The following is a 56,629-nucleotide window of genomic DNA, read 5'->3' on the forward strand; positions in this document are numbered from 1 at the left end:
CCCCGCGCACCCGCGTGCTGATGCTCAACAGCCCGCACAATCCGACGGGGAAGGTCTTCACCGCCCGGGAGCTCGGGGTCATCGCGGCGCTGTGCCGCGAGCACGGGCTGACGGTGGTGACGGACGAGGTGTACGAGCACCTCGTCTACGACGGCGTGCGGCACGGGACGATCGCCGCGCTGGAGGGGATGCGCGAGCGTACGCTGACCATCTCGTCGGCGGGCAAGACGTTCAACGTGACCGGCTGGAAGGTCGGCTGGGTGTGCGGGCCGGCGGAGCTCGTCCGGGCGGTCGGCGCCGCCAAGCAGTTCCTCACGTACGCCTCCGGCACGCCCTACCAGGAGGCGCTCGCGCGGATGCTGGGCGGCGTGGAGGAGTGGGCGGCGGAGCTACGGCGCACTCTGCAGCGCAATCGCGACCTGCTGAGCCGGGGGCTGGCGAGCGCCGGATTGCGCCCCTATCGCGCGGAGGCGGGGTATTTCCTCCAGGCGGACATCCGCGCGTGGGGGTACTCGGACGGCGTGCGATTCTGCCGTGAACTCCCGACGCGCGCCGGGGTGGTGGCCATTCCCACGGCCGCCTTCAATCTGCGCCCCGATGCGCCGTCCTATCTCGTGCGTTTCTCGTTCTGCAAGCGTGAGGATTCGGTGATTTCGGCCGTGGAGAAGCTGGTGAACGCGGCCTGAACCCGCCCGGCCCGCGGATTTGCGGCCGTCCCATGCTTGATCGCATATGCATCCGGCGGGTTCTGCCGAGCCCGCCGGACCGCAAAGATTCTGAACAGTTGAACTGCTCGGCCCTCGCGTGGATGGAAAGCACGATGAGATGGGTAAAAACGCTGTGGGCGCTGCTCATTTCATGATTCCCTCTCATTCAGGGACACGTGTCGGGACGACGACTCCCCGGCAGGCTCCGTCGGAGGCTGCGGGGAATCCCGTAATCACCGTCCCCGGACCCACGGAAACAGCTCATATGTGGGCATGAGCCGGCGCACTCGAAGACTCTGGTCCTCGTCCGAAGACTCTGGTCCTCCCCGGCGGGCCGGCCCACCCTCCACTGCGTGCTTGCGGAGCCGACCCATGCTCACCACCCTCAAGACCACCTACACCGACACCCGTGCCGCCGACCTCGCCTGGTGCCTGGGCAAGGACCCCCTCCCGGCGCTGGCCGTGCTCGATCTGCAGCTCGCCGGCTCCCAGGTGCAGCTGCGTCTGCTGGGCGCCTCCCACCAGGTCCTGCTGGAGGAGGACGACGGCGTCTGCTCGGAGACGGTCGCCTGCCTGCCGGGCAGCGCCACCCCGCTGCCGCTGGGGGTCGCCAAGCGCATCGGGGCCTGGGAGTACGAGTTCGCGGCCCGGATAGAAACGCTCTCGCAGGGCTCCTTCGCGGGCCGTGCGCAGGAGCTCCTCGCCCTGGTCGCGGAACACCCCTACGGCCTGGCCGGCACCTTCCCGGGCAGCCCGCACGCCTTCACCGCGCTGCTCGCGCAGCGGTGCGACGGCCAGGTCAGCTGGCGCACCTGGCACGCCTATCCCCAGGAGGGGCGGCTGGTCGCGACGCGGACGAGAGTGGGGGCACGGACGGCGGCGGCTCTCTCGTAATAGACCCTTGTGGGTGACAAAGGGTTGCCGTTTCGTAACGTAGCGTTCGCAACATGATCTACCGCCCGGTACCGGCGCGGCTGCCGGTGACGGCCGGGCTCGGCCGCTTCGTGGTGCTGACCACCGTCTTCGTCTGCGCCGCCTGCGGGCTGGTGTACGAGCTGGAGCTGGTCGCGCTGGCCTCGTATCTCATCGGCGACTCCGTCACCCAGGCGTCCGTCGTGCTGTCCGTCATGGTCTTCGCGATGGGCATCGGCTCGCTGCTCGCCAAGCGCCTGCGCAGGCGCGCCGCCCTGGGCTTCGCCGCCGTCGAGGCCGCGCTGGCACTCATAGGCGGCCTGTCGGCCATGGCGCTCTACGCCTGCTTCGCCTGGTTCGGTCAGGCGCGGCCGGCCCTGGTCGGCTTCTCCCTCGCCATCGGCGTGCTCATCGGCGCCGAAGTGCCCCTGCTGATGACCCTCATCCAGCGCATCCGCCGCCAGGACGCGGGCGGCGCCGTGGCCGACCTCTTCGCCGCCGACTACGTGGGCGCCCTCGTCGGCGGCCTGGCCTTCCCCTTCCTCCTCCTGCCCGTGCTCGGGCAGTTGACGGGCGCCCTGCTGACCGGCGGCGTCAACGCCGTCGCGGGCGGCGCCCTCGTCCTGTGGCTCTTCCGCGGCGACCTGAGCGTCCGCACCCGCTGGGCGCTCGTCGCCGCCAACGGCCTCGTCCTCACGCTCCTCGCCACCTGCTCGGCCCTCAGCGGCCCCTTCGAGCGGGCCGCGCGCCACGCCGTCTACGGCGGCGACGTCCGCGTGGCCGTCCAGTCCGGGGTCCAGGAGGTCGTCCTCACCGGCGGCGGCGCGAGCGGCAAACCGCTCTCCCTCTTCCTCGACGGCCGCCTCAGGGTCAACAGCGACGACGAATTCCGCTACCACGAAGCCCTCGTCCACCCCGCGATGCACGGCCCGCACGGCAGGATCCTCGTCCTCGGCGGCGGCGACGGCCTCGCCGTCCGCGAGATGCTGCGCTACGGGGACGTCGCCTCGGTGACCGTCGTGGAAGTCGATGCGACGGTGCTGCGCCTGGCCCGCACCGATCCCGACCTCGTCGCCCTCAACCACGCCGCCTACCGCGATCCGCGGGTGCGGCTCGTCACGGGCGACGCCTTCGAGTGGCTGCGCTCCCTCCCGCCCGGCGAGGCCTCCTTCGACGTGATCGTCTCCGACCTCCCCGACCCCGGCATCACCCCCAGCACCAAGCTCTACTCCCAGGAGTTCTACGGCCTGGTGGAGCGGTGGCTGGCCCCCGGCGGGCGGCTCGCCGTCCACGCCGGCACGCTCGGCTCCCGCCCCCGCGTCTTCTGGACGGTCGATGCGACGATCCGCTCGCTCGGGCTGTACAGCAGGGCCTACCGGGTCGAGGGCAACGGCTTCCCCGGCGGCCCGGACCGCGTCCCTGCGCGCAGCGGCAAGGACGAGGACTGGAGCTTCCTGCTCGCTGCCCGGGAGCCGCTGCCGCTGCAGCTCCCCCCGGCGCGGCCCCCTCTGCTCTCCCTCGACCGCGAGGGCCTGACGGCGGCCGGGCGGTCGGCCGAGCGCAGCCGCGAGGCGGGGCTGCGGCCGTCGACGCTGATGCATCCGCGGTACGGGGAGTGAGGGGAGTGAGGGGCCTGCGAAGCCGAGAGGTTATGAGGCCGAGAAGTTACGAGGCCGCGGGGCCGCGCATGCGGCTGCGGAAGGCGCCCGGTGAGCACCCCTCCCGGTGCTGGAAGAACTTGGAGAAGTTCGCCGCGTCGTCGAAGCCGATCCGGCCCGCGATCCGGGCCGCGGGCAGCCCGCTGTGCGCGAGCAGCCGCTTGGCCTCCAGCATCACCCGCCGGTCGATGAACTCCTTGGCGCCCACCCCGGCAGCGGCCGTCGTCGCGCGGGAGAGGGTCCGGGAGGAGTAGCCGAGCGCCCGGGCGTAGTCGGCGACCCGGTGGCTGGTGGCGAACTCCCGCTCGACCGCGGCCCGGAAGCGCAGGAAGGCCTCGCCCGGGGCGGGCACCCTGCTGCCGGCGGGGGCCGTCAGGTGTGCGAGCCGCAGCACCAGCACGGACAGCAGGTGGCGCAGGACGTCGGTGTGCACGTCGGCGGGCAGGCCGGCGCCCGTGCGGAAGTCCGCCTCGAGGTGGCCCACGGCGCAGAAGACGGCCTCGCGGTCCTGGCCGACCGGCTGCCACACCACCGGTCGGAAGGGGTCGTCCGCCACCGCCGCGACGGGGCTGCCGGGCGGCAGGAAACCGGGCTGGACGAGGACGACCGTGCCCTCGATCCGCTCCGGGTCGCCGAACTGCTGCACCTGCCCGGGGCGCACCCACAGCACCGAGCCCTCCTCGAGCCAGTGGCCGGTGAAGTCCACAGTGTGCGCGGTCGCGCCGGAGCGGACGACGACGATCTGGTGGAAGTCCAGCCGCTGCGGGGTGCCCAGGAGGCCCTCGGGGGCGCGGGTGCGCAGCTCGGCCACCGGCATCACCTCGACGCCGGCGGGCGTGCCGGGCGGGGCCTGGTAGGCGAGCTCGATGATGTCGTGTCGCTTTTTCACCATGGTGAGACGCGAGCTTACCTGTTTATGGGCGAAAAACGCCTTTAGCGTGGTCGTAACGCACAAGACAGTGCGGGCCACACGCACAAGGCAGTGCGGCCGAGAGAAATGCAGGGACGGACATGGCACGGCAGAAAGACACCGCCGCACGGCACCGGCTGACGTACGCCTTCGACGCCTATTGCGGCTGGTGCTACGGCTTCGGCCCCACCATCCGGGAATTCGCGGAGGCGAATGCCGACCGCATCGAGCTGACGGTGCTCAGCGGCGGGCTGTTCACCGGCCCGCGGGCGCAGCCGGTGTCCGCATATCCCTACATCCCCCAGGCGGACGCCCGGATCGGCGAGCTGACCGGCGCGGTCTTCGGCCCGGGCTACGCCGAGGCCTTCGCCGACGGCACGGCCGTCCTGGACTCGGCCGCCGCCGCGACGGCCCTCGCCGCGCTGCGCGAGCAGGCCCCCGAGCGGACACTGGAGTTCGCGGGTGCACTGCAGCGCGCCTGGTACGTGGACGGGCGGAGCCTGTCCGACCCGGAGACGGTGCGGGCGGTCGCGTCCGGGCTCGGCGTGGACGCCGACGCGGCCGCCGCAGCCTTCGCCGACCCGGCCACGCGGCGCGCGGCGGAGGCGGAGTTCCGGGAGGTCCGGCGGCTGGGCGTCGACAGCTTCCCGACGCTGCTGCTGCACACGTCCGGCGGGCTGCGGCGGCTCGGCGGCCCGACGACCAGCGCCCGCGGGCTCACGCGGGCTCTCGACCAGCACTGATCCCCCCTACTTCACCGGTGCTGCTCCCCTCCCCCCCCCACACACCCACAGAGCAGTACTGATCCCCCCCACTTCAGCAGACCTTGCACTGCACTTCAGCAGACCTTGCACTGCACTACTTGAGGAGAAGAACCCCATGGCGAAGATCGCCCTCTTCGGCGCCACCGGCACCATCGGCAGCCGCGTCCTGCGCGAGGCCCTCGACCGCGGCCACCAGGTCACGGCCGTCGTCCGCGACCCCGCGAAGGTCACCGAGAAGCACGAGAACCTGACCGTCACCACCGGTGACGTCCTCGACCCCGCGTCCGTCCAGGCCGTGGCCGAGGGCCAGGACGTCCTCGTCAGCGCGGTCGGCGGCGGCGACGGCCCCGGGCACGTCGCGACCATCGAGCCCGCGGCGAAGTCGCTGGTGGCCGGCGTGCGCGCGCTCGGCGACAAGGCGCCGCGGCTGATCGCCGTCGGCGGTGCGGGCTCGCTGCGCACCCCGGACGGCAAGCAGGTCTGGGACGCCGAGGGGCTGCCCGAGTTCCTGCTGCAGATCATGCACGCGCACGGTGACGCCCTGGACTACTACCGCACCGTCACCGACGTGCGCTGGACCAACCTCAGCCCCGCGGGCCTCATCGAGCCGGGCGAGCGCACGGGCACGTACCGCACGGCCCTGGACGACCTCGTCGTGGACGGGAACGGCAAGTCGCGGATCTCCGCCGAGGACTACGCGGTGGCCCTCGTCGACGAGATCGAGGAGGCGAACCACATCGGCGAGCGCTTCACGGTCGGCGACTGAACCCGGGTGCCGGAGGGGCCGGCGGCTTCCGGTCGCGGCCCCTCCGGACGGCGGTCTCCACGAAAATCCGTCCGGAGAGGCCCTGGTGAGGGGCCTGGTGGGTAGGCTCGCTTGATATGGAGCATGAGGTGTTCGTCCCGTTCCCCGTCGAGGCGGTGCGCCGGGTCCTCGCCGACCCGGCGCGGGTGGCCCGGTGCGTTCCCGGCCTGCACCAGGACAGTGCCGACGCCTCCGGTGAGACCGTCGCCGGGCGGCTGCGGCTGCGCATAGGCGGCTCGACCATCACCTACCGGGGCCATCTGCGGCTGACCGAGCGGGAGGGCGCGTACGAGCTCTCCGGCGAGGGCGCCGAGGTGCGCGGCACCGGCACGGTGGCGCTGACGCTGCGCGGCCGGCTGGCGGAGGCGCCCGGCGGCGCGCGGCTGACGTGCGCCGGGACGGTGACCACCGGCGGCCGGCTGGCGGAGTTCGACGAGAAGACCGCGGAGACGACCGCACGGCGGCTGCTGGACCGTTTCGCCGCGGCCCTGGTGGAGGAGCTGCGCGAGGACGCCGAGGAGGCGGCCGGCGGCGGCCCCCGGCTGGAGGGCGGCAGCGTCTTCGACACGGCCGTCCCGGCGCCCTCCCTCGACCCGTCGGCGGAGGACGACCTCGCGGACGACCTCGCCGACGACGACCTCGACGAGGACGACGTGGACGACGACGAGCCCCCGGCCGAGGCCGCGCACGCCCGCCGCACGATGATCGGCCGCAGCGCCGAGGAGGTCGACCACGCGCCGCCGCGCGGCCGCTACGCCCCCGTCCCGGCACCGGAGGCGGCCTCGGCGACGGCGACCGCCCTGCGGTGGGCGGCCCCCGCCGCGGCCGTGGCGCTGGCGGGAGCGGTCGTGGTCGGCCGCGTGCTGCGCCGCCGCCGCTGACGGGCCGTAGGCGGGCCGTAGACGCAGCGCCGGCGACTGCCGACGGCCGCTGACAACGGGCTGCCGGCAAGCTGCCGATGGCGGCCGACGGCTGCTGACGGCGTGCTGCCTGCAGGCTGCTGACGGTCGGTCGGGCGCCCGCGGACGGTTGCTCCCGGCCCGGTCCGGATGCCCGTGGTGGCGGATGCCTGCGGCGGCGGATGCCCGCGGCGGCCGTTGCCCATAGGGTCGGAACCGTGACGAATGACGTACGCACAGACGACGCCGGTGACCAGCCCGGACGATTCAGCGAGCCCGTCCGGCCGGGGCAGCCGGGGCAGCCGGTCCGGCTCAAGGCCGGCGACGCCGAGCTCACCGTGGATCCCGCACACGGCTGCCGCCTGACCAGCCTCCGCATCGGCGGGACGGAACTCCTGCGTCAGGGCGACAAGTACGGCTGCTTCCCCATGGTCCCGTGGTGCGGCCGGATCGAGCTGGGCCAGTTCCGCAACGGCGGCGAGCGGCACCAGATGCCCGTCAACCACCCGCCGCACGCCATCCACGGCACCGGCCGGGACACGGCCTGGCGTACGGCCCGGGCGGACGACTCCTCCGCCGCCTTCACCTACGACCTCGCCGCCCCCTGGCCGTACCCCGGCCGGGTCACGCAGCTGGTCGAGCTGGCCCCCGACGCCGTCACCCTCACCATGGGCGTGGAGGCGGCGAGCGACTCCTTCCCGGCGCAGGCCGGCTGGCACCCCTGGTTCCTGCGGAACCTCGGCACCGGCGAGGACGTGCGGATCGACTTCGCCCCCGGCTGGCAGGAGGAGCGCGGCGACGACCACATCCCCACCGGCCGCCGCATCGACCCCCTCCCCGGCCCCTGGGACGACTGCTTCGGGATGCCCGACGGCGTCGACGTGACCCTGACCTGGCCCGGCGCCCTTGAGCTGAAGGTGGCGAGCCGCACCGAGTGGGTCGTGGTCTACGACGAGCAGGAGGCGGCCGTCTGCGTCGAGCCGCAGTCCGGCCCGCCCAACGGCCTGAACACCCTGCCCCGCCTCGTCACGCCGATCGACCCGCTGGAGATCTCCACGACGTGGACCTGGCGGACGCTGGCCTAAGCTCATGGGCATGAGCACGCGTGACGCCCTGCTGCAGCAGATCAAGGACAAGGCCGTGGTCCACGGCAAGGTGACCCTCTCCTCCGGCAAGGAGGCCGACTACTACATCGACCTGCGCCGGATCACCCTGGACGCCGAGGCCGCGCCGCTGGTCGGCCAGGTCATGCTGGACGCCACGGCCGACCTGGACTTCGACGCCGTGGGCGGGCTCACCCTGGGCGCCGACCCGGTGGCCACGTCGATGCTGCACGCCGCCGCCGCGCGCGGCCGCAAGCTGGACGCCTTCGTCGTCCGCAAGGCGCAGAAGACCCACGGCATGCAGCGCCGCATCGAGGGCCCGGACATCAAGGGCCGCCGCGTCCTGGTCGTCGAGGACACCTCGACCACCGGCGGCTCCCCGCTGACCGCCGTCGAGGCGGCGCGCGAGGCGGGCGCGGAGGTCGTCGCGGTCGCGACGATCGTCGACCGCGGGGCCGCTTCCGCGATCGAGGGCGCCGGCCTGCGCTATGTGACGGGCTACTCGCTGGGGGACCTGGATCTGTCCTGACCTGCTGTTTCCTGGCGGCGTTCAGGCCCGGGGGTGTGGTTTCACGTGAAACCGCACCCCCTGCGCATGCCCGAGCTCATATGAGCGTGGTGAGCCTCATGTGGAGTAATTCGGGGAGTCTGGGAGTATGGGGGCGACGATGACCGTCGCCCCCTAGGTCAGGGCCCCGAACCACGCCCGTACCCGCACATCACAAGGAGCGGACAGATGCCCATCGCAACCCCCGAGGTCTACAACGAGATGCTCGACCGGGCGAAGGCAGGCAAGTTCGCCTACCCGGCCATCAACGTCACCTCGACGCAGACCCTCCACGCCGCGCTGCGCGGTTTCGCCGAGGCGGAGAGCGACGGCATCATCCAGATCTCCACCGGCGGTGCGGAGTTCCTGGGCGGTCAGTACAGCAAGGACATGGTCTCGGGCGCCGTCGCGCTCGCCGAGTTCGCGCACGTCGTCGCCAAGAAGTACCCGGTGAACATCGCGCTGCACACCGACCACTGCCCGAAGGACAAGCTGGACGGCTACGTCCGCCCGCTGCTCGCGATCTCCCAGGAGCGCGTCGCCGCCGGTCAGAACCCGCTCTTCCAGTCCCACATGTGGGACGGCTCCGCCGAGAAGCTCGACGAGAACCTCGCCATCGCGAAGGAGCTCCTCGCCGAGGCCGTGAAGGCGAAGATCATCCTCGAGGTCGAGATCACCCCGACCGGCGGCGAGGAGGACGGCGTCTCCCACGAGATCAACGACGACCTCTACACCACCGTCTCGGACGTGGAGCGCACCGCCGAGGCGCTGGGCCTGGGCGAGAAGGGCCGCTACCTGCTGGCCGCCTCCTTCGGCAACGTCCACGGCGTCTACAAGCCGGGCAACGTCGTGCTGCGCCCCGAGCTGCTCCGCGACCTCCAGGACGGCATCGCCGCCAAGCACGGCAAGGCCGACCCGTTCGACTTCGTCTTCCACGGCGGCTCCGGCTCCACGGAGGAGGAGATCCGCACCGCGCTGGAGAACGGCGTCGTGAAGATGAACCTCGACACCGACACCCAGTACGCCTTCACCCGTCCGGTGGCGGCCCACATGTTCAAGAACTACGACGGCGTCCTGAAGGTCGACGGCGAGGTCGGCGACAAGAAGACCTACGACCCGCGCACCTGGGGCAAGCTGGCCGAGGCGAGCATGGCCGAGCGCGTCACCAAGGCGTGCGCGGACCTGCGCTCCACGGGCACCAAGCTGAAGTAGCGGCACCAAGCAGAAGCAACGGCCGCCCGTACGGCTTCCAGGGGCCCGGCCCGCTCACCGAGCGGGCCGGGCCCTTCGGCATGGCTGCGCGGGCCTTCGCGCGGCCGTGAGGGCCCTTCGCGTGGCCGCCCGCGCCGGGCCGGGGGATGATCGCGCCATGAGCGACTCCGCACCGGAACCCGGGCGCGGGCCCGGCCCCGGCCCCGAGCCGCCCCCACCCTCACCCCCGTCTTCGTCCCCGTCCTCACCCCCGTCCCCGGCGCAGGCCGCGGCGGCAGGCCGGGACCCCGCGGCCGACGACGGGCCCGCGGTGCGCCTGGGCACCGCCACGGGGCGCGCGGTGCTGCTGACGGCCGTCCTCGGCTCGGGCATGGCCATGCTCGACAGCACCGTCGTCAACGTCGCCCTGCCGCACATCGGCCGGGACCTCGGCGCGGACCTGGGCGGCCTGCAGTGGACGATCAACGCCTACATGCTCACCCTCGCCGGCCTGATCCTGCTGGGCGGTGCGCTGGGGGACCGCTTCGGCCGGCGCCGGATCTTCGTCATCGGCGTGGTGTGGTTCGCGCTGGCCTCGCTCCTGTGCGGGATCGCCCCGAGCGCCGGGGTGCTGATCGCGGCGCGCGCCCTGCAGGGCGTCGGCGGCGCGCTGCTCACCCCCGGCTCGCTCGCCCTCATCCAGGCCGTCTTCCGCCCCCAGGACCGGGCCGCGGCCGTCGGCGCGTGGTCGGGGCTCGGCGGGGTGGCCTCCGCGATCGGCCCGTTCGTCGGCGGCTGGCTGGTGGACGGCCCGGGCTGGCGCTGGGTGTTCCTGATCAACCTGCCGCTGGCGGCGGTGTGCGTGCCCGTGGCCGTGAAGTACGTCCCGGAGACGCGCGACCCGGACGCGGGCGGGCGGTTCGACGTCCTCGGTGCGGCCCTGGGCGCACTCGCCCTCGGCGCGGTGACGTACGCGCTCATCGCCGCCCCCGACAAGGGCGCCTCGGCCTGGGTGATCGGCCCCGCGGTCGCGGGCGTCCTGCTCGGCGCCGCGTTCTGCTGGGTGGAGGCCCACAGGCCCGATCCCATGCTGCCGCTGGAGATCTTCTCCATCCGCCTGTTCTCGTCGATCAACGCGGTGACGGTGTTCGTCTACGCGGCCTTCAGCGGCTTCTTCTTCCTCTCCGTGCTGCAGCTGCAGGTCGTGCTGGGCTGGTCGGCGCTCGCGGCGGGCACGGCCCTGCTGCCCACGACGGTGCTGATGCTGCTGCTGTCGGCCCGCTCCGGGGAGATCGCCCAGCGCATCGGCCCGCGCCTGCCCCTCACGGCCGGGTCGCTGCTGTGCGCCGTCGGCATGGTCCTCATGGTCCGCGTCGACCGCGGCGCCTCGTACTGGACGGACCTCCTGCCGCCGCTCGTGGTCCTCGGCCTGGGCATGACCGCGCTCGTCGCCCCGCTCACCGCGACGGTCCTGGCCTCCGTGGACGTGGCCCGCGCCGGCCTGGCCAGCGGCATCAACAACGCGGCCGCCCGCGCGGCGGGCCTGGTCGCCGTGGCCGCACTGCCCCTGCTGGTGGGCATGGGCCCCGACGCCTACCGCGACCCCGAGGCGTTCGGGGACACCTTCCGCAAGGCGATGTACTGGTGTGCGGGCTCCCTGGTGCTGGGCGCGCTCCTGGCCTGGTTCACGGTCCGCTCCACGTGCCTGCGCGCCCCCAAGCCCACCGGCGAACGGCCCTGCCACCCGGAGGCCGCCTACCACTGCGGCACGGCCTCGCCGCCGCTGGACCCGGGGGACGCGTGAGCGGGCGGACCGCAACGCGAAAAGCCCCCGGTGCCCGGTAACGCAAAGCGCAGGGGAAGGGCAGACTGGAGCGCATGTCCATTCACGAGAACCTGCTCGGGGGCCCGCCCCCGACCCACCTGCCCGACGACCCGGAGCCGCGTGAGCTGCTCGCCTCCGGGGCGGCTCCCGCCGAGGTCGCCGCGAAGTACCCGGCGTCCTCGCTCGCGTGGGCGCAGCTCGCCGACGAGGCGTTCGAGGCCGGCCGGGTCGTCGAGTCCTACGCCTACGCCCGCACCGGCTACCACCGCGGCCTCGACGCACTGCGCCGCAGCGGCTGGAAGGGCCACGGCCCGGTCCCCTTCGAGCACGAGCCGAACCGCGGCTTCCTGCGCGCGCTGCACGCCCTCGCGCGCGCCGCACAGGCGATCGGCGAGCAGGAGGAGTACGAGCGCTGCTCCACCTTCCTCCGCGACAGCTCGCCCACGGCCGCCAACACCCTGGGCTGAGCGGGTTGCGCTGCGCTGAGCTGAGCTGAAAGACCGGCCGGAGCGCCCCGCCTTGTGCGGGGCGCTCCGGCCGGTCGGTGGGCTTACCGTGGGACGCCTCAGACGGGGCTGATCCCGGCTTGAGCCTTGATGGTGTCCACGGCTTCACTGGTGAGAAGCCGAAGCGGCACAACGGTCCACCGGTCGCCCTTGCGCTTGGTGCGCCCGATAGGGACGAATCCATGGTCGCGCCGGAGGTCTCTGACCAGGTGCTCGCCGTGGATCATGCGCTACTTCCCGCCCTCTCGGGCTTGTGGGGATACCGGGCCTGGTGTTCTTCCCGTGCTGCGCCGTAGTCGGCCACGGCTCGCGCGTCGCCGCGTTTCTCGGCCCCCCTGATGGCGCGGGCGAAGATGCGGCACACCGGGCACTCCTCCGGTGTCGGGCAGAGAGGCGGGCCGCTTGAGTGCGGCACAGCAACCGTCATCTTGTTCGATCCTCCGTGTGTCCCGCCCCGAACGGGCGGGCATCAACCGTGAGGCTCAGATTCCACCCTCGTGGTGCCGCTGAGAAGGCTAGTTTGCATGCCAAACACCTTTGGAATGCCGGGGGTTAGGTGCATGGCCGAGGAGTACGAGTCACCCGTCGTGACGTTCGGCGAGGAGATCAAACACGCGCGCGAAGCTCGCGGGTGGTCGCAGGAGAAGCTGGCGGAAGAGCTGCACTTCCGGCAGCCCTACGTCAGCAAGGTCGAGACGGGGCGGCAACTCGCCTCCGCGCAGTTCGCCGAGCAGTGCGACAGGGTGTTCGGCACGCCGGGGGTGTACACGCGGATGCGTCGGCGGGCGGCCGATTGGGGTAACCCCGTCTGGTTCATTCCCTATCTGGAGCTTGAGCGTGAAGCGCGGGCCGTCTGGGACTACTCCACCACGCGTGTAACGGGCATCTTGCAAACGCCGGAATATGCCGAAGCGGTGTTCCGGGCCGCTCATCGGCAAGAGTCAGCAGACTGGATCAAAGCGCGTGTCGAGAAGCGCATGCAGCGCCGCGAGGTATTCGAGCGCAGCGACCCCCTGTCGCTGTCGGTGATCCTTTACGAACCTGCCCTGTGGGCCACTGTGGGTGGCGCGGGCGTCATGAGGGCCCAGCTGCGTCACCTCGTGGCCGAGTCCGAGTCACCGCACATCACGCTGCAAGTGTTCCCGGTCACTGCCGGAACCGTGGTGCGGGGGGGCGCCCTTTACGGTGGTGACTGCCCGGGACGGAACCCACGTCCTGTACGAAGAGACGTATACGCGAGGGCGGGTGGATGACTCGGCGGAAGCGGTTGCCGAGGCGCGGGCGGCCTACGAGCTGCTGCGCACCGATGCTCTTTCGCGCGACGATTCCGTCTCCCTTATTCGACACGTTATGGAGGCGTACACCCATGAGCGCCATATGGAAGAAGTCCAGCTACAGCGAAGCCAACGGCGGTATGTGCGTCGAATGGGCCCCCGCCCTCGCCCCGTCCGGCGTCGTCCCCGTCCGGGACAGTAAGAACCCTGACGGGCCGGTCATAGCCGTTCCGGCCGCAGCGTGGTCCATGTTCATAACGACCCTTGCCGTCAGCACACATCGGCCCGCATGATCGCCGCAGTGGCCCGGCGATCCCGGGAGCGACGGCAGGGGAGACGATGATGACTTCCGACTCACAGGACACCGCACCCAACCTGCACTTCACCGGCACCACCCCGTACGAGGACTACGTGCGGGCCTCGGTGCTCAGCAATCTTCAGGAGCCCCTCTCCGAGGACCCCGGGGAGATGGCCTTCCTCGTCACCACCCAGGTGATGGAGCTCTGGTTCACGGTCATCGTGCACGAGTGGGAGACCGCCGCGCGTGCCCTGCGCGACGACGACCTGCCGGTGGCGATGGCCGCCCTGAAGCGGTCCACGTACGAGCTGATGTCGCTCAATGCTTCGTGGGAGCCGCTGGCCCACCTCACCCCGGCCCAGTTCAACGCCTTCCGCTCGGCCCTGGGTGACGCCTCAGGCTTCCAGTCGGCCATGCACCGCCGCCTGGAGTTCCTCCTGGGCGACAAGTCCGCGTCCATGCTCGTGCCGCACCAGGGCGCACCGCAGATCCACGCCGAGCTGGAGAAGGCGCTGTACGCACCGAGCCTGTACGACGAGGTGTTGCGCCATCTCGCGCGCCGTGGCCACGAGATACCCGAGTCCGTCCTCGGCCGCGACGTCTCCGAGCGGTACGCCGCCGACCCGGCGGTCGAGGTGGTCTGGGAGCGCATATACGCCGGGGACCAGAGCAGCCCGGAGTGCCGGCTGGGGGAGGCGCTGACGGAGGTCGCGGAGCTCGTCTGGCGCTGGCGCAACGACCACTTGGTGGCCACGCGCAGAGCCATGGGCGCGAAGGTGGGCACGGGCGGCTCGCCGGGCGTCGCCTGGCTGGAGAAGCGGGCGACGAAGAACGTGTTCCCCGAGCTGTGGACGGCGCGCAGCCGTGTCTGAGGCGGCCCTGGCCAAGGAGGCCGCGGCGCTCGACGCCGCCGACGGACTGGCCGCCAAGCGCGCCGAGTTCGACCTGGAGGATGACTGCGTCTACCTGGACGGGAACTCCCTCGGTGCCCTGCCGCGCGGCGTCGCCGGACGGCTTTCCGACGTCGTCGGGCGCGAGTGGGGGCGGCTGCGCATCCGGTCCTGGGAGGAATCCGGCTGGTGGACGGCCCCGGAGCGCGTCGGCGACCGCATCGGCCGCTTGGTCGGAGCCGCCCCCGGCCAGGTCGTCGCGGGTGACTCCACGAGCGTCAACGTCTTCAAGGCGGTGGTGGCGGCGATCCGCCTGAGGGACACCGGGTCGCGGGACGAAGTGCTCGTCGACGCCGCCACCTTCCCCACCGACGGCTACATCGCCCGCTCCACCGCCCGCATGACCGGCTGCCGGATCCGTGTCGTCGACGCCGCGGACATGGCCCGCGAAGCCGGTCCCCGCACCGCCGTCGCCCTCGTCAACCACGTCGACTACCGCACCGGCCGCCTCCACGACCTCCCCGCCGTAACCGCGGCCGTCCGCGCGGCCGGGGCCCGCACCGTGTGGGACCTGTGCCACAGCGCAGGCGCGCTCCCCGTCCACCTCGATGCCACCGGGGCGGACTTCGCGGTCGGCTGCACGTACAAGTACCTGAACGGCGGCCCCGGCGCGCCCGCCTTCCTCTACGTGCGCCGCGCCCTGCAGGGCCGTTTCGACTCCCCGCTCCCCGGCTGGAACTCCCACGCCGACCCCTTCGCCATGGACCCCGCCTACGCGCCCGCCGACGGCGCCGTCCGCGGCCGCGTCGGCACGCCGGAGATCCTCTCCCTCCTCGCCCTCGACGCCGCCCTCGACGTCTGGGACGGCGTGGATCTCGCGGCCGTCCGCGCCAAGAGCCTCGCCCTCACGGACTTCTTCCTGCGCTGCGTCGAGGCGTACGTGCCACGGGGCCGCGTCGAGTCCGTGACGCCCGAGGCGCACGGGGAACGGGGCGGCCAGGTGTCGCTGCGCTGCGCCGCGGGCCCCGCAGGGGGTGCCGGTGACGTCATGGCGGAGCTGATCCGCCGCGGTGTCGTCGGCGACTTCCGCCGCCCGGACATCCTCCGCTTCGGCTTCACGCCCCTGTACACGCGTTTCGCGGACGCCGAACGGGCTGCGCGGGTGCTGGCGGAGGTCCTGGAAGGGACTCGGAGGCAGTGACGGCCGAAGAGGACGCCCTGTTCGGCCTGGCGTACGTCCCGCCCGACGAGACCGTCTCCTACGGCCCCCACCCCAGCCAGGTGGTCGACTTCCACCTGCCGGCCGTCCCCACCGGCCTACGGGTGACGCTGCTGCACGGCGGGTTCTGGCGCGAGGCGTACGACCGCCGTCACCTCACGCCCCTCGCGGCGGCCCTGGCCGCGCGGGGCGCGGAGGTCGCCCTGGCCGAGTACCGCCGCGTCGGCGGAGGCGGCGGCTGGCCGCAGACCCTGGACGACGTCATCCGCGCCGTGGGCGTCCGCCTGCGCCCCGGCCGGCCCTCCCGGCACGTGCTCGCCGGTCACTCGGCGGGCGGGCACCTCGCGCTGTGCGCGGCCAGCGGGCACGTCCCGCCGGCCGGAGTGGACGCCGTCGTCGCCGTGGCACCGGTCGCCGACCTCGCCCGCGCGCGGGAGCTGCGGCTGAGCGGGGGCGCGGTGGACGGCTTCCTGGGAGGCGGGCACCACCCGGAGGCGGATCCGGTCCTCCGGGGCCCGGCCCGCGTCCCGGTCACGGTCCTCCACGGCACCGCCGACGCGGACGTCCCGGTCGCCCTGTCCCGGTCCTACGCCGCGGCGGCGCTGCGGCACCCCGGTGCGGACGTCACCCTGCAGATCCTCGCGGGTGTGGGCCACTACACCCCCGTGACACCGGGCACACCGGCCTGCGGAGCGCTGCTGACGGCACTGGGGGCGGGGGATCCGAAGTCCGGTCCGTAGTCCCCCTCCAGGACGGCGTCCGTCTTAAGGAGGACCCTGAGAGATCCCCATTCATGGGGACGTCCTACGAATCGCCGTTGCCTACCGTTGATGGTGTGACCGACACCTATGAGCCCCGCCTGCGCAGTGAGATGCGCATAGCGAGGGGCGCCCTCGACCGGCTCCGCGAGGACCTCTTCCACGACGCCTTCGCCTTCCGGCCGCTGCCGCCGCTCGCCGCGGACCACCGGCTGGTCCGGCTGCTGCCCCGCCGGGCGGCCCGGTACACCCGGTGGTTCCCGCACGCCGCTCTCGCGGCCTTCACCGGCCTGGTCATGCTCGCCACGTTCGCCCGCGAGAGCGGCCTGTTCGGGATGGTCGAGGCGCTGCTCGTCGGCGTGCCGATGCTCATGACGCTCTTCCGGCCGGTCGGTGCCTGGTGGCTGTCCGCCGGGGCCCTCCTCTTCGCCGGAACGCTGGGCGGCGCGTTCGACCGGAGCCCGGCGACGCTCTTCTGCCACCTCTTCGTGATGATGGTCGTCACGCTGCGGACCCGCCCCCGCGTGGCGGCCGAGATGTGGCTGCTGACCGGGGCGGCGGGGGTGTTCATCGGGGTCTTCCTCCAGGCCTTCCGCCCGTACTACTACTCCTTCAGCAGCGAGATGTTCCAGATGATGCTGCTCTCCGGGGTGCTGCTCTTCGCCGTCGCGGCGGTCCGCGGCCTGCGCGAGACCAAGCAGCAGGTCGCCGTCCAGGTGGCCGTCACCGAGGTCGAGCGCTCGCGCCGCACCGTGCTGGAGGAGCGCACGACCATCGCCCGGGAGCTGCACGACGTCGTGGCGCACCACATGTCGGTCGTCGCCATCCAGGCCGAGGCCGCCCCGTACCGGGTCCAGGACACCCCGCCCGAGCTCGCGGCCGCGTTCCAGACGATCCGGGAGAACGCCGTGGCGGCGCTGACCGAGCTGCGCCGGGTCCTCGGCGTCGTGCGCTCGGAGAACCCCGACGCGTTCGCCGACCCGGAGGCCCCGCAGCCCACGCTCGAAGCGCTCCCGGGCCTGATCGAGAACGTCCGCTCCGCGGGTCTGTCCGTCGAGCACGTGACGACGGGCGCCGTGCGGCCGCTGCCGCAGGGCGTGGAGCTGTCGGCGTACCGGATCGTCCAGGAGGCGCTCAGCAACGTCCTGCGCCATGCGCCGGGCGCCGAGGCGCGGGTCGAGGTCAGCTACGTCCTCGGCGGGCTGGGCCTGCGCGTGGTCAACGGCGCGCCGAACCGGCTGGCCAAGCCGTCGCCCGGCGCCGGCCACGGCGTCCTCGGGATGCGCGAGCGCGTCGCGATGCTCAGCGGCGGGATGACCGCGGAGGCGACGGACGAGGGCGGCTACGAGGTCGCGGTCTTCCTTCCGGTCGCTCCGGGCGAGCAGACCTCCGCGGGCGAGGCCGCCGCATGACCATCCGCGTGATGATCGTGGACGATCAGATGATGGTCCGCGAGGGCTTCTCCGTCCTGCTGAACGCCATGCCGGACATCGAGGTCGTCGGCGAGGCCGTCGACGGCAGGCAGGCTGTGGAAAAGGTCGCCACTCTGCGCCCCGACGTCGTCCTGATGGACATCCGGATGCCCGTCCTCAACGGACTGGAGGCCACCCGGGAGATCATCGCCGCCGACGCGGACGCGAAGGTGCTGGTGCTGACCACGTTCGACCTGGACGAGTACGTCTACCAGGCGCTGCGGGCCGGGGCGAGCGGCTTCCTGCTCAAGGACGCCTCGGCGCGGCAGCTCGCGGACGGCGTGCGGGTGGTGGCCGCGGGGGAGGCGCTGCTGGCGCCGACGGTCACCAAGCGCCTCATCCAGGAGTTCTCCCGGCTGGGCGCGCCCAAGCCGCCCACGCAGGAGCGGGTCGGGGAGCTGACCGAGCGGGAGACGGAGGTGCTCGTGCTGGTCGCGCAGGGGCGCTCCAACTCGGAGATCGCCGAGCACCTCGTCGTCGCCGAGTCGACGGTCAAGACGCACGTCAGCCGCATCCTGGTGAAGCTCGGCCTGCGCGACCGCACGCAGGCTGCGGTCTTCGCCTACGAGGCGGGCCTGGTTACACCGGGCGGCTGACCGCCGCCCGGCCCGTCGGGCCCGCCCCTGCCGGCCCCGCCCTCCCGGGGCGGCGCCGGTCCTATCCCCGGGGCAGCACCAGCCGCCACCCCTCCGCGTGCACCGTCCACGTCCGCCTGCGGACCGGGCCCGTGAGGGTGTTGTCCGCCCGGTAGCGGAAGGCCGGGCCGGAGACCGTGATGCGGCGGGCGCGCTGGCGCCGGGGGCGGTCGGCGTCGTGGGTGTGGACGGCGAGTTCCGCCAGGCCGCCGTCCGCGGCCGCCAGGGAGACGCGGGTGACCGGCTGGTCGAGGTCGGTGACGAGCACCCCGTCGGCCTCGATCCGCAGCCGGGTGCAGCCGGGCAGCGGGACGCGCCCCGCGGCCGCCGGACCGGTCAGCAGGGTGAGCGCGGAGCGGGCCGTGCGCGCGGCGGGGGACCACCACGGCTGGTGACTTTCGCCACCTCCGCCGACCACGCTTTCCGCGGTGGCGCAACCCGGGCCGGGGCCGGCGTCCACGGGCTCCACGGCCGTCGCACCGCCCTCGCCGGCCTCCGCGGACCCGTTCGGCCCAGTCACCCCCGCCGGCACGTCCGTCTCGCCGCCGGGTCCGTAGCCGCCCGGGATCCACAGCCCGCCGAGAACGACACCCCCGGCCTCGTCCACCAGTACGTCCAGACGCCGCTCAGTGCCGTCCAGGACGGCCCGGGCGGCGGCGACGGGCCCCAGGGGCACCCCGAGCGTCCGGGCCAGGGAGACGGCCGGCAGGGGCCCCACGGGGACCACGGACACCGGTATGTCGGCCAGCTCGCGGCGGCGCTGCAGGACGCTCACCACGTGCAGCAGGGCGCTGTCGTCGCCGATGACGACCGGCCGCCGCCGGCCGCGCCGGGCCAGGGCGCGCTCGACCTCCTCGGGCCCGTCCGGCAGACAGATTTTGGTCGCTGCGCCGCCGCGGAGCACGTCCCTCGCGATCCGTACGGACTCGCCGTCCACGCGGCGTGCGACCGGGTCGATGACCACGAGCAGAGCCTGCTCGCTGGGGTCTGGAGCCGACACCTCGGTCCTTCCTCAGGTGCTGTTTTTCCCGGGGCACGACCCCCGGGCCCCCGGTCGCGACCCGGGGCCCTGGGTCTTTCTGTTCGTCCCCCGAGCGAAATATTCGGTAATCTCTCGGTGCAAGAGCCCCTGTCGCTGTTGCGCCAGGGGCTTCGTCTATCCGGGGCACCGGTTCGACGGCTCTAGCGGTGGTGTACGCCCTGAGCAAGCGGGGTGACACCACCACGCACGTTGGACATGCCCCGCCCGGAAGGGGTGTACGCCTGTGCCCGCACTTGTGCTGCTCGGTGCTCAGTGGGGTGACGAGGGCAAGGGAAAGGCCACCGACCTCCTCGGTGGATCCGTGGACTATGTGGTGCGCTACCAAGGTGGCAACAACGCCGGCCACACGGTGGTCGTCGGCGACCAGAAATACGCACTGCACCTCCTCCCTTCCGGGATCCTCTCGCCGGGGTGTACCCCGGTCATCGGCAACGGTGTGGTCGTCGACCCGGCGGTCCTGCTCTCCGAGCTGAGCGGGCTGAACGAGCGCGGCGTCGACACGTCCAAGCTGCTGCTCAGCGGTAACGCGCACCTGATCACGCCGTACCACACGACGGTCGACAAGGTGACGGAACGCTTCCTCGGCAAGCGGAAGATCGGCACCACCGGCCGCGGCATCGGCCCGACCTACGCGGACAAGATCAACCGCGTGGGCATCCGCGTCCAGGACCTCTACGACGAGTCGATCCTGGAGCAGAAGGTCGAGGCTGCCCTCGACTTCAAGAACCAGATCCTGGCGAAGCTCTACAACCGCCGCGCGATCGACGCCGCCAAGATCGTCGACGAGCTGCTGGGCTACGCCGAGCAGATCAAGCCCTTCGTCGCCGACACGACGCTGATCCTGAACAACGCCATCGACGAGGGCAAGGTCGTCCTCTTCGAGGGCGGCCAGGGCACCCTGCTCGACGTCGACCACGGCACGTACCCCTTCGTCACCTCCTCGAACCCGACCGCGGGCGGCGCCTGCACGGGTGCGGGCGTGGGCCCGACGAAGATCAACCGCGTGATCGGCATCCTGAAGGCCTACACCACGCGCGTCGGCGCCGGTCCGTTCCCGACGGAGCTGTTCGACAAGGACGGCGAGGCGCTGCGCACCATCGGCGGCGAGCGCGGTGTGACCACCGGCCGTGACCGCCGCTGCGGCTGGTTCGACGCGGTCATCGCCCGCTACGCCACCCGCGTCAACGGCCTGACGGACTTCTTCCTCACCAAGCTCGACGTGCTCACCGGCTGGGAGCAGATCCCGGTCTGCGTCGCCTACGAGATCGACGGCAAGCGCGTCGAGGAGCTGCCCTACAGCCAGAGCGACTTCCACCACGCGAAGCCGATCTACGAGATGCTGCCGGGCTGGACCGAGGACATCTCCAAGGCCAAGACCTTCTCGGAGCTGCCGAAGAACGCCCAGGCGTACGTGAAGGCGCTCGAGGAGATGTCGGGCGCGCCGATCTCCGCGATCGGCGTCGGCCCGGGCCGCGACGAGACGATCGAGATCAACTCGTTCCTTTCGTAGACCGTCCGCTTCTCAAGGAAGCAGCACGCGCGCGTGCACGGCGCCCCGGTGGCTCACGGCCACCGGGGCGCCGGCCTTTTCAGGCCTGCCGCCGCGTTCAGGCGATCTTCGGGTATCAGCCGGTCTTCCGGTAGACCAGTGACGCATCTTTCGTGCCCGAGTCGACGAAGTCGCGCCGCATCCCCCCGTCCGGGAGCAGCACCAGGTCCGAGGCGGAGCCGGGCTGGCAGGCGGAGGTGGGGTTGGCCCGGGTGACGCTGGACGGGCCGAGGCGCAGGGGGTTCCCGCCGGTGCCGCCGCCGGTCGCGGTCGTGCGCCACTGGCAGGAGTAGGAGGTGCCGTCGTCGAGGACGCCGCTGCCGTGGATGGTGACGGTGACGATGGCGCCCCGCGCGATGGTGATGGTCCGGCTGTTGGTGCGCGCGCCGCTGCCGAAGCCGGACTGCCAGGTGCCCAGGAACGCCTGGGGTCCCGTTGCCGCGCCGGTGCTGTCGTCGCCCGGGGCCGGGCTGGTGGCGGGCGCGGGGGTGGAGCCGCCCGTGGACGGCGCGGACGGTGCACTCGTGCCCGGGGCGGCCGAGTGCGCGGGGGTGCTGCTGCCGGCGTTGTCCTTGGCGGAGTCCTGCTGCTTGAGGAGGAGGACGACGCCTCCTCCGGCGATCAGGCCGGCGGCCACCACGGCGGCGAGGACGACGGGTGTGCGCGAGCGGCGCTGCGCGGGCGGCCCGTAGGGGACGGGCCCGGTGACGTAGGTGCCCGAGTCGTAGGGGCCCGGGGCGTGCCCGGGGGCGTGGCCGTGGCCGTACGGGTGCGCCTGCGGATAGCCGTAGGGGGCGGGCGCGGGCAGGGGCTGCGCGGGCTGCGACGGCGGGGGTAGCGGGCTGCCGGCCGTGACGGTCGGCGGGTCCTGCCGCGCGGGCGGCAGGGCGGCCGGTGCTCCCGCCGGGGATATCGCCGTGGGCGCGTGCCCGGGCTCCTCGTGCTCCGGGGCCCGCACGGGCTCCTCCACGTCCAGCAGCTGGACGGCGTGCCGCCCGAGCTGGGCGACGAGCCCGCCCGGCAGCCAGGGTTCGGCGGACCGCAGGTCGCCGAGCAGCTCCTCGGCGCCGGTGACCTCCAGGACCTGCGCGGGCGTCGGCCGCTCCTGCGGGTCCTTGGCGAGGAACGACGTGATCAGCGGGCGCAGCGCGGCCGGCACCCCGGTCAGGTCCGGCTCCTCCTCCGCGATCCGGAACATGAGGGCGTGGACGCCGCTGTCCGCCGTGCCGAAGGGCATCCGGCCGGTGGCCGCGTAGGCCAGCACGGAGCCGAGGCAGAAGACGTCGCTGGCGGGCGTGATCCGGCCGCCGCGCACCTGCTCGGGCGACATGAAGCCGGGGGAGCCGACGGTCGCGCCGGTGCGGGTGAGGCCGCCGCCTTCGGCGACGGTCTCCATGGCGCGGGCGATGCCGAAGTCGATGACGCGCGGGCCGTCGAGGGTGATCAGCACGTTGGACGGCTTGAGGTCGCGGTGGACGATGCCGGCGGCGTGGACGGCCTGCAGGGCGCGCGCGAGGCCGGCGCCGAGGATGCGCACGGAGCGCTCGGGCAGCGGCCCGAAGTCCCGGTCGACGACCTGGCGCAGGGAGGGCCCGGCAATGTAGCCGGTGGCGACCCAGGGGGTCTGCGCCTCGGTGTCCGCGTCGAGGACGGAGGCGGTCCATTCGCCGCCGACCTGGCGGGCGCTGTGCACCTCCTGGCGGAAGCGCCGGCGGAACTCCTCCTGGCCGGCGAGCTCGGGGTGGACGAGCTTGACCGCGACCGTACGGCCCCGGTCGGAGCGGGCGAGGTAGACCCGGCCCATGCCACCCGCGCCGAGCCGCCCGAGCAGCCGGTACGCGCCGAGTGTGCGTGGATCCTCTGGCCTCAGGCTGTCCATGCGCAGGTCCTCCGTGTCCCCCGTGTTTCCTTGCGGAGAATAGCGGGAGCACAAAGAACCGGGACCCCGCACTCGGAAAGTACGTGGCCCCGGTCCGCACCGCCCGGCGTCCGGGCGGTGACTGGGAGGGCGTCAGGCCGGAATGATGTTCTCCGCCTGAGGGCCCTTCTGGCCCTGGGTGACGTCGAAGGTGACCTTCTGGCCCTCCTGCAGTTCCCGGAAGCCCTGAGTTGCGATGTTCGAGTAGTGGGCGAAGACGTCGGCGCCGCCCCCGTCCTGGGCGATGAACCCGAATCCCTTCTCCGAGTTGAACCACTTCACGATGCCGGTAGCCAAGATGATCTCCTCGATGGCGGCGGTGCCGGAATTCCGGGCACCGCGGAATTACGCGTCGCGGTAAGGCCCTTCGGACCGCAGGCCCGCAAAACACAGCGGCGCCTGAAGGTCGCAGACCTTCAGGCGCGCATATGACTGGGTCCATAACTGCAACGGAAAATGACCGTAGCATGCGGCTCGTACCATTCGCGGAATTTGCGCATTTCCCTGGTCGTTGCGGCGTGGCGGACCGCCGGTGCGCCGCCGTCGCGGCTCGGCGGGCGGCCCGGCAGTGTGTCGCCGGGCGTGGCAAGAGCCATACACAGTGCCGGTGTCGGGCCGGACCGGGCCTGCCTACGCTGGCCGTTGTCCACCGCAGGGGCACCTCCCGGACCGATCCGAGGTAACGACCGTGAGCACGCAGCACCCCACCGCCGACCCCGCAGCCGGCGCCGCAGTCAAGGCCGCCGACCGCGCGCACGTCTTCCACTCCTGGTCCGCGCAGGGCCTCATCGACCCGCTGGCCGTGGCGGGCGCCGAAGGCTCCTACTTCTGGGACTACGACGGCAACCGCTACCTGGACTTCTCCTGCCAGCTGGTCAACACCAACATCGGTCACCAGCACCCCAAGGTCGTCGCCGCGATCCAGGAGCAGGCGGCGCGGATGTGCACGATCGCCCCGGGCTTCGCGGTGGACGTGCGCTCCGAGGCCGCCCGCCTCGTCGCCGAGCGCACCCCCGGCGACCTCGACAAGATCTTCTTCACCAACGGCGGTGCCGAGGCCGTCGAGAACGCCGTCCGGATGGCCCGCCTGCACACCGGCCGGCCCAAGGTGCTGAGCGCCTACCGCTCGTACCACGGCGCCACCGCCGCCGCGATCAACCTCACCGGCGACCCGCGCCGCTGGCCCTCCGACACCGCCTCGGCCGGCGTGGTGCACTTCTGGGCGCCGTTCCTCTACCGCTCGCCGTTCCACTCCGGCAGCGAGCAGCAGGAGTGCGAGCGCGCCCTGGCCCACCTGGAGAACACGATCGTCTTCGAGGGCCCGGCCACCGTCGCCGCGATCGTCCTGGAGACCGTGCCCGGCACGGCCGGGATCATGGTCCCGCCGCCCGGCTACCTCGCGGGCGTCCGCGAGATCTGCGACCGTTACGGGATCGTGTTCGTCCTCGACGAGGTCATGGCGGGCTTCGGGCGCACGGGCCGCTGGTTCGCCGCCGATCACTTCGGCGTCATCCCCGACCTGCTGACCTTCGCCAAGGGCGTCAACTCCGGCTACGTGCCCCTGGGCGGCGTCGCGATCTCCGCGGAGATCGCCGCGACGTTCGACGAGCGGCCCTACCCCGGCGGGCTCACCTACTCCGGCCACCCGCTCGCCTGTGCCTCCGCCGTGGCGACGATCAACGCGATGGCCGAGGAGGGCATCGTGGAGAACGCCGCCCGGATCGGCGAGCAGGTCCTCGGCCCCGGCCTGCGGGAGCTCGCCGAGCGCCACCCGAGCGTCGGCGAGGTGCGCGGCATGGGCGTCTTCTGGGCCGTGGAACTGGTCAAGGACCGGGCCACGCGCGAGCCGCTGGTGCCGTACAACGCGGCCGGCGAGGCCAACGCCCCCATGGGGGCCTTCGCCGCGGCCTGCAAGAAGTCGGGCCTGTGGCCGTTCGTGAACATGAACCGCACCCACGTCGTGCCGCCGTGCACCGTCACCGAGGAGGAGGCCAAGGAGGGCCTCGCGATCCTGGACGAGGCGCTGACGGTCGCCGACGGCTTCACCGTCTGAGGCGGCCGGAAGGCCACGGAATCCCCCCGGAGCCGCCTTCGGAATTCCTCCGCCCGCCCCGGCCCACTCGTGACGGTACGAACCCCATGGGGTACCGTGCCCCGTTCCTGTGCGCACGGCCATATTGCCCGGGACGGCCCTCGCATATCCTCTGCGGGGCCGTCTGCACATGGCGCGCGGCCAGGGAAGGGGAGACGGAGAACGATGCCGGGCAGCGAGGCTGTCAGACGCACGACGCTGCGCGAGCAGATCGCGGATGCCTTGCGCGACGAGGTCATAGCGGGGCGGCTCCCCGCCGGCCGCCAGTTCACGGTCAAGGAGATCGCCGAGCAGTACGGCGTCTCGGCGACCCCCGTGCGCGAGGCGCTGCTCGACCTGTGCGCGCAGGGCCTGCTCGGCGTGGAGATGCACAAGGGCTACCGCGTGCGCGAATTCACCTACGCCGACTTCCGGGACATGGTCGAGGCCCGCTCCCTGATCGTCGAGGGCATCTTCCGCCGCTCGCCCGACCGTGCGCTGCGCGCCGTCACGCCCGCCGCGCTGGCCTCCGTGCGGCGCCGGGCCGAAGAGGCCTCCAGGGCCGCCGCCGCGGGCGATCTGGACATCCTCATCGGCTACGACCTCCGGTTCTGGCGCGAACTCTCCGCAATCGTGGGGAATCCGTACATATCCGACTTCCTCAATACGGTCCGGGTGCAGGGCTGGGTCTTCACCGTCCCCCTGCTGCGCCGGATGCCCACGCTCCGCGGGCGCCTGTGGCACGGCCACGGCGAACTGGTCGAGGCCGTGGCCCAGCAGAACGCCGCCGAGGCCGAGCGCATCATCACCGCGTACAACCAGCACTCCCTGGCGCTGATCGAGGCCTCCCGCCCGGTATGACAACCGGCCCGGCGGCACTACGCTGGCTCGACCATCGCATCGACGGCCGGTGTGCGTGAGCGGGCAGGTCCCAGACGGCCAGGACGCCCGTGCGCACGTAAGCCGTTGCACCGTCGCGAACGAGAGTGAGTTCACGTGGCCTGTGACCTCTGGTTGGTCCCCCTCGTCGACGTGCTGTGCCACAGCCCCGACAACCCCTTCGCCGAGGAGATCGCCGCGTACGACAAGGCGCTCGGCGAGGCCGGACTGCCGCCCGTCCCCGTCTTCGGCTACATGCCGGGGCTCTCGGGGGACGTCGCACCCGTAGCGGGCTTCGACTACGACGCGCTGCACTTCCTGCGCCGCGCCCACCTGCTGAACCTCTGCGGCCTCGCCGTCACGCCCGTGGACGAACTGGGCGGGGACTACGAACAGTTGCTGGAGATGTTCGAGGCGACGGCGCAGCAGTCCCACCTGGTGTGGCACTACGACCACGCCGGCGCGTACGTCCCGGTGGACTTCGCGCACCCGCTGACCAACGACGAACTGCTGGAGGGCGGCGGCCCCTTGGGCTCCAGCCAGGGGCTGCTGCGCGAACTGCACGCCGTGGCACCGGCGCTGGGCATCGACCCCGCCAACCCGCCCGCCGCACCGGCCGCGCCGGAACGGCCCACGGGGCTGGAGGAGCGGGCGGCGCCCGGGCCGCAGGACGACAGCCCCTTCGCCCGGGAGCGGCACGTCTGGCTGGGGCTGCACGCCGCGGCGACGCGCAGCCTGGGCCAGGGGTCGATGATCGTCTTCAGTTGACGCGGATCCGGCTCCGCGTCGTGCGGGACGCCGCCCGGGTCGGGTGCGGCGTGGAGCCGAACCCGGTGCGGGGGCGGATTCGGTGCGGGGCCGGATTCAGCGCGGGGACTCCGGGGGCCGCTGCCGCGGCATGTTCGGCCGGGTGCCCGGAGGCAGCGGGAAGCGCGGCAGCGGGCCGCCGCCCTCGCCCCGCGGGCCCCACGACACCAGCGACTGCGTGAGCAGCGGCGTCGGCCCCGCCCGGAACTCCACCATCCAGTCGGCCGTCTCCGCCCGTACGAGCTCGGACACGTCCTCGGAGAAGCGCCGCAGCACGCTCAGACAGCGCTCGGCCGCCTCGCTGGCCGTGCCCTCGGTCGGGCCGAGCACCTCGCGGACGCACTCCGACGCCCAGTCGAACTGCAGCGCCTCCAGCCGCCGCTGCACGGCCTGCGCCGTGGCCACGGCCCGCATCCAGCCCGACGTCAGGCCGAAGTAGCGGTCACAGGCGACACAGGCCACCGAACCGAGCAGCACCAGGAAGCCCCAGGCGCAGCCGGTGCGGACGACGTTCGTCAGCTGGAGCAGCGGCAGGGCCGAGCCCACCACCGCGCAGGCCGCGGCGCCGATGCGCAGCGCCCGTGCCCACCGGCGTTTCCACGCCCGGTCCGCCAGATACCAGTCGACCAGGTACAGGGCACCGTTCTCCACCCAGCGGTACAGCTCATCGAGACGCTCCGCCGGTTCCCCCCAGTCGCCGAGCGGGAAGGTGCGGCCGCGCAGGTCGCCACGGTGCCTCCCACTCTGCTCGCGGGGGAGCCCTTCGGGCTGCATCTCCGGCTGGCTCACCCGTGCACTCCCTCTGCCGCATGCGGATCGCGAGCCCCCTTCCTACCGCCGAACGGTCGGTCTTGGAGACAAGATCGCTGCTTTTCCGCCCGTAAGCGCAGACGAATCCGGTATAAGCCGCGGTTCGGCATCACCCGAAAGAGTGGGTGGCCGGGGCGGGCCCGCTGTTCGCCGCCCGTCCCGCGGCCGTACGGGGCCGCTGCAGTGACGTTTCCGCGAGTCGTCATGCCGACCCTGGAAAGCGATCAGTCGACGAGGCAATAGGGTGACCGGTGTGAAGGTCCTCGTCATCGGCGGCGGCGCCCGCGAACACGCCCTGTGCCGCTCACTCTCCCTCGATCCCGACGTCACCGCGCTGCACTGCGCCCCCGGCAATGCCGGGATCGCCGAGGTCGCCGAGGTGCACCAGGTGGACGCCCTCGACGGCACGGCCGTCGCCGGCCTCGCCGCGTCCCTGGGCGCGGACCTGGTGGTGGTCGGCCCCGAAGCCCCGCTGGTCGCGGGCGTCGCAGACGCCCTGCGCGAGCGGGGCTTTCCTGTCTTCGGGCCCTCGGCGCAGGCCGCGGAGCTGGAGGGCTCCAAGGCGTTCGCCAAGGACGTCATGGCCGCGGCCGGCGTCCCCACGGCCCGCGCCTACGTCTGCACCACGCCCGAAGAGATCGACGCCGCGCTCGACGCCTTCGGCGCGCCGTACGTCGTCAAGGACGACGGCCTGGCCGCCGGCAAGGGCGTCGTCGTCACCGGCGACCTGGCCGCCGCCCGCGAGCACGCGCTGGCCTGCGGCCGCGTCGTGATCGAGGAGTTCCTGGACGGCCCCGAGGTCTCCCTCTTCGCCGTCACCGACGGCGAGACTGTCGTCCCCCTCCAGCCCGCCCAGGACTTCAAGCGCGCCCTCGACGGCGACGAGGGGCCGAACACCGGCGGCATGGGCGCGTACTCGCCGCTGCCCTGGGCCGACCCCAAGCTGGTGGACGAGGTCCTGCAGACGGTCCTGCAGCCCACCGTCGACGAGCTGCGCCGCCGCGGCACGCCCTTCTCCGGCCTGCTCTACGCCGGTCTCGCGATCACCTCGCGCGGCGTCCGTGTGATCGAGTTCAACGCCCGCTTCGGCGACCCCGAGACGCAGGTCGTCCTCGCCCGCCTGAAGACGCCCCTGGCCGGGCTGCTGCACGCCGCCGCCACGGGCACGCTCGCATCGCTGCCCCCGCTGCGCTGGAGCGACGGCGCCGCCGTCACGGTCGTCGTCGCCTCGCACAACTACCCGGGCACCCCGCGCACGGGTGACGTCATCGAGGGCCTGGCGGAGGCCGCGGAGCTCGGCGACGCCTACGTCCTGCACGCGGGCACGGCCCACGACGCGGAGGGCCGCGTGGTCAGCGCGGGCGGCCGCGTCCTGTCGGTGACGGCCACGGGCCAGGACCTCGGAACGGCCCGCACGCGCGCGTACGAGGCGGTATCCCGCATCCACCTCCCGGGCTCCCACCACCGCACGGACATCGCTGCGCGGGCTTCGGAGGCGTAACAGCCGCCCATGCCGTACCGGTGGGTTCGAGAGGCCAGGACCTCTCGAACCCACCGGTACGGCGCGCAACCCCCACCGGAGGTGACCGGCGGTGCCGAACCGGCCCATGCCCGTACGGCTCCGGCGAAGCACCGCCGCCAGGCGCTCGTACCGGCAGGTAGCCACCCCCCTATACGTCGAGCCCGCCCGGCAAAGTCCCCGGCTTTGACCAAAGCCATTCCATCGGGTGACCGGTTGGCCAACTAGCTGACGCGCGCCCCACCCCCAACTAGGGTGCGGCGCAAGCGAAGTGCCGGGCGGAGCTGCCGGGCATCAGGCGAGCATCAGGCGACTGGCCCACCGGCATTGCGATGTCAGAGGCCGGTGCCACAGTGGGGGGAGAGCAACGCCCCCCGGCGTTGCGTCCGCTGTCGCACTCCTCGGTCCGAGGTTCCGACGGAGCACAAACTGGCAACAGGGGGTGATCGGTCTCGTGGCAGGTCCGGAAGCAGGCGTGCTGGTGGCACGCGCCCAAGCCCTCGCGGTGCTGCGCATCCGCAGCGCCGCGCTGGCCGTCGCCCTGCTGCCGGCGGCAGCCGCCACCGTGCTGGCGGCCGGCATCGCCATGGGCCGCATCCCGGGCGGCGGGGCCTGGTCCACCGCCCGCTGGGCGGTCCTCGGCGCCGCGGTCCTCACCCTCGCCCTGACGGCGGCCGTCGCCGCCGTGGTCGCCCGGGCCAGGCCCGCCCTGAGCCCCACGGTCCCCATCCCGGAGGAGAAGGCGCCCGACCTCTACCGGCTGGTCCGCGATCTCGCCGAGCGCCTGGAGGTCCCGGTCCCGTCGGCCATGGCCCTCACCCCCGACTGCGACAGCTGGCTGGAGGACCGCACCCACCCCGCGCACTGCGCGGCGAACGGCCCGCCGCGCTCCCGCCGCGCCCTGTCCCGCCCGAGGCGGCGCTCCGCGGCCGCGCCGGTGCTGGTGATCGGCTCGCCGTTCCTGTGGTGGATGCGCGTCGCCGAGCTGCGGGCCCTGCTGGCGCCGGTCGTCGCGGGCACGGGCCCCGCGGCCCACCCCGACATAGCCGCCGCCCGCCGCTTCGTCCGCGGGCTGGACGCCGCCGTGGCGGTCGCGGCGGGCCGGCCCGCCCTGGCGTTCGTCGGCGGTGCGGCCCGGCTGCTGCTGCGCTCCTGCCGGGCGCACGCGGCCGAGATGGAGCGGGGGGTCGCGGCGGCCGCCTCGGAGCGCGCCCAGAGCGTGGACTACGGCCTGAGGATCGTCGCCCAGGAGCAGGTGGGCCTCGCCTACGCCGGCTGGGACCGGCTGCTGAACAGGGTCGCGCTGCCGGCCTGGCGGATGGGCCGCTGGCCCTCCCGGCTCGACGCCGGCGTCGTCTCCGCGCTCACCGAGCTCTCCCGCCGCGACCGCCTCGCGGAAGGCTTCGCCTCCCGCCTGGGCGAGCGCCCGGCCTGCGATCTGCTGGAGGAGCCGGGCGCGATCGACGAGGCCGCCTCCCTGCTGGCGGCGCGGCTCTTCCACGGCGGCCCGGCCGAGTCCGGTCCCGACTGGTCGCCGGTGGCCTGGAGCCGGTATCCGGAGGAAGTCGTGGACCGCAAGTGGCGGCTGGAGGCCGCCCGCCTCCACCGCGTCCTCGACGTCCTGGACGCCGTGCCGGCCCTCACCCCCGTCCCCGCGCCGCCTCCCGCCGACATGGCCGCCGCGCCCACCGTGGCCCGGGTCCTGGAGCGGCTGGCCGGCTCCGCGGCCGAGGGCGTCGCGGAGGAGCTGGGGGCCCGGCTCGGCGCCGAGGTGGCCCGGGAGGCCGCCCAGGAGGAGCTCGCGGCGAAGCAGAGCGCCTACGGCACGGCGGCCGACCCCTGGGTGGACGGCCTCGCCCCCCTCTTCCCGCTGCAGCCGCCCCGCAGCGGCCGCGAGCTGCTCGCCGACCACGTCACGGCCATGGTCTGCTGCGCCGCCGTGGACACCGCCGGAGCCGCCCCCGGCCTGGACTGGCTGGACGGCCCGGCCCTGCTGGTCGGCGGCGCCCGCCGCCCCGGCCTGGCCCCCACGGTCCTCAGCCTGATCGAGGACGGCGACGATGCGCCGCTGCGCGCCTGGCTCGGCGAGGTCGGGGTCCGCCCCGAGAAGCCCGTCCGCCTGGTGTGAGCCCTGTGACGTTCGGTGATCCTTCGCCCTGTCACTTACCGGGGAATTTCGCGACGAGCAGTGACGAGACGGGCGCTTTATGTGATGTGCTGGGGGCTGCCGTGCGCCAGTGACTGCAGTGAGCCACGCCCGGACAGACGGAAATCGGCAGGCGTCGGGGGACGTAGGGGAGGGAGCACGCATGGGGATGGACCAGATCCGCCGCTGGGAGTCGGGGGCACTCGCACACGCCGTGTCCGACCCCTTCGGCCAGGGCCCGCTGCCCTGGCTGCGCGGCAGCGAGCACTATTTCGACGACACGGGCCAGATCATCCCCTGGTACGTGCACCCCGTCCCGGAGCGGGGCGGCGGCGGGGGCGGATCGGGCGGAAGAAGCAGATCCGGCGGGGCCCGTATCCCCGCTCCCCGCAGCGGCGGCCCGCGCACCGCCGACGACGTCCACCTCCAGATCAAGGGCTTCGCCTCCAACAGCGCGGTCGCCCCCGGCGAGGCCATAGATTTCCGCATCACCGTGGACCCGCCGCAGCAGTTCGGCGTCGACGTCTACCGCATCGGCCACTACGCGGGCGACGGCGCCGCGAAGATCACCACCAGCCCGCGGCTGTCCGGCATCGTCCAGCCGGCGCCGCTCACCGTCGACCGCACGGTCTCCTGCCACCACTGGTGGCTCTCCTGGCGGCTGCAGATCCCCAGCTACTGGAGCCTGGGCGCCTACGTGGCCGTCCTGACCACCGCCGACGGCTACCGCAGCCACATCCCCTTCCTCGTCCGCGACACCCACCCGGCGGACCTCCTCCTCGTCCTGCCCGACATCACCTGGCAGGCCTACAACCTCTACCCCGAGGACGGCCGCACGGGCGCGAGCCTCTACCACGCCTGGGACGAGCACGGCCGGCTGCTGGGCGAGGAGGGCGCGGCGACCACCGTCTCCTTCGACCGCCCCTTCGCGGGCGCGGGCCTCCCGCTGCACGTCGGCCACGCCTACGACTTCATCCGCTGGGCCGAGCGCTACGGCTACGACCTCGCCTACGCCGACACCCGCGATCTCCACGCGGGCCGCGTCGACCCCTCGCGCTACCGCGGCCTGGTCTTCCCCGGCCACGACGAGTACTGGTCCCCGGCCATGCGCCGCTCCGCCGAGCTGGCCCGCGACTCCGGCACGTCGCTGGTCTTCCTCTCCGCCAACACCATGTACTGGCAGGTGGAGCTCGCCCCCTCGCCGGCCGGCCCCGACCACCTCATGACCTGCCGAAAACACCGCGGCCCCGGCCGCTCCGCCCTCTGGCGCGACGTCACGCCCGCCGAGCAGCAGCTGCTGGGCATCCAGTACGCGGGCCGGGTCCCCGAGCCCGCCCCCATGGTCGTGCGCAACGCCGACCACTGGCTGTGGGACGCCACCGGCGCCGGGGAGGGGGACGAGCTCCCGGGCCTCGTCGCCGGCGAGGCCGACCGCTACTACCCCCGAACGGCCCTGCCCGAGCACACCCGCCGCATCCTGCTGGCCCACTCCCCGTACCTGGACGGCGAGGGCAACAAGCGCCACCAGGAGACGTCCCTCTACCGGGCCCCGAGCGGCGCCCTGGTCTTCGCGGCGGGCACCTTCGCCTGGTCGCCCGCCCTGGACCGGCCGGGCCACACCGACGCCCGGATCCAGCGGGCCACGGCCAACCTCCTCGACCGGATCTGCAAGCGCTGCTGACCCTCGCCGGGGCGCGCGCACGGACGTACGGCAGAATCGTGCTGCTTGGACAAACCACCAGGAGGACGCGTGTCCGGATTCGTAGAGAAGCCCGAGCCGATCGAGGTGCCCGGGCTGGTGCATCTGCACACCGGCAAGGTCCGCGACCTCTACCGCGACCCGGACGGCAACCTGGTCATGGTCGCCACCGACCGCATGTCGGCCTACGACTGGGTGCTGCCCACCCCGATCCCCGACAAGGGGCGGATCCTCACCCAGCTGTCCCTGTGGTGGTTCGAGCGCCTCACCGACCTGGTCCCGAACCACGTCATCTCCACGGACGTGCCCGCCGGCGCCCCCGCCGACTGGGAGGGCCGCACGATGATCTGCCGTGCGCTGGACATGGTGCCGGTGGAGTGCGTGGCCCGCGGCTATCTGACCGGCTCCGGCCTCGCCGAGTACCGGCAGACGCGCACCGTGTGCGGGCTCGCCCTCCCCGAAGGCCTCACGGACGGCTCCGAGCTGCCCTCCCCGATCTTCACCCCCGCCACGAAGGCGGCGGTCGGCGAGCACGACGAGAACGTGTCGTACGAGGAGGTGGCCCGGCAGGTGGGCGCGGAGACCGCCGCCCTGCTCCGGCAGACGACCCTCGCCGTCTACGGCCGGGCCCGTGACATCGCCCGCGACCGGGGCATCATCCTCGCCGACACCAAGTTCGAGTTCGGGTACGCGGGCGACGAGCTCGTCCTCGCGGACGAGGTGCTCACCCCGGACTCGTCCCGCTTCTGGCCCGCCGCGACGTGGCAGCCGGGGCGCCCGCAGCCGTCCTTCGACAAGCAGTACGTCCGCGACTGGCTCACGTCCCCGGCCTCCGGCTGGGACCGCGACGGCGAGCTGCCCCCGCCGGAGCTCCCGCAGGACGTGGCGGAGCGCACCAGCGCGAAGTACGTGGAGGCGTACGAGCGCCTCACCGGCACGAAGTGGGCGTGACGGCCCTGGGGGACCGACGTCCCCGGGGCCGCCGGGACGGGCACCTCGGGCGAGGTGGTCCCGGCACCGCCGGACACCCCGGCGGGGGCTGACCGCCGTCGAGGCGGAGGGAATGTGCCCGGCGAACCCGGGCTCGGCTGAAGGGGCGAACCGCCGACCCCTTCAACCGCCGCAACGACGAACGACCACGCTCTGCACGTCCGGCGCTGGCGAACCGCCGGGGTCCCTCGCTGGGGCAGCGGGCAGAGCCGGCACATTCCTCCGCCGCAACGGCGACTAACCACATACGGCGCATTCGGCGGTGCCGAACGGCCAAAGGCTCTCGCCGGGGCAGCCGGGCAGAGCCCGGCACTTTCCTCCGCCGGAACGGCGACCAGCCACATACGGCGCATCCGGCGGTGCCGATCTAAGAGCCCTCTAAGAGAGCCCTGCCAAGCTGGGGGCACCCCCACGGGCACCCCCGGCCCGCGGGGGCACCCCACCCGTGCCGACCCCGCCGGAGGCGCCATGGCCGAGACGGCCGTTCTCGTCGTCGACGACGACCCCGACGTACGGGCAGCCGTAGTCGACGCCCTGAGCATGGAGGGCTACGAAGTGCGCTCGGCGGCCGACGGCCTGGAGGCGCTCTCCTCCGTCGCCGCCGCGCCGCCAGGCGCCATCGTGCTGGACCTGGCCATGCCGGTCCTCGACGGCCTCGCGGTCTGCCGCCGCCTACGCGCCCTGGGCGACCGCACCCCCGTCCTCGTGCTCACCGCCCGCGACGCCGTCTCCGACCGCGTCGCGGGCCTGGACGCGGGGGCGGACGACTACCTCGTCAAACCCTTCGCCCTGGACGAGCTCCTGGCCCGCCTCCGGGCCCTCCTGCGGCGCGCGGCTCCCACGGAGCCGGCCGAGCGGGGCGACGGCGCCGCGCTGTCCTTCGCCGACCTCACCGTCGACCCGGCCACCCGCACCGGCGACCGCGGCGGCGTCCCCCTCGAATTCACCCGCACCGAATTCGCCCTGCTCGACGTGCTGCTGCGGCACCCGGGCCAGGTGCTGCCCCGCGAGGTGATCCAGGAGCGCGTCTGGGGCACGGACTTCGGCCCGGACTCGAACTCCCTCGCCGTCTACATCGGTTATCTGCGGCGCAAGCTGGAGGAGGGCGGCGCCCCCCGGCTCGTCCACACCGTGCACGGCATCGGCTACCGGCTGGCGGAGCAGTGAGAGCCCTGAGTCTGCGCAGACGCCTCCTGGGCCGCCGGCCCCTGCGTGCCCGGCTGGCCCTCGTGACGTCCGTGGCCGTGGCCGTCGTCGCCCTGGGCGTCCTGGCCGCCGCCTACGTCGTGATCCGCTACGAACTGGTCCGCCAGCTCGACCTGCAGCTCAAGCAGCAGGCCACCCTCATCGCCCAGCAGAGCCGCACCGAGCCCGCCGGCGTCCTGTACGGCGAGTGCACCTGGCTCGCCGCGCCCGCCTGCGCGCAGACCGTCCGCGCCGACCCGGCCGCCCCGCGCCAGGACGGCCTCGTGCTGCCGGTGACGGGGGCCACCCGCCGCGTCGCGGCCGGCACCCTCGGGGAGCACTACAGCAACATCACGCTCGACGGCCACGCCATGCGGATGCTCACCACCCCCGTGAAGGGCGACCGCGCCCTGCAGGTCGCCGTCCGCTCCGACACCGTCGACAAGGGCGTGCGGCAGGCGGGCCTGCTCCTGGCCGCCGTCGGCGGCGGCGGTGTCCTCCTCGCCGCCGGCCTCGGCTACTTCGCTTCCCGGACGTCCCTGCGCCCCGTGACCCGGCTCACGGCGACCGCCGAGCACATCGCCGCCACCCGGGACCCGGCCCACCGCATCGAACTCGCCCCCTACGAGGCCCGCCGCGACGACGAGATCACCAGCCTCGCCACGAGCTTCAACACCATGCTCGGCGAACTGGAGGAGGCCGTCGCCGCCCAGCGCCGCCTCGTCGCCGACGCCTCCCACGAACTGCGCACCCCGCTGACCGCGCTGCGCACCAACGCCGAGCTCCTCGCCCGCGCCGAACGGCTCACCCCGGCCCAGCGCGAGCGGGCCGCCGGCGCGCTGGGCCGCCAGCTCCGCGAGGTCACCGGCCTGGTCAACGACCTCATCGAGCTGGCCCGCGACGAGGAGCCGCAGCAGTTCGTCGAGGAAGTCCGCCTGGACCGGCTGGCGGAGCGCTGCACGGCCGACGCCCGCGGGCACTGGCCGGGCACCGTCTTCACCGCGGACCTGGCCGGCCCGGAGGGCGTCACCGTCCCCGGCGTACCCGCCCGCCTCGCCCGGCTGCTGTCCAACCTGCTCGACAACGCGGCCAAGTTCAGCCCGCCGGGCGGCCGGGTCGAGGTGCACCTGGCCCGGACGGGCGCCGGACTCGACCTCACGGTGCGCGACCACGGCCCGGGGATCGCCGCCGAGGACCTGCCCTACGTCTTCGACCGCTTCTACCGCTCGCGGCAGGCCCGCGCCCTGCCCGGCTCCGGGCTGGGCCTGGCCATGGCCCGCCAGATCGCGCGCGCCCACGGCGCCGAGCTGACCGCCGAGCAGGCCCCGTCGGGCGGCGCCCTCTTCCGGCTGCGCTTCCCGCTGCCCGGCGAGCCGCCGGCCCGGTGAAACGCCGAAGGCCCCGGTCGTGATGACCGGGGCCTTCGTACTGGAGCGGACGACGAGACTCGAACTCGCGACATCCACCTTGGCAAGGTGGTGCTCTACCAACTGAGCTACGTCCGCATGCCCCGCGCGTTTCCCGTGCGGTGCGAGAACCACTATAGCCAACCCTGAGCGCGTGCGATGCGCGCGGCCGCGTGACGGTTCTCCGCGCCCAGCTTCGCGACCGCCGCCGAGAGGTAATTGCGGACCGTCCCGGGCGTCAGCGAAGCCCGCTGAGCGATCTCCGCGATGGGCGCCCCGCCCTCCGCCAGTTCGAGCAGTTCGGCCTCCCTGCCGGTCAGCGGGGAGTCGCCCGCGCTGATCGCATCGGCAGCCAACTCGGGGTCCACATAACGGCTTCCGCCGTGCACCGTCCGGATGATCTCGGCGAGCTTCTGCGCCGAGACGGTCTTCGGTACGAACCCCCGCACACCCACTTCCAGCGCCCGTTTCAGATGCCCGGGGCGGCCGTGACCGGTCACGATCATGGTCCGGCAGCCGGGCAGTTCGGCCCGCAGGGATGTGGCGACCGCCACACCGTCGGCCCCCGGCATCTGCAGGTCGAGCACCGCGACATCCGGCCGGTGCGCCCGGGCCATCGCGAGCGCCTCCGGACCCGATGCGGCCTCCGCGACGACCCGGAGATCCTCTTCCAGGCCCAGGAGCGCGGCCACTGCGCCCCGGATCAAATGCTCGTCATCCGCGAGCATGACCCTGATCGGCGTGATGTTGACGCTCATGCCGTCCCCCCGTTCACCGGAACCTCATCCTGAACCCGGCCCGGAGCCCCGGCCGGGGCCCGGTACGGGACCGCGGCGTCCTCCGCATCCCCCACCCCGGTCAGCGGCACCCGCGCCGTCAGCCGGAACGTCGCATTGGCCTTGTGCTCGTACGTGAGCGTGCCGCCCAGCACCGTGAGCCGCTCCCGCAGGCCCGCCAGCCCGGAACCGTTCCCGGACCCGGGATCGCCGTCCGGCTCCCGCACCCCGTTGTTCTCCATGATCAGGACGGCTTCCGTGTCCGCGACGACCCGCAGCCGCACGGCACACCGCTGGGCGTCCGCGTGACGCAGCACATTGGTGGTGCCCTCCCGGATCACCCAGGCCAGGACCGACTGCACCGGCGGCGGCAGGGACTTGCCCGCCGTGTCGTCGATGCGGCAGTCGATGTCGGCCGCGGAGAGCACGCCCCGCGCACCCACCAGCTCAGTGTGCAGATCGGCCTCGCGGTAGCCCCGCACGACCTCGCGGACCTCGCGCTGGGATTCCTGGGCTATGCGCTGGACCTCGGTCATCTGGGTCAGGGCGGCGTCCGAGCCCCGCCGGGCCAACTGGCAGGCGAGCTCGCTCTTGAGCGCGATCACCGCGAGGTTCCTGCCCAGGACGTCGTGGAGATCCCGGCCGAACCGCAGCCGCTCCTCCGCCACCGCCAGCCGCGCCTGCGCTTCCCGCGCGTTCTCCAGCTCCCACATGACGTGCAGCATCCAGCCCGACAACCGCACGACGTACAGGCAGCACAGGGTGACGCCGAGCACCGTCCCGGCCAGGGAGGCCGCGGCCTGCCAGCCGGCGCCGAGCGCCAGGACGCCGAGGCCCAGCACCAGCGCTATGGAGACGCACGCGATCACGAACCTGCGGACCTTGCGGACCAGCAGGGTGAACGGGCCGAAGGCCGACAGGCTGCCGTTCCACAGGAACAGGCCGATCGTGGAGGAGTGCTCGTTGCCGTAGGCGCCGAACGAGATCACCATGCAGGCGATCGCCACGACGAACAGCAGCCCTTGCGCGGCCAGCAGCCACCAGGGGGCGGGCTTCTTCCACAGGTAGTGGTCGAAGGAGCGGCGGAATATGGAGATGCCCAGGAGGCCCTGGAGGGTGAAGATCCCGCCCAGGGCCAGGGTCCACGGCCGGGTGAGACCGGAATCCGCGAACACACCGGCCGTGCCGCTCGCAGGGAGGAAGACGGGTAGTACGTAGAGCGTCCACCGCATGTAGCTGTCGACCTTGGCGACCCTGCTACGGCCCCGCCACTCCTTCACCCGCGTCCACAGGCCCATGAGCCTCACGCCCCCCTTGCCGTTCCGCGGTCAGCGCCGCGGCTCCCACCGGAACCACCGGTGGGTGCTGTACCCGGCGATTATCGTCCAGGCGATGCCCGTGATGATCGCCCCCACGGCGTCGTGGGCGTCCATCCCGCCCAGCCAGCCGCCGCGCACCAGCTGGACCACCGGGGTCAGCGGCAGCAGCTCGCAGATGCTCGCCACGGTGTCCGGCATGACCTCCAGCGGCACCATGAGCCCCGAGCCCATCACGGAGATCAGCATCAGCGGGGACGTCACCAGCTGGGCGCTCTCCACCGTCTTGGCCCAGGACGTGGTCACCGCGGCCAGGGCTATGGACATCGCCAGGCCGAGCAGGATCCCGACCGCCATCAGATCGGGCCGCTCGACCGCCCGCAGGTCCAGCCAGGACACGCCCGCGACGACCAGCAGCACGCACTGCGCCAGCGCCACGGCCACGGACGGGAGCGCGGTGCCGGTGAGTATCTCCGCATCTCCGGTCTCGCCGGTGCGGAGCCGCTTGAGGACGAGCTCCTCGCGGCGCGTCACATAGGCGCTGACCAGGTTCTGGTAGACGGCGAAGAGCAGGATGTAGCCGAAGGCCCCCGTCAGGGCGACCTCGTTGACGGACATCCCGGCCTTGTCGAGATCGAACTGGCCGATCGCGCGCCGCATCGCCCACACCATGAACACCGGCATGAGCAGCGACACATAGAGCGCCATCTTGTTCCGCCCGAGCAGGGTGAGCTCGGCGCGGCCCAGCGACAGCATCCGCGGTACCGACGTCGACATCGCCATCACGCTTTCCTCCCTGCAACGGAATCCACACCGAGACCGGCACCTGCGGACGCCAGGGGCTCGCCCGCGCCCGCGCCGGCTATCGCCAGGAACGCCTCCTCCAGCGAGGCGGCCCGCGCATCGAGCCCTTCGAGCTCCACGCCCTTGTCCCGGGCCCAGAGCAGCAGCCCCGTCAGCGTCCGCTGCAGCTCCTGGGTCTGCAGCTCTATGCGCCCGCGCTCCTCCTCGTGCCGTATGACGCCCAGTTCGGCCAGCGGCGGCATGTCGCCCACGAACCAGCCCACGGGCATCGCGAAGCGGATCCGCGCGGGATAGGAGCCGATCACGGCCTCCGGGGTCCCGGCGGTGACGATCCGGCCTTCGCGCATGATCGCCAGGCGGTCGGCGAGGGCCTCGGCCTCCTCCAGATAGTGCGTGGTGAGCAGCACGGTCGTGCCTTCGCCGCGCAGCCGGCGCACCAGCTCCCAGGTGTTGTGCCGGGCCTCGGGGTCCAGGCCGGTCGTCGGCTCGTCGAGGAAGAGGACCTCGGGGCGGCCGAGGAGGGCGAGCGCGAGATCGAGGCGGCGCCGCTCCCCGCCGGAGAGCTGCTTGATGCGGACGTCCCGGCGCCCGACGAGGTCGACGAGCTCCAGGGCCTCCGTCACGGGACGGGCCCCGGTGGTGCAGCCGGCCCACATCCGGACCGTCTCGGCGACGGTCAGGTCGGAGGGGAAGCCGCCTTCCTGGAGCATGACCCCGATCCGCGGGCGCACGGCGCGGCGCTCCGCGTAGGGGTCGTGGCCGAGCACGCGCACCTTGCCCGCGGTCGGCTTCGCGAGCCCCTCCAGCAGCTCGACCGTGGAGGTCTTGCCCGCACCGTTCGTCCCGAGCAGGGCGAACAACTCGCCGTGCCCAACGGTGAACGAGACGTCCCGCACCGCTTCGAAGCCCTTGTCCCCGGCCGGGCCGTAGCGGCGGCGCAGCCCCGAGACGTCGATCACACTGTCCCCGATATCCATGATCCAAGCCTCCCGCCGGATCCGGGCCGGGAGCAGTGCGGCCTGTCATGGCTTCGGATGACGAATGTCATCAGCGCCGTACGGAGGGGAAGACGGCCGCCGCGTGCGGGAACACGACGAAGGCCCCGGTCGTGATGACCGGGGCCTTCGTTCACTGAGCGGACGACGAGACTCGAACTCGCGACATCCACCTTGGCAAGGTGGTGCTCTACCAACTGAGCTACGTCCGCATGCCTCCGACCGGCTTTCACCGGGCGGCGCGAGACATCACTCTACCTGATCCACCGGAGTGGTCGGTAACGTGATGAGAGCGGGTGACAGGAATCGCACACTGCGCCTCCCTCTTGGAAAGAGGGCGCTCTACTACTGAGCTACACCCGCATGGATCGCCGGTCCGGCCCACGGAGGTGGACCGGCAAGCGATCAGAGCGGGTGACAGGAATCGCACACTGCGCCTCCCCCTTGGAAAGAGGGCGCTCTACTACTGAGCTACACCCGCATGATCCGTCCCGCCGGACCACACATGTGTGGCCGGAGGACGTTCAGAGCGGGTGACAGGAATCGCACACTGCGCCTCCCTCTTGGAAAGAGGGCGCTCTACTACTGAGCTACACCCGCGTGACCTGGGGGTTCGTCCGGTTTCCCGGCCGTGCCCCTCGGCGTGATCCAGACTCTAGCTGATCATCCGGGGTGCTTGGCAAATCGGCTCAGTCGGCGGAGTTGAAGGCCTCGTACACGCGCTTGGGGATCCGGCCCCGCGGCGGGACGTCCATGCCGTTCGAGCGTGCCCACGCGCGGACCGCCGCCGGGTCGGGGGCGACGGAGGTGCGGCGGTAGACCTTGCCGGAGCGGGACTGCTTGCGGCCGGCCTCCAGGTAAGGCGTGAGGATCGCCCGCAGTTTCTTCGCATTGGCAGTGTTGAGGTCGATCTCGTACGACTTGCCGTCGAGGCCGAAGGTAACCGTCTCCGCGGCTTCCCCGCCGTCGATGTCGTCGGAGAGTGTGACCACTACGCGCTGTGCCACGAATATCGGTCCTTTCAGCGGGCACCGCCGCGTTGAACTGCGGAGATGCACAGGTTCCGGATGTTCCGGATCCGTTCCGGGTCAATGGTTATTCATTTGTACAACAAAGGGCATTGCAAAGTGAAGCCCAGTTAATTCGGTCCGAGTGCCCCTTCGCAATCAGGACCGTACGTTTTTCCCGGGATTTTTCCAGGGCGTCCCGGGTGTCGATGCGTAAACGTGACAGGACGCCCACCATATCTATGCGCGTAGATTTTTCGGGACTGTACTCTGGCGGTACCGCTTCAGCTCACGCACCACACACCGGGAGTGCCAGTGGCACGCGTCGTAGTCGACGTCATGCTCAAGCCGGAGATCCTCGACCCGCAGGGCCAGGCGGTGCAGCGCGCGCTGCCTCGCCTGGGTTACGAGGGGATCGCCGACGTCCGTCAGGGCAAGCGCTTTGAACTCGAGGTGGAGGGCCCGGTCGACGACGCCGCCCTCGCCCGAATCCACGAGATGGCGGAAACGTTTCTCGCCAACACCGTGATCGAGAACTTCACCGTGCGGGTCGACTCGTGACCGCACGCGTAGGAGTCGTCACCTTCCCCGGCACCCTCGACGACCGCGACACCCAGCGCGCCGTCCGGATCGCCGGCCTCGAGCCCGTGCCGCTCTGGCACCGCGACAAGGACCTCAAGCAGGTGGACGCCGTGGTCCTGCCCGGCGGTTTCTCCTACGGCGACTATCTGCGGGCGGGGGCCATCTCCCGCTTCTCGCCGGTCATGGAAACCGTCATCGACCAGGCCAAGGGCGGCATGCCCGTCCTCGGTATCTGCAACGGTTTCCAGGTGCTCACCGAGAGCCACCTGCTGCCCGGCGCGATGCTGCGCAACAACCACCTGCACTTCATCTGCCGCGAGCAGAAGCTGCGGGTGGAGAACGCGAACACGGCCTGGACGTCCGACTACGAGGCGGGCCAGGAGATCTCCATCCCGCTGAAGAACATCGACGGCCGCTACGTCGCCGACGAGCACACCCTCGACGAGCTCGAGGCGGAGGGCCGCGTCGCCTTCCGCTACCTCGACGGGAACCCCAACGGCTCGCTCCGCGACATCGCCGGCATCACCAACGAGGCGGGCAACGTCGTCGGCCTCATGCCGCACCCCGAGCACGCCGTCGAACCGCTGGTCGGCACCGGCCGCACCGACGGCCTCGGATTCTTCACCTCGATCCTGAGGAAGCTGGTCAACGCCTCATGACTCTCGACACCGTCAAGCACGCCGACGAGACGCCCGACGTCGAGCAGCCCTGGGCCGAGCTGGGCCTGAAGCAGGACGAGTACGAGCGCATCCGTACGATCCTGGGCCGCCGTCCCACCGGCGCCGAGCTCGCCATGTACTCCGTGATGTGGTCCGAGCACTGCTCCTACAAGAGCAGCAAGGTGCACCTGCGCCAGTTCGGCGAGAAGGCCCCCGAGAACGACGCCCTGCTCGTCGGCATCGGCGAGAACGCCGGCGTCGTCGACATCGGCCAGGGCTACGCGGTCACCTTCAAGGTCGAGTCGCACAACCACCCGTCGTACATCGAGCCCTACCAGGGCGCGGCCACGGGCATCGGCGGCATCGTCCGCGACATCCTCGCGATGGGCGCCCGCCCGGTCGCCGTCATGGACCCGCTGCGCTTCGGCGCCGCCGACCACCCCGACACCAAGCGCGTCCTGCCGGGCGTCGTCGCGGGCATCGGCGGCTACGGCAACTGCCTGGGCCTGCCCAACATCGGCGGCGAGGTCGTCTTCGACTCCTGCTACCAGGGCAACCCGCTCGTCAACGCCCTGTGCGTCGGCGTGATGAAGCACGAGGACATCCACCTCGCCAAGGCCTCCGGCGCCGGCAACAAGGTCATCCTCTACGGGGCCCGCACCGGTGGCGACGGCATCGGCGGCGTCTCGGTCCTCGCGTCCGAGACCTTCGACGACTCGAAGCCGGCGAAGCGCCCTGCCGTCCAGGTCGGCGACCCCTTCCAGGAGAAGCTCCTCATCGAGTGCACCCTGGAGATCTTCCGCGAGGACCTCGTCGACGGGATCCAGGACCTCGGCGGTGCCGGCCTGTCCTGCGCCACCAGCGAGCTGGCCAGCGCCGGCTCCGGCGGCATGCGCGTCGAGCTGGACCGTGTGCCCCTGCGCGACGCGACGCTCTCGCCCGAGGAGATCCTCATGAGCGAGTCGCAGGAGCGCATGTGCGCGATCGTCGAGCCCGGCAAGGTCGACCGCTTCCTGGAGATCTGCGAGAAGTGGGACGTCATCGCCACCGTCATCGGTGAGGTGACCGACGGCGAGCGGCTGGAGATCTTCTGGCACGGCGAGCAGATCGTGGACGTGCCGCCGCGCACCGTCGCCCACGAGGGCCCGGTCTACGAGCGTCCCTACGCCCGTCCGGACTGGCAGGACGCCCTCCAGGCCGACGACGCCAACAAGCTGGCCCGCCCGGAGACCGCCGAGGAGCTGCGCGAGCAGGTCCTGAAGGTGATCTCCTCGCCGAACCAGGCGTCCAAGGCGTGGATCACCGACCAGTACGACCGGTTCGTGCAGGGCAACACCGTCCTGGCGCAGCCCGAGGACTCCGGCATGGTCCGCGTCGACGAGGACACCAACCTCGGTGTCGCCGTCGCCACGGACGGCAACGGCCGCTACGCCAAGCTCGACCCGTACACGGGTGCGCAGCTGGCGCTCGCGGAGTCCTACCGCAACGTGGCCGCCTCCGGCGCCCGCCCGCTGGCCATCTCCGACTGCCTGAACTTCGGCTCCCCCGAGGACCCGGCGGTCATGTGGCAGTTCGCGGAGGCCACGCGCGGTCTGGCCGACGGCTGCCTGGAGCTGGGCACCCCGGTCACCGGCGGCAACGTCTCGCTCTACAACCAGACCGGCGAGACCGCCATCCACCCGACCCCCGTGGTCGCGGTGCTCGGCGTCATCGACGACGTCAACCGCCGTACGCCGATGGCCTTCTCCGACGAGGGCCACCTGCTCTACCTGCTGGGTGACACCAAGGAGGAGCTGGGCGGTTCCGCTTGGTCCCAGGTGGTCCACGACCACCTCGGCGGGCTGCCGCCGGCCGTGGACCTGGGCCGGGAGAAGCTCCTGGCGGAGATCCTCATCTCGGCCTCCCGCGACGGCATGGTCGACGCGGCGCACGACCTGTCGGACGGCGGTCTGATCCAGGCCGTCGCCGAGTCGTGCCTGCGGGGCGGCAAGGGTGCCCGGATCGTCGTCCCCGACGGCATCGACCCCTTCGTCCTCCTCTTCTCCGAGTCCGCCGGCCGTGCCGTCGTCGCGGTCCCGCGCAGCGAGGAGCTCCGCTTCACCGACATGTGCGGAGCGCGGGGCCTGCCCGCGGCCCGCATCGGCGTCGTCGACGGCGAAGAGATCGACATCCAGGGCCAGTTCAGCATCCCGCTGGCCGAGCTGCGCGAGGCCCACGAGGCCACGATCCCCGCGCTGCTCGCATAGCCGCCGCGCTCTGTCCCCGGTGGCCCGGCCGCCGGGGGCAGAGCGCCGGGGCCGGTCCGTCGGGGGACGGGCGCCGGGCAGAGCTCCGGTCACCGGACCCGCAGGCGCACCGCCAGCAGCAGGGCCACCGTCATCGCTCCGGCCGCACACAGGAACACCGTGTCGACGGATGAGGTGAAGGCCCGTATCGCCTGGGCGTGGGCCTCGCCGCCGAGCGAGGCTATGCGGCCCGCCGAGCCGCCGGGGCCCTTCGCCTCGTACACCCGGGCCAGCACCGTGCCGAACAGGGAGGCGCCCAGCGCGCCGCCCAGGGCCTGGAAGAAGCGGATCGCCGTGGTGGCCACGCCCAGTTGGCGGACCGGTGCGTGTTCCTGCGTGAGCTGGATCAGCTGGCCGAGCAGCTGACCGAACCCCACGCCGAGGAGCAGCAGCGCCGTGCCGACGACCCACAGGCCGGTATCGGTTCCCAGCGTCGCGAGCAGCCCCATCGCCACGGCCGAGACGGCTGTTCCGGTGACCACGAACGTCTTCTGCGGCCAGCCGCGGGCCGCCAGCTTTGCGGTGACGATGCCCGTGGCGGAGATTCCTGCGGCCATGGGGAGCAGGAACAGGCTCGCGTCCGTGGCAGCGATGCCGCGCACGAGCTGCAGGTAGACGATCACGTAGACGAGTGAGCCCATCAGGGCCATTCCGGTGAGCGCCTGCAGCGCGAACGAGATGCGCAGCACAGGGATCTTGAACAGCGACAGGGGCAGCACGGGCTCGGCCGCCGTTGCCTGCCGCCGGAGGAACAGGCCGAGCAGCAGCACGCTCGCCGCGATCAGCCCCAGGACGGTGGGGGAGCCCCACGCGTACTCCTTGCCGCCCCACTCGGTGACGAGCAGCAGGGCCGTGGAGAAGGCCGCCGCGAGGCCGGCGCCGAAGAAGTCGATCCGGTGGCGCGAGCCGTGGTGGGGCAGCTTGAGGACGACGGCCGCGGCGGCGATCACGGCGATGCCGATGGGCAGGTTCACGTAGAACACCCAGCGCCAGTCGGCGTGATCGGCGAGGACGCCGCCCAGCACGGGCCCGAGCGCCATGCCCGCGCCCGCCACGATGCCGCCCACACCGGCGCCGCCCCCCTTGCCGCGGCCGCCGGGACCGCCGGCGCTCCCACCCGCGGCCTCGCCCGCCTTGAGCTGGGCGATCACGACCATGGTGACGCTCATCAGCCCTCCGCCGCCGATGCCTTGGACGGCGCGGAAGGCGATGAGCTGCTCCATGGACTGCGCGGCCCCGCACAGCGCCGAGCCCGCGAGGAAGGCGGCGACGGCGCCCAGGAACACCCGGCGTGCGCCGTGGGTGTCGCACAGCTTGCCGTAGAGGGGCAGGACGGCGGTCGAGGCGAGGGCGAAGGCGCTGATCAGCCACGGGACGCGGTCGATGCCGTGTGCGGGGTCGAGGTCGCGCACGATCGGGACGGTGACGGCCGAAACGATGTTCTGGTCGAGCACGGCCAGGAGCATCGTCGCCATGCAGACGACGAAGGCGACCTTCCGCTGCCCTGCCGTCATACGGGGCCCGGCCGCCCGATCGCCCGGCGCCGGGGCGCCCGCAGCCCCCGCCGCAGCCCCTCCCGCAGGCCCTTGCTCCGGGGCCAACTGCCCCGTCGCTGTGGATGAATGCACCCTTCTTCCCCCTCCGGAGTCGGTCGCGGACGCCGTCGGAAGCGGCGCGCCCTCACCATGCCCCGGCAACATGTACCGAGTCAATTCTTCTATCGGGTAAGTTTGTCGGCCTGGTCAAAGTTTCATCCTGGTACAGTCGGGGCATGACCGAAGGGCTGAGCCTGCGCGAGCGCAAGAAGATCCAGACCCGGCGCACGCTTTGGAAGACCGCCGCCAAGCTGTTCCTGGAGCGCGGTTACGACCAGGTGTCGGTCGCCGAGGTCGCTCTGGCCGCCGAAGTCTCGAAGATGACGGTCTTCAACTACATGTCCTCCAAGGAGGATCTGGTCCTCGGCCCCATGCAGGAGCACATCGGGGACGCCGCCCGCGCCGTGCGCGACCGGCACCCCGGCGAGTCCACCGTCGCCGCCTTCCGCAGGGACTTCATGGCCGCGCTCCACGCCCACGACGCCTCCGTCGGCATGAGCGACGACCCCTACGTGCTCCAGGTGCGCCGGCTGATCCAGGAGACCCCGGCCCTTCTCGTGCGCGCCCACGAGTACGTCCGCCGCGCCCAGACGCTGCTGGCCGAGGAGCTGGCCGCCGCCGAGGACGGGCCCGATGCCGAGCTCGCTCCCGTGGTCGCGGCCCAGCTGATGAGCGTCCGCTACGCCGTCCATGAGTACAACCACCGGCGCCTGTTCGCGGGCGAGTCGGCGGACGAGGTCCTTCCCGGCGCCGTCGCCCTGGCGGAGCGGGCATTCGCCCTGGTCGAGCACGGGCTCGGAGACTTCGGGTCGCTCCCGGCCGGTGCCGGAGAGGCCTCCGCCGGCACGGCGCGGACCGGGAAGACCGGCGCCGAATAGGGTCGGAGCCATGCCTCCCGCCCAGCGCAAGCCCCGCCCCCGCAGCTACGACCCCGCCAAGGTGCGCGCCGCCGTCACGGCCCAGCTCGCCCACGTACGGGAAGCGGCCGCGGGCCTGGACGAGGCGCAACTGGCCCTGCCGACGCGGCTGGGGGAGTGCACGGTCCGCGAGCTGATCGCCCACATCGCCCTGGGCGTGGGCCTCGTGGCCCGGCTGATCGAGGAATCCGCCCCGCCCGCGCGGGAGATCACCGCCGTGGAGTGGGTGATCACGCCCGCGGGCGCCGAGGCCGGCGCCGGTGGCGCGGACACCGCCCTGATCCCCCTCCTGGACGGCGTGGCGGACCGTTTCGCCGCCCTGGCCGCCGCCACCCCGCCGGACCGCCTCCTGGCCGCCCCCTCCGGCGCGATCCGGCTGGACGACTTCCTGGTCACCCGCTGCGTGGAGCTGGCCGTCCACACGGACGATCTCGCCGCGGCTCTCGGCACCGAGATCCGTTACGACCGCCAGGCTTTGGCCAATGCCACCCGCCTGCTCGCCGACGCCCTCGCGGCCAAGGCCCCCGGCGGCTCCGTGGAGGTCCGCATCCCGCCCTTCGCGGTCGTCCAGTGCGTGGCGGGGCCCCGGCACACCCGCGGCACCCCGCCCAACGTCGTCGAGACCGATCCGCTCACCTGGCTGCGCCTGGCCACCGGCCGTACGGACTGGGCGACCGCCCTGGACGCCGCGGCGATCAGCGCGAGCGGCGAACGCGCGGACATCTCCGCGCAACTCCCTTTGGTGGAATGAACAAAAGACCCCCGAAAGGTGATTCGCTGTGCGCGCCGAGTGGCTGTGCGTGGTGTGAGGCATCACCGGTCGTCCCCGGTTCGGATGAACCTCCTCCCTGCCATAGACTCAAGGTGTGCCTCGTGGTGACGGACGACTCAGCCACGACCTGCTCCCCGGTGAGAAGGGCCCCCAGGACGCATGTGGCGTCTTCGGTGTCTGGGCTCCGGGTGAAGAGGTCGCCAAACTCACCTATTTCGGGCTGTATGCGCTGCAGCACCGTGGACAGGAGTCCGCGGGCATCGCAGTGAGCAACGGCTCCCAGATCCTCGTCTTCAAGGACATGGGACTGGTTTCCCAGGTCTTCGACGAAACCTCCCTCGGCTCTCTCCAGGGCCACATCGCGGTCGGTCACGCCCGCTACTCCACCACCGGAGCCTCGGTGTGGGAGAACGCCCAGCCGACCTTCCGGGCGACCGCCCACGGCTCGATCGCCCTGGGTCACAACGGCAACCTGGTCAACACCGCCGAGCTGGCCGAGATGGTCGCGGCCCTCCCCCGGGAGAACGGCCGTGCCACCCAGGTCGCCGCGACCAACGACACCGACCTGGTCACGGCCCTCCTCGCGGGCCAGACCGACGCCGAGGGCAAGCCGCTGACCATCGAGGAGGCGGCCGCCAAGGTCCTTCCCGACGTCAAGGGCGCCTTCTGTCTCGTCTTCATGAACGAGCACACGCTCTACGCCGCCCGTGATCCGCAGGGCATCCGCCCGCTGGTCCTCGGCCGCCTGGAGCGCGGCTGGGTGGTGGCCTCCGAGACGGCCGCACTGGACATCTGCGGTGCCACGTTCGTCCGCGAGATCGAGCCCGGCGAGCTCATCGCCATCGACGAGCACGGCGTGCGCACCAGCCGCTTCGCCGAGGCCCGCCCCAAGGGCTGCGTCTTCGAGTACGTGTACCTGGCCCGCCCGGACACCGATATCGCGGGCCGGAACGTCTACCTTTCCCGTGTGGAAATGGGCCGCCGGCTCGCCGCCGAGGCCCCGGTCGACGCCGACCTGGTGATACCGACCCCGGAATCCGGCACCCCTGCCGCCGTCGGATACGCGGAAGCCAGCGGCATTCCGTACGGCACCGGCCTGGTCAAGAATTCCTACGTCGGCCGGACCTTCATCCAGCCGAGCCAGACCATCCGCCAGCTCGGCATCCGGCTCAAGCTCAATCCGCTCAAGGAAGTCATCAAGGGCAAGCGCCTGGTCGTCGTCGACGATTCCATCGTCCGCGGCAATACCCAGCGCGCACTCGTCCGGATGCTCCGCGAGGCGGGCGCCGCCGAGGTGCACGTGCGGATTTCCTCCCCGCCGGTGAAGTGGCCGTGTTTCTTCGGCATCGATTTCGCCACCCGCGCCGAGCTGATAGCCAATGGCATGAGCGTCGAGGAGATCGGCCGGTCGCTGGGCGCGGACTCCCTCGCGTACATCTCCCTCGACGGCATGATCGAGGCGACCACCATCGCCAAGCCGAACCTCTGCCGCGCCTGCTTCGACGGCGAGTACCCCATGGCGCTCCCCGACCCCGAGCTGCTCGGCAAGCAGCTCCTGGAGACCGAGCTGGCCGGTGGCACGGATGCCGCCGATGCGCTCCGTCGTCCGTAAACGCCTCCGCAGTACCGAACGACACGAAAGTTCTCAAACTCATGTCTGAGACCACCGGTGCCAGCTACGCAGCCGCGGGCGTCGACATCGAAGCGGGCGATCACGCCGTCGAGCTGATGAAGAAGTGGGTCAAGAAGGCCACCCGCCCGGAGGTCGTCGGCGGCCTCGGCGGTTTCGCCGGGCTCTTCGACGCCAGCGCGCTCAAGCGGTACGAGCGGCCCCTCCTGGCCTCCGCGACCGACGGCGTCGGCACGAAGGTCGACATCGCCCGCCGCATGGGCGTCTACGACACCATCGGCCACGACCTGGTCGGCATGGTCGTGGACGACCTGGTCGTCTGCGGCGCCGAGCCGCTGTTCATGACCGACTACATCTGCGTCGGCAAGGTCTACCCCGAGCGGGTCGCCGCCATCGTCAAGGGCATCGCCGAGGGCTGTGTGCTCGCGGGCTGCGCGCTGGTCGGCGGCGAGACCGCCGAGCACCCCGGGCTGCTCGGGCCGGACGAGTTCGACGTGGCCGGTGCGGGCACCGGTGTGGTCGAGGCCGACCGGGTGCTGGGCGCCGATCGCATCCGTACGGGTGACGTCGTCATCGCGATGGCCTCGTCCGGACTTCACTCGAACGGGTACTCACTGGTCCGCCATGTGCTCTTCGACCGGGCCGGCTGGGAGCTGGACCGTGAGGTTCCGGAGTTCGGCCGGACCCTCGGCGAGGAGCTGCTGGAGCCCACCAGGATCTACTCGCTGGACTGCCTGGCGCTCACCCGCACGGCCGAGGTGCACGCCTTCTCGCACATCACCGGCGGCGGTCTCGCCAACAACCTGGCCCGGGTCGTCCCGGACCACCTCCACGCCACCGTCGACAGGGCGACCTGGACGCCGGGCGCGGTGTTCGACACGGTGGGCCGGCTCGGCGGGGTCGAGCGGCTGGAGCTGGAGAAGACGCTGAACATGGGCGTCGGCATGATGGCGGTCGTGCCGCAGGAGTCCGTGGACGTGGCCCTCTCGGTCCTCGCCGACCGGGGCGTCGACGCCTGGGTCGCGGGTGCGATCACCGAGCGCGGCGATCACGCCGAGGCCGTGGCTCTGACCGGTGACTACGCGAGCTGATGCGCACGGCCGCATGTGGGCAGTCGTGCCGCTGAGGCGGCACGACTGGGCGCAGGCGGCCCGGCACAGGTGGGCACGAGCGGCCCGCAGCCGGGCGGCGGCTCAGCCGTGCACCGGCACGGCGCACAGCGTCCGGGCAGCACAGAACCCGGTCCGAGGTCGGGCCTCGAACCGGGTCGGTGGGAGTTACAGCGTCAAGCGCGGCGACGGTAAGGAGAGTCGGACGGAGCCTGCTCGTCCTCGTCCTCATCGTCGTTGTAACGACTCGCGTACTGAGCGTACGGGTCGTCATCCAGCTCATCGTCCTTTTCGAGCGGCTCGCTGTTCGGCGGCTGCTTCGTCGGCGATGCGCCCAGCTCATTGGCCAGACGTGAGAGGTCGGTCCCGCCGCTGTTGTACTTCAGCTGGCGGGCGACCTTTGTCTGCTTGGCCTTGGCCCGGCCGCGCCCCATGGCTCGACCCCCTCAATGACGGGGCTCGACGGCCCCAGAGTCTTGACACGCGTTCACGTTCATGAGTCAGAGCGGACCCCCGTGGAGGGATCCGGCCTGTAGGGCTTCAACGGTACCTGCTTCCGCGGCCATACGGTACGTCGCCCGCATGACGTGCCACGCAGCACAACCCTAGGGGAGCCCCGTCCCCGCTGGTCAGCTGCGATTTTAACGTGTCTTGTGCCCCGACCCGCCGATGGGTGGTGAGAGATGTCTCGCTCACCACCTCATCGGACGGGGCTGTAGGGACCGCTAGGGGCGCTCGGCCCGCCCGGCCGGCCACGCGGTGTCCGCCGAGCGGTCACCCGTCGTGCGTAAAGCGCCCTTACCGGACGGTTCTACCGGGCGGTAGCTACGCTCCGGCGGCTGCCCGGGCCTCCGCCATGCGCTGCTCGGCCAGCCGGTCGGCAGCGGCGGCGGGCGGAATGCCGTCGGCCTTGGCCCGATCGAATATGGCCAGAGTCGTGTCGAAAATCTGGTTCGCCTTGGCCTTTGCGCGGTCGAAATCAAACCCGTGCAGTTCGTCCGCGACCTGAATCACTCCGCCGGCGTTCACCACATAGTCGGGCGCATAGAGGATGCCGCGGTCCGCGAGGTCCTTCTCGACGCCGGGGTGGGCGAGCTGGTTGTTGGCCGCGCCGCAGACCACGCTCGCGGTCAGGGCCGCCACCGTGTCGTCGTCCAGGGCGCCGCCGAGGGCGCAGGGGGCGTAGACGTCGAGCGGGGTGCGGACCAGGACGCCGGCGTCCGTCACCGCGGTGACCTGCGGGTGGCGGGCCACGATGCGCTCGACGGCCTCCGTCCGGACGTCGGTGATCACGACCTCCGCGCCGTCCTCGACCAGATGCTCCACCAGGTGGTGACCGACCTTCCCGACACCCGCGACGCCGACCCGGCGGCCGCGCAGCGTCGGCTCGCCCCACTGGGTCCGTGCGGCGGCGCGCATGCCCTGGAAGACGCCGAAGGCGGTGAGCACCGAGGAGTCGCCGGCGCCGCCGTTCTCGGGGGAGCGGCCGGTGGTCCAGCGGCACTCGCGGGCGACCACGTCCATGTCCTGGACGTAGGTGCCGACGTCGCAGGCGGTGACGTAGCGGCCGCCGAGGGAGGCCACGAAGCGACCGTAGGCAAGCAGGAGCTGTTCGGTCTTGATCTGGTTGGGATCGCCGATGATCACGGCCTTTCCGCCGCCGTGATCCAGGCCCGCCAGCGCGTTCTTGTAGGACATGCCGCGGGAGAGGTTGAGGGCGTCCAGCACCGCGGCCTCCTCGGAGGCGTACGGGTAGAACCGGGTGCCGCCGAGGGCGTTGCCCAGGGCGGTGGAGTGGATGGCGATCACGGCCTTGAGGCCGCTCTCGCGGTCCTGGCAGAGGACGACCTGCTCGTGGCCGCCCTGATCCGACCGGAACAATGTGTGCAGCACGCCGTCAGCTTCATCGGTGGGACGTACGTCAGTCACTGTGGTGACTCCATATGTCGCGGAGGTTGCCCTCCGGGGGTGGTGGAGGGCCGGTTGGCAAGAGGGTAAGACCTGTCGGCCCGGGCAGCCGGTCCCGTGCGGAGGATCACTCTCCCGGGGAGCGGTGCCATGGGACGATTTGCACGGTACGGGGAGGGTTCGGCAACTCCCTGCAGTGTCCTGCGGTTTGAGGGGAGCACGTGTGGGCTCGGCTTCGTCGGTGACTGTCCCGTACGCGGCGTACCTGCGGGTTTACGAGCCGCTGGGCGCATTTCCGGAGCCGGAGCGCACGCACTGGGAGCGCTACGCCCGGCGTGAGGCGCTCCCCTGCGCCCAGGACGAGCTCCGGCGCTCGCTCGCCGACCTCCTGCCCACCCCGCCCGTGCCGGTGCCGGTGCACGAGAGCGGCGACGCCTTCGTGACCGTCCAGGACGGCGTGCTGTGCGTCTGCCCCTGGCGCACCCGGCTGCGCGGCTGGCTGGCGCTGGGGGAGCTGTCCGAGACCCTGCCCGCGCCGGTCCTGGACGCGGCGCTGCCGCCGGTGGTGCGCCGGCAGGCGGAGGCCGACTACGAGCGCTGGCAGGAGCGCAACCCCGACGCCCGGCCGTGGATCCGCACGGCCACCTGGCAGGTGCCGCTGCGCTGGTTCGTGCTCTTCTCGGACGAGGAGCGCGAGTACGGCAAGACGGCCGAGTACGCGGGGGACGGGGAGCCGGGCCGGGGCGGCGGGCAGGCGGGCCGGGACGGGCTCGTCCTGCGCTACCGCACGCCGATGGTGCAGGCCAGACGCCGGGTGGCCCGGGGGCTGCGCACGCTCAAGGACGCCATCGACGAGGGTCCGCTGATCGACGGCCTGGTGGACGTGGGGCGGTGGCTCGAGGAGTTCCACCCGCGTTCCCTGGTGGAGCTGGACTACGGCGGTCTGGTGCACATGGTGCCCGAGGACCGGCTCGCCGAGGATCATTCCGCCGGGGACACGGCGGAGGGGCTCGCGGCGTTGCGCGCGGGGGATGGGGTGCGCGCGGGGAGGGCGTACGAGCGCTTGACGGAGCGCTGGAGCGCCGTACGCAACCGGCAGTACGCCAATTGAAGTCTTGGTGCGAGAAGCCCCGGGACCTAGGTCCCGATCCGGGCCATTGCGGCAACCGTGACCTAACGCACTTTCGTCAGGTCTTGCGCCCATCGCCCATCCGCGTGGCAAAATAGGACAAGGAGTCCGGGAAGGGCTCCTTCCGTCCAACTACGGGCGGATTGATCGGTATTGCACTCCTTGGCGGGTCTGGTGACCCCTGATCCCGCTGTGACTGATCGTCACGGTGGCGTGACTGTCCGCTATGGCATGGTCCATCGGCTTCCGTCGAGGTTGAACACCTGAGAGGGCAATTCCATCGGTTTGGCCGACGTGGCTGGACAGATGGTGTAGTTGTAGTGCCGAGGACAAGCCGTTCGTCCTATAACCGACTCGGCCCGCGTCCGCCATTTCGGGCAACGCGGGTCAAGGTGCAGAATTTAGAGGAAAGAACCGACTCCACGTCAGGTTCTCCCGAGGAGGCCGCTCATGACCGCTCGCACCCCTGATGCCGAGCCGCTGCTGACCCCGGCTGAGGTTGCCACGATGTTCCGCGTGGACCCGAAGACGGTCACCCGTTGGGCCAAGGCTGGCAAGCTCACGTCCATCCGCACGCTCGGAGGACACCGCCGTTACCGCGAAGCGGAGGTCCGCGCCCTGCTGGCGGGCATTCCGCAGCAGCGCAGCGAGGCCTGAACAACCGCATCACCGGGCGTTTTCCGGGGCCCCCAACCCGGCCTGCGCCCAGCTAGCTCCATCTGAAGCACCATCTGGCTACAAGCGACCGGTACCTGCCCCAACAGGTCCGAAGCCCACCGACTTGGGCGAGTCGTCGATCGCGCTGGACTCCGCCGGGTCCAGCGCGATCTTTTTATGCCCGCACGCCACCTCGAGCGGCCCTCGACGGCCGTGCCCGACTGTGGGCAGCGGACGCCGGCAACGCACCCGTACGGACCCGCGAGCCCACCCTTTCGGGTGGAGTGCAATTGCACATATTAAATTGACCCGTTGTAGGCCAGGGGTAAGTTCCCTCGGTCGGGAAACTCTTTCGGTGACTCCCATCACAGTGCGACGTGCTTGTCACTCATCGTGCCGCTGCGGTAAAGAGCCCGGTGAGCAACACGCGCATCCGCTCTGCGGCCGACTGCCGCCGGATCAGGCGCCGTTGGTCACCCGGAAGCCGCCCCGGCCTCCCCGGCGCCCCTGGGCTCGGGCACAGGCCCCGCCGCGGCCTCCTGGGCGAGCCGCAGCAGCCGGTGGCACACGGCGCAGTGACGGGTCAGATGGCGATACCCCGAGGCGCCCGAGGCGGCGGACAGATGGGCGCGCAGCAGCGCCCTCGTCTCGTGCCTGATGCTCTCGGTCCGCTTGGCCTGGGTCCGGGTGGTGGTTGTCGTCATGGAGCGCAGCACCTCCACTGTCTGGGTACCCCTGGCACGTGTCCCAGTCAAGGTCGAATGCGAGAAGGCCCGGATCCCTGAGGGATCCGGGCCTTCAACCGATGCGGTCCTGACGGGATTTGAACCCGCGGCCTCCACCTTGACAGGGTGGCGAGCACTCCAAACTGCTCCACAGGACCTTGCTTGCTTGCCGCTCTCGCGGGCTTGCGAAACAGACTCTACAGCAGGTCAGGGGGTGCGGTCGAACCCGATCTCGGAAGCGGCCCCCGAACGGGTCCCGCACCGCGGCGGCGGCCCGCCCGCACCCCTGCGCCCCCTAGGGCGCCAGCTGATCGATGGCCTTCACGATCCGCTTGTCCGAGACCGGGTGCGCCGTCCCCAGGGCGTGGGCGAAGTAGCTCACGCGGAGCTCCTCGATCATCCAGCGGATGTCGAGCGCCTCCTGGGGCACCGGGCGCCCCTTGGGGAACTGCTCCAGCAGCCACGCGTACTCGTCCTGCATCTCCTTCACCTTCGCCATCCGGGCGCGGTCCCGGTCGGCGTTGGAGGGCAGCTGGGTGAGTCGCCGGTCGACCGCCACGAGATAGCGCAGCAGGTCCGGCAGCCTGCGCACGCCGTGGGCGGTGACGAAGCCGGGCTTGATGAGCCCCGCCAGCTGCTCCTTGACGTCCGACAGCGAGGACATGAGCGACAGGCTCGTGGTGCCCTTCAGCCGGCGCTCGCACGCCTGCCAGGCGGCCAGCACCTCCTGCACCTTGCGGATGGCGTCCAGCGTGGCGTCCACGATGTCCGCCCGTACCGCGTCGAAGAGCTTGCGGAAGGATTCTTCGTCCCAGACGGGCCCGCCGTGCGCCGCCATCAGCTTGTCGGCCGCACCCGAGACGCAGTCCTCGAAGAGGGCCTGGACGGAGCCGTGCGGATTGCGCGACAGGGCGAGCTTCTGCTGGTTGCCGAGCTTGTCCTGGGCGAATTTCGCGGGGTTGGACGGAAGGTTCAGCAGGATCAGCCGGCGGGTGCCCCGCCACATGGCCTCGCGCTGCTCCGGCTCGGTGTCGAAGAGCCGCACCGCGACCGAGGAGCCCTCGTCCACCAGCGCCGGATACGCCTTGACCGGCTGGCCTGCCCGCCGCGTCTCGAAGGTGCGCGGCAGGGTGCCCACCGTCCAGGACGTGAGCCCCGAGCGCTGCTCCGGGGCGCCGCCGCCGGTGCCGCCGGCCTTGGCGGCCCCTGCGGCCTGCTCGAAGGCCTTGGAGATCGCCGCCTGCGTCTTCGGCTTGAGCCGCAGCCGCAGCGCCTCCAGGTCCTTGTCCTCGGCGATCTTGCGGCGCCGCTCGTCGACGACCCGGAAAGTGATCTTCAGGTGCTCGGGGACCTTGCCCAGGTCGAAGTC

General features: G+C 72.1%; 54 protein-coding genes and 6 tRNA genes (2 of these 60 cut by a window edge). 38 read left to right on the plus strand and 22 right to left on the minus strand.

Annotated elements, in window-relative coordinates; translation table 11 throughout:
* The 3 genes from AS857_RS35030 to AS857_RS35040 all read left to right on the plus strand — a co-directional run.
* Positions 1-686, plus strand: partial view of an aminotransferase class I/II-fold pyridoxal phosphate-dependent enzyme gene (locus tag AS857_RS35030; protein WP_058047503.1) — the 3' portion only. 484 nt of this gene lie to the left of the window's left edge; only the last 686 of its 1,170 coding nucleotides appear in the window; the start codon falls outside the window, past its left edge; its stop codon occupies positions 684-686.
* 393 nt (positions 687-1,079) lie between these two features.
* Complete coding sequence (locus AS857_RS35035; RefSeq protein ID WP_058047504.1) at positions 1,080-1,601, plus strand: DUF2617 family protein; 522 nt, start codon at positions 1,080-1,082, stop codon at positions 1,599-1,601.
* 53 nt (positions 1,602-1,654) lie between these two features.
* Positions 1,655-3,238, plus strand: a complete 1,584-nt coding sequence (locus AS857_RS35040) for a polyamine aminopropyltransferase (RefSeq protein WP_058047505.1) — start codon at positions 1,655-1,657, stop codon at positions 3,236-3,238.
* 46 nt (positions 3,239-3,284) lie between these two features.
* On the opposite strand, the gene AS857_RS35045 is transcribed toward AS857_RS35040, so the two are convergent.
* The gene (locus tag AS857_RS35045; RefSeq protein WP_058047506.1) at positions 3,285-4,169 is read right to left on the minus strand and encodes a helix-turn-helix domain-containing protein; all 885 of its coding nucleotides are present in this window, start codon (positions 4,167-4,169) and stop codon (positions 3,285-3,287) included.
* A 119-nt stretch (positions 4,170-4,288) separates the two neighbouring features.
* Here AS857_RS35045 and AS857_RS35050 point away from each other — a divergent pair, with 119 nt between their 5' ends.
* From AS857_RS35050 to AS857_RS35085, 8 genes are all read left to right on the plus strand, one after another.
* Positions 4,289-4,930 (plus strand): DsbA family protein, encoded by a 642-nt coding sequence (locus tag AS857_RS35050; protein WP_058047507.1) that lies wholly within the window; start codon positions 4,289-4,291, stop codon positions 4,928-4,930.
* Positions 4,931-5,066: 136 nt separating this feature from the next.
* On the plus strand, positions 5,067-5,717 hold the full coding sequence (locus AS857_RS35055; protein WP_058047508.1) for an NAD(P)-dependent oxidoreductase: 651 nt from the start codon (positions 5,067-5,069) through the stop codon (positions 5,715-5,717).
* Between the two features lie 116 nt (positions 5,718-5,833).
* Positions 5,834-6,637, plus strand: a complete 804-nt coding sequence (locus tag AS857_RS35060) for an SRPBCC domain-containing protein (protein WP_058047509.1) — start codon at positions 5,834-5,836, stop codon at positions 6,635-6,637.
* Positions 6,638-6,993: 356 nt separating this feature from the next.
* Positions 6,994-7,740, plus strand: a complete 747-nt coding sequence (locus tag AS857_RS35065; RefSeq protein WP_058047572.1) for an aldose epimerase family protein — start codon at positions 6,994-6,996, stop codon at positions 7,738-7,740.
* Positions 7,741-7,744: 4 nt separating this feature from the next.
* Positions 7,745-8,287 (plus strand): orotate phosphoribosyltransferase, encoded by a 543-nt coding sequence (pyrE, locus tag AS857_RS35070; RefSeq protein WP_058047510.1) that lies wholly within the window; start codon positions 7,745-7,747, stop codon positions 8,285-8,287.
* Between the two features lie 207 nt (positions 8,288-8,494).
* The gene (fbaA, locus tag AS857_RS35075; protein WP_058047511.1) at positions 8,495-9,517 is read left to right on the plus strand and encodes a class II fructose-bisphosphate aldolase; all 1,023 of its coding nucleotides are present in this window, start codon (positions 8,495-8,497) and stop codon (positions 9,515-9,517) included.
* A 157-nt stretch (positions 9,518-9,674) separates the two neighbouring features.
* Positions 9,675-11,300 carry an MFS transporter gene (locus AS857_RS35080; RefSeq protein ID WP_079110935.1) on the plus strand — a complete coding sequence of 542 codons (1,626 nt, stop codon included), beginning with the start codon at positions 9,675-9,677 and terminating at the stop codon, positions 11,298-11,300.
* A 74-nt stretch (positions 11,301-11,374) separates the two neighbouring features.
* Positions 11,375-11,788 carry a DUF3151 domain-containing protein gene (locus tag AS857_RS35085; RefSeq protein WP_058047513.1) on the plus strand — a complete coding sequence of 138 codons (414 nt, stop codon included), beginning with the start codon at positions 11,375-11,377 and terminating at the stop codon, positions 11,786-11,788.
* Between the two features lie 98 nt (positions 11,789-11,886).
* On the opposite strand, the gene AS857_RS40540 is transcribed toward AS857_RS35085, so the two are convergent.
* Positions 11,887-12,054: a hypothetical protein gene (locus AS857_RS40540; RefSeq protein ID WP_173864875.1), complete on the minus strand. Its 168-nt coding sequence runs from the start codon at positions 12,052-12,054 to the stop codon at positions 11,887-11,889.
* A gap of 333 nt (positions 12,055-12,387) precedes the next feature.
* On the opposite strand from AS857_RS40540, the gene AS857_RS35090 reads away from it, so the two are divergent.
* The 8 genes from AS857_RS35090 to AS857_RS35115 all read left to right on the plus strand — a co-directional run bounded on the left by AS857_RS35090 (position 12,388) and on the right by AS857_RS35115 (position 18,334).
* A complete protein-coding gene (locus tag AS857_RS35090) occupies positions 12,388-13,080 on the plus strand; it encodes a helix-turn-helix domain-containing protein (protein WP_338058296.1) in 693 nt (230 codons plus the stop codon).
* Positions 13,016-13,303 carry a Scr1 family TA system antitoxin-like transcriptional regulator gene (locus tag AS857_RS42170; RefSeq protein WP_338058297.1) on the plus strand — a complete coding sequence of 96 codons (288 nt, stop codon included), beginning with the start codon at positions 13,016-13,018 and terminating at the stop codon, positions 13,301-13,303. Before AS857_RS35090 ends, AS857_RS42170 begins: the two co-directional genes overlap by 65 nt.
* Complete coding sequence (locus tag AS857_RS41730; protein ID WP_245700774.1) at positions 13,242-13,394, plus strand: DUF397 domain-containing protein; 153 nt, start codon at positions 13,242-13,244, stop codon at positions 13,392-13,394. The genes AS857_RS42170 and AS857_RS41730 overlap by 62 nt, the downstream gene beginning before the upstream one ends.
* A gap of 49 nt (positions 13,395-13,443) precedes the next feature.
* The gene (locus tag AS857_RS35095; RefSeq protein WP_245700775.1) at positions 13,444-14,271 is read left to right on the plus strand and encodes a tryptophan 2,3-dioxygenase family protein; all 828 of its coding nucleotides are present in this window, start codon (positions 13,444-13,446) and stop codon (positions 14,269-14,271) included.
* Positions 14,264-15,490, plus strand: coding sequence for a kynureninase (gene kynU, locus AS857_RS35100; RefSeq protein ID WP_058047516.1), 1,227 nt, complete (start codon positions 14,264-14,266; stop codon positions 15,488-15,490). Before AS857_RS35095 ends, kynU begins: the two co-directional genes overlap by 8 nt.
* Entirely contained in the window at positions 15,487-16,248 is a 762-nt protein-coding gene (locus AS857_RS35105) for an alpha/beta hydrolase (protein ID WP_058047517.1), read from the plus strand. Before kynU ends, AS857_RS35105 begins: the two co-directional genes overlap by 4 nt.
* Positions 16,249-16,343: 95 nt before the next feature.
* Positions 16,344-17,678: a sensor histidine kinase gene (locus tag AS857_RS35110; RefSeq protein ID WP_420824006.1), complete on the plus strand. Its 1,335-nt coding sequence runs from the start codon at positions 16,344-16,346 to the stop codon at positions 17,676-17,678.
* Positions 17,675-18,334, plus strand: a complete 660-nt coding sequence (locus AS857_RS35115; protein ID WP_058047518.1) for a response regulator — start codon at positions 17,675-17,677, stop codon at positions 18,332-18,334. Before AS857_RS35110 ends, AS857_RS35115 begins: the two co-directional genes overlap by 4 nt.
* 61 nt (positions 18,335-18,395) lie before the next feature.
* On the opposite strand, the gene AS857_RS35120 is transcribed toward AS857_RS35115, so the two are convergent.
* Positions 18,396-19,373, minus strand: coding sequence for a diacylglycerol kinase family protein (locus tag AS857_RS35120; RefSeq protein ID WP_079110938.1), 978 nt, complete (start codon positions 19,371-19,373; stop codon positions 18,396-18,398).
* Between the two features lie 265 nt (positions 19,374-19,638).
* On the opposite strand from AS857_RS35120, the gene AS857_RS35125 reads away from it, so the two are divergent.
* Complete coding sequence (locus AS857_RS35125) at positions 19,639-20,925, plus strand: adenylosuccinate synthase (protein WP_058047519.1); 1,287 nt, start codon at positions 19,639-19,641, stop codon at positions 20,923-20,925.
* Positions 20,926-21,040: 115 nt separating this feature from the next.
* Here the strand turns inward: AS857_RS35125 and AS857_RS35130 are convergent, their stop codons facing one another.
* Positions 21,041-22,843: a serine/threonine-protein kinase gene (locus AS857_RS35130; RefSeq protein WP_058047520.1), complete on the minus strand. Its 1,803-nt coding sequence runs from the start codon at positions 22,841-22,843 to the stop codon at positions 21,041-21,043.
* A gap of 132 nt (positions 22,844-22,975) precedes the next feature.
* The gene (locus AS857_RS35135) at positions 22,976-23,179 is read right to left on the minus strand and encodes a cold-shock protein (RefSeq protein WP_030367030.1); all 204 of its coding nucleotides are present in this window, start codon (positions 23,177-23,179) and stop codon (positions 22,976-22,978) included.
* 391 nt (positions 23,180-23,570) lie between these two features.
* Here AS857_RS35135 and AS857_RS35140 point away from each other — a divergent pair, with 391 nt between their 5' ends.
* From AS857_RS35140 to AS857_RS35150, 3 genes are all read left to right on the plus strand, one after another.
* Complete coding sequence (locus AS857_RS35140; protein ID WP_058047521.1) at positions 23,571-24,935, plus strand: aspartate aminotransferase family protein; 1,365 nt, start codon at positions 23,571-23,573, stop codon at positions 24,933-24,935.
* A 204-nt stretch (positions 24,936-25,139) separates the two neighbouring features.
* Entirely contained in the window at positions 25,140-25,814 is a 675-nt protein-coding gene (locus tag AS857_RS35145) for a GntR family transcriptional regulator (protein ID WP_058047522.1), read from the plus strand.
* A gap of 135 nt (positions 25,815-25,949) precedes the next feature.
* Positions 25,950-26,600 (plus strand): hypothetical protein, encoded by a 651-nt coding sequence (locus AS857_RS35150; protein ID WP_058047523.1) that lies wholly within the window; start codon positions 25,950-25,952, stop codon positions 26,598-26,600.
* A gap of 96 nt (positions 26,601-26,696) precedes the next feature.
* Here AS857_RS35150 and AS857_RS35155 read toward each other — a convergent pair whose 3' ends face one another.
* Complete coding sequence (locus tag AS857_RS35155; protein WP_030367034.1) at positions 26,697-27,428, minus strand: SLATT domain-containing protein; 732 nt, start codon at positions 27,426-27,428, stop codon at positions 26,697-26,699.
* 274 nt (positions 27,429-27,702) lie between these two features.
* On the opposite strand from AS857_RS35155, the gene purD reads away from it, so the two are divergent.
* From purD to AS857_RS35185, 6 genes are all read left to right on the plus strand, one after another.
* Positions 27,703-28,950 (plus strand): phosphoribosylamine--glycine ligase, encoded by a 1,248-nt coding sequence (purD, locus tag AS857_RS35160; protein ID WP_058047575.1) that lies wholly within the window; start codon positions 27,703-27,705, stop codon positions 28,948-28,950.
* Positions 28,951-29,449: 499 nt separating this feature from the next.
* Positions 29,450-31,096 carry a hypothetical protein gene (locus tag AS857_RS35165; RefSeq protein WP_245700776.1) on the plus strand — a complete coding sequence of 549 codons (1,647 nt, stop codon included), beginning with the start codon at positions 29,450-29,452 and terminating at the stop codon, positions 31,094-31,096.
* Between the two features lie 181 nt (positions 31,097-31,277).
* Positions 31,278-32,795 carry a N,N-dimethylformamidase beta subunit family domain-containing protein gene (locus AS857_RS35170; RefSeq protein WP_058047525.1) on the plus strand — a complete coding sequence of 506 codons (1,518 nt, stop codon included), beginning with the start codon at positions 31,278-31,280 and terminating at the stop codon, positions 32,793-32,795.
* Between the two features lie 69 nt (positions 32,796-32,864).
* Positions 32,865-33,764, plus strand: a complete 900-nt coding sequence (locus AS857_RS35175; protein ID WP_058047526.1) for a phosphoribosylaminoimidazolesuccinocarboxamide synthase — start codon at positions 32,865-32,867, stop codon at positions 33,762-33,764.
* Between the two features lie 507 nt (positions 33,765-34,271).
* Positions 34,272-34,970 (plus strand): response regulator transcription factor, encoded by a 699-nt coding sequence (locus tag AS857_RS35180; protein ID WP_058047527.1) that lies wholly within the window; start codon positions 34,272-34,274, stop codon positions 34,968-34,970.
* A gap of 5 nt (positions 34,971-34,975) precedes the next feature.
* Positions 34,976-36,376, plus strand: a complete 1,401-nt coding sequence (locus tag AS857_RS35185; protein ID WP_173864877.1) for a HAMP domain-containing sensor histidine kinase — start codon at positions 34,976-34,978, stop codon at positions 36,374-36,376.
* A 41-nt stretch (positions 36,377-36,417) separates the two neighbouring features.
* Here AS857_RS35185 and AS857_RS35190 read toward each other — a convergent pair.
* From AS857_RS35190 to AS857_RS35235, 10 genes are all read right to left on the minus strand, one after another.
* Positions 36,418-36,493: transfer RNA gene (locus tag AS857_RS35190), tRNA-Gly, on the minus strand.
* 35 nt (positions 36,494-36,528) lie between these two features.
* Complete coding sequence (locus AS857_RS35195) at positions 36,529-37,152, minus strand: response regulator transcription factor (protein WP_058047528.1); 624 nt, start codon at positions 37,150-37,152, stop codon at positions 36,529-36,531.
* Positions 37,149-38,468 carry a sensor histidine kinase gene (locus tag AS857_RS35200; protein ID WP_058047529.1) on the minus strand — a complete coding sequence of 440 codons (1,320 nt, stop codon included), beginning with the start codon at positions 38,466-38,468 and terminating at the stop codon, positions 37,149-37,151. Before AS857_RS35200 ends, AS857_RS35195 begins: the two co-directional genes overlap by 4 nt.
* A 30-nt stretch (positions 38,469-38,498) precedes the next feature.
* Positions 38,499-39,269, minus strand: a complete 771-nt coding sequence (locus tag AS857_RS35205) for an ABC transporter permease (RefSeq protein WP_058047530.1) — start codon at positions 39,267-39,269, stop codon at positions 38,499-38,501.
* Complete coding sequence (locus tag AS857_RS35210) at positions 39,269-40,267, minus strand: ABC transporter ATP-binding protein (RefSeq protein WP_058047531.1); 999 nt, start codon at positions 40,265-40,267, stop codon at positions 39,269-39,271. The genes AS857_RS35205 and AS857_RS35210 overlap by 1 nt, the downstream gene beginning before the upstream one ends.
* Before the next feature lie 157 nt (positions 40,268-40,424).
* Positions 40,425-40,497: transfer RNA gene (locus AS857_RS35215), tRNA-Gly, on the minus strand.
* Positions 40,498-40,576: 79 nt separating this feature from the next.
* A tRNA-Gly gene (locus AS857_RS35220) sits at positions 40,577-40,648 on the minus strand.
* Positions 40,649-40,694: 46 nt separating this feature from the next.
* Positions 40,695-40,766 (minus strand) — tRNA-Gly (locus AS857_RS35225).
* Between the two features lie 47 nt (positions 40,767-40,813).
* Positions 40,814-40,885 (minus strand) — tRNA-Gly (locus tag AS857_RS35230).
* Positions 40,886-40,974: 89 nt separating this feature from the next.
* Positions 40,975-41,292, minus strand: a complete 318-nt coding sequence (locus tag AS857_RS35235) for a histone-like nucleoid-structuring protein Lsr2 (protein WP_058047532.1) — start codon at positions 41,290-41,292, stop codon at positions 40,975-40,977.
* Between the two features lie 315 nt (positions 41,293-41,607).
* Here AS857_RS35235 and purS point away from each other — a divergent pair, with 315 nt between their 5' ends.
* From purS to purL, 3 genes are read left to right on the plus strand one after another with little or no spacing between them, the layout of a single operon-like run.
* A complete protein-coding gene (gene purS / locus AS857_RS35240) occupies positions 41,608-41,853 on the plus strand; it encodes a phosphoribosylformylglycinamidine synthase subunit PurS (RefSeq protein WP_058047533.1) in 246 nt (81 codons plus the stop codon).
* Positions 41,850-42,533: a phosphoribosylformylglycinamidine synthase subunit PurQ gene (gene purQ, locus AS857_RS35245; protein ID WP_058047534.1), complete on the plus strand. Its 684-nt coding sequence runs from the start codon at positions 41,850-41,852 to the stop codon at positions 42,531-42,533. Before purS ends, purQ begins: the two co-directional genes overlap by 4 nt.
* A complete protein-coding gene (gene purL, locus AS857_RS35250) occupies positions 42,530-44,779 on the plus strand; it encodes a phosphoribosylformylglycinamidine synthase subunit PurL (RefSeq protein ID WP_058047535.1) in 2,250 nt (749 codons plus the stop codon). The genes purQ and purL overlap by 4 nt, the downstream gene beginning before the upstream one ends.
* An 89-nt stretch (positions 44,780-44,868) precedes the next feature.
* Here the strand turns inward: purL and AS857_RS35255 are convergent, their stop codons facing one another.
* Positions 44,869-46,332, minus strand: a complete 1,464-nt coding sequence (locus AS857_RS35255; protein ID WP_058047536.1) for an MFS transporter — start codon at positions 46,330-46,332, stop codon at positions 44,869-44,871.
* A 257-nt stretch (positions 46,333-46,589) separates the two neighbouring features.
* On the opposite strand from AS857_RS35255, the gene AS857_RS35260 reads away from it, so the two are divergent.
* From AS857_RS35260 to purM, 4 genes are all read left to right on the plus strand, one after another.
* On the plus strand, positions 46,590-47,291 hold the full coding sequence (locus AS857_RS35260; RefSeq protein ID WP_058047537.1) for a TetR/AcrR family transcriptional regulator: 702 nt from the start codon (positions 46,590-46,592) through the stop codon (positions 47,289-47,291).
* A 10-nt stretch (positions 47,292-47,301) separates the two neighbouring features.
* Positions 47,302-48,081 carry a maleylpyruvate isomerase family mycothiol-dependent enzyme gene (locus AS857_RS35265; RefSeq protein WP_058047538.1) on the plus strand — a complete coding sequence of 260 codons (780 nt, stop codon included), beginning with the start codon at positions 47,302-47,304 and terminating at the stop codon, positions 48,079-48,081.
* 115 nt (positions 48,082-48,196) lie between these two features.
* Entirely contained in the window at positions 48,197-49,714 is a 1,518-nt protein-coding gene (gene purF / locus AS857_RS35270) for an amidophosphoribosyltransferase (RefSeq protein WP_058047539.1), read from the plus strand.
* Between the two features lie 41 nt (positions 49,715-49,755).
* The gene (purM, locus tag AS857_RS35275; protein WP_058047540.1) at positions 49,756-50,823 is read left to right on the plus strand and encodes a phosphoribosylformylglycinamidine cyclo-ligase; all 1,068 of its coding nucleotides are present in this window, start codon (positions 49,756-49,758) and stop codon (positions 50,821-50,823) included.
* A gap of 194 nt (positions 50,824-51,017) precedes the next feature.
* Here purM and AS857_RS35280 read toward each other — a convergent pair whose 3' ends face one another.
* Both AS857_RS35280 and AS857_RS35285 read right to left on the minus strand, forming a co-directional pair.
* Positions 51,018-51,275 carry a DUF3073 domain-containing protein gene (locus AS857_RS35280; protein ID WP_058047541.1) on the minus strand — a complete coding sequence of 86 codons (258 nt, stop codon included), beginning with the start codon at positions 51,273-51,275 and terminating at the stop codon, positions 51,018-51,020.
* A 391-nt stretch (positions 51,276-51,666) separates the two neighbouring features.
* Complete coding sequence (locus AS857_RS35285) at positions 51,667-52,770, minus strand: Leu/Phe/Val dehydrogenase (protein ID WP_058047542.1); 1,104 nt, start codon at positions 52,768-52,770, stop codon at positions 51,667-51,669.
* A 202-nt stretch (positions 52,771-52,972) separates the two neighbouring features.
* On the opposite strand from AS857_RS35285, the gene AS857_RS35290 reads away from it, so the two are divergent.
* Positions 52,973-53,860 (plus strand): DUF8083 family protein, encoded by an 888-nt coding sequence (locus AS857_RS35290; protein ID WP_058047543.1) that lies wholly within the window; start codon positions 52,973-52,975, stop codon positions 53,858-53,860.
* Positions 53,861-54,328: 468 nt separating this feature from the next.
* Positions 54,329-54,535: a developmental transcriptional regulator BldC gene (gene bldC, locus AS857_RS35295; protein ID WP_003949541.1), complete on the plus strand. Its 207-nt coding sequence runs from the start codon at positions 54,329-54,331 to the stop codon at positions 54,533-54,535.
* Positions 54,536-55,008: 473 nt separating this feature from the next.
* On the opposite strand, the gene AS857_RS35300 is transcribed toward bldC, so the two are convergent.
* The 3 genes from AS857_RS35300 to hrpA form a co-directional block, all read right to left on the minus strand.
* Entirely contained in the window at positions 55,009-55,239 is a 231-nt protein-coding gene (locus AS857_RS35300; protein ID WP_058047577.1) for a DUF6274 family protein, read from the minus strand.
* A 104-nt stretch (positions 55,240-55,343) separates the two neighbouring features.
* Positions 55,344-55,418, minus strand: a tRNA-Asp gene (locus AS857_RS35305).
* A gap of 137 nt (positions 55,419-55,555) precedes the next feature.
* On the minus strand, positions 55,556-56,629 hold the end of the coding sequence (gene hrpA, locus AS857_RS35310; RefSeq protein ID WP_058047544.1) for an ATP-dependent RNA helicase HrpA. It continues 2,883 nt past the right edge of the window; 1,074 of the gene's 3,957 nt are visible here — the last part of the coding sequence; its start codon lies off the right edge, out of view — the gene reads right to left on this strand; the stop codon is at positions 55,556-55,558.

The sequence above is a fragment of the Streptomyces roseifaciens genome (assembly GCF_001445655.1).
Classification (GTDB): Bacteria; Actinomycetota; Actinomycetes; order Streptomycetales; family Streptomycetaceae; genus Streptomyces; species Streptomyces aureoversilis.

Coding starts and splice junctions, on each gene's coding strand:
- AS857_RS35090 (WP_338058296.1), top strand. CDS start 12,388: ATGGCCGAGGAGTACGAGTCACCCGTCGTGACGTTCGGCGAGGAGATC.
- AS857_RS35280 (WP_058047541.1), bottom strand. CDS start 51,275: ATGGGGCGCGGCCGGGCCAAGGCCAAGCAGACAAAGGTCGCCCGCCAG.
- AS857_RS35085 (WP_058047513.1), top strand. CDS start 11,375: ATGTCCATTCACGAGAACCTGCTCGGGGGCCCGCCCCCGACCCACCTG.
- AS857_RS35115 (WP_058047518.1), top strand. CDS start 17,675: ATGACCATCCGCGTGATGATCGTGGACGATCAGATGATGGTCCGCGAG.
- AS857_RS35210 (WP_058047531.1), bottom strand. CDS start 40,267: ATGGATATCGGGGACAGTGTGATCGACGTCTCGGGGCTGCGCCGCCGC.
- purM (WP_058047540.1), top strand. CDS start 49,756: ATGTCTGAGACCACCGGTGCCAGCTACGCAGCCGCGGGCGTCGACATC.
- AS857_RS35045 (WP_058047506.1), bottom strand. CDS start 4,169: ATGGTGAAAAAGCGACACGACATCATCGAGCTCGCCTACCAGGCCCCG.
- AS857_RS35300 (WP_058047577.1), bottom strand. CDS start 55,239: ATGACGACAACCACCACCCGGACCCAGGCCAAGCGGACCGAGAGCATC.
- AS857_RS35205 (WP_058047530.1), bottom strand. CDS start 39,269: ATGGCGATGTCGACGTCGGTACCGCGGATGCTGTCGCTGGGCCGCGCC.
- AS857_RS35055 (WP_058047508.1), top strand. CDS start 5,067: ATGGCGAAGATCGCCCTCTTCGGCGCCACCGGCACCATCGGCAGCCGC.
- AS857_RS35095 (WP_245700775.1), top strand. CDS start 13,444: ATGACTTCCGACTCACAGGACACCGCACCCAACCTGCACTTCACCGGC.
- AS857_RS41730 (WP_245700774.1), top strand. CDS start 13,242: ATGTGCGTCGAATGGGCCCCCGCCCTCGCCCCGTCCGGCGTCGTCCCC.
- AS857_RS35130 (WP_058047520.1), bottom strand. CDS start 22,843: ATGGACAGCCTGAGGCCAGAGGATCCACGCACACTCGGCGCGTACCGG.
- AS857_RS35180 (WP_058047527.1), top strand. CDS start 34,272: ATGGCCGAGACGGCCGTTCTCGTCGTCGACGACGACCCCGACGTACGG.
- AS857_RS35200 (WP_058047529.1), bottom strand. CDS start 38,468: ATGGGCCTGTGGACGCGGGTGAAGGAGTGGCGGGGCCGTAGCAGGGTC.
- AS857_RS35255 (WP_058047536.1), bottom strand. CDS start 46,332: ATGACGGCAGGGCAGCGGAAGGTCGCCTTCGTCGTCTGCATGGCGACG.
- AS857_RS35035 (WP_058047504.1), top strand. CDS start 1,080: ATGCTCACCACCCTCAAGACCACCTACACCGACACCCGTGCCGCCGAC.
- AS857_RS35145 (WP_058047522.1), top strand. CDS start 25,140: ATGCCGGGCAGCGAGGCTGTCAGACGCACGACGCTGCGCGAGCAGATC.
- AS857_RS35040 (WP_058047505.1), top strand. CDS start 1,655: ATGATCTACCGCCCGGTACCGGCGCGGCTGCCGGTGACGGCCGGGCTC.
- fbaA (WP_058047511.1), top strand. CDS start 8,495: ATGCCCATCGCAACCCCCGAGGTCTACAACGAGATGCTCGACCGGGCG.
- bldC (WP_003949541.1), top strand. CDS start 54,329: ATGACCGCTCGCACCCCTGATGCCGAGCCGCTGCTGACCCCGGCTGAG.
- purL (WP_058047535.1), top strand. CDS start 42,530: ATGACTCTCGACACCGTCAAGCACGCCGACGAGACGCCCGACGTCGAG.
- AS857_RS35260 (WP_058047537.1), top strand. CDS start 46,590: ATGACCGAAGGGCTGAGCCTGCGCGAGCGCAAGAAGATCCAGACCCGG.
- AS857_RS35265 (WP_058047538.1), top strand. CDS start 47,302: ATGCCTCCCGCCCAGCGCAAGCCCCGCCCCCGCAGCTACGACCCCGCC.
- AS857_RS35080 (WP_079110935.1), top strand. CDS start 9,675: ATGAGCGACTCCGCACCGGAACCCGGGCGCGGGCCCGGCCCCGGCCCC.
- AS857_RS35195 (WP_058047528.1), bottom strand. CDS start 37,152: ATGAGCGTCAACATCACGCCGATCAGGGTCATGCTCGCGGATGACGAG.
- AS857_RS35060 (WP_058047509.1), top strand. CDS start 5,834: ATGGAGCATGAGGTGTTCGTCCCGTTCCCCGTCGAGGCGGTGCGCCGG.
- pyrE (WP_058047510.1), top strand. CDS start 7,745: ATGGGCATGAGCACGCGTGACGCCCTGCTGCAGCAGATCAAGGACAAG.
- AS857_RS35050 (WP_058047507.1), top strand. CDS start 4,289: ATGGCACGGCAGAAAGACACCGCCGCACGGCACCGGCTGACGTACGCC.
- AS857_RS40540 (WP_173864875.1), bottom strand. CDS start 12,054: ATGATCCACGGCGAGCACCTGGTCAGAGACCTCCGGCGCGACCATGGA.
- AS857_RS35170 (WP_058047525.1), top strand. CDS start 31,278: ATGGGGATGGACCAGATCCGCCGCTGGGAGTCGGGGGCACTCGCACAC.